Origin of the sequence: Jannaschia sp. 2305UL9-9 (assembly GCF_041403465.1) — a bacterium.
Classification (GTDB): Bacteria; Pseudomonadota; Alphaproteobacteria; order Rhodobacterales; family Rhodobacteraceae; genus Jannaschia.
Genome location: NZ_JBGEHM010000002.1, coordinates 1 through 56265, shown reverse-complemented (window position 1 = coordinate 56265; position 56265 = coordinate 1). Strand labels below are relative to the sequence as shown.

The following is a 56265-nucleotide window of genomic DNA, read 5'->3' as shown; positions in this document are numbered from 1 at the left end:
GCGACGCCCGACGGAACCCTCTATGCCATACCGGAGCGGTCCGGCGCGCTGGATCGCCCGTTTCCGGTCTATCGGTTTCGCGATGGCATCTGGGACGAAGCCTTCGGCCTGCGCCGGGATGGCGCGTTCCTCGTGGCGGGGGCCGACATCTTCGAGGGACGGCTCTACCTGTTGGAGCGGGATTTCGCCGTGATCGGATTTCGCAGTCGCGTCCGCAGTTTCGACCTGACCGGCGGGTCGGAACGGTTGGAGATGGAAAGCCCCCTGCGGACGCATGACAACCTCGAGGGTATCTCCATCTGGCGCGATGAAAGGGGACGGCGGCGTATGACGCTGATTTCGGACGACAACCTGCGCGCGCTTCAGACGACCGAATTCGTGGACTATCTGCTGGACGCGCCCGACTGACGGGAAAACCCCCGTGGCAAAATTCGGCAGGCGACAGGCGCGGGACCACCCTCAGGCGTCCCGCGCCTGTCCCCTAGCGGTGCAAGGCGTCGCGCCGGGTCACCGGCAGGTGCCAGTCATTCATATGGGCCATGGCGTCTTCGGCGGTTTCGACAAATCGGAACAGGTCCAGATCGTCCTGACCGATGGTGCCTGCATCCAGCAGCGCCTCCCAGTTGACGATCCTGCGCCAGAAATCCTCTCCGAACAGCAGGACGGGAACGCGTTGCATCCGCCCGGTCTGAATGAGGGTCAGCGTTTCGAACAGCTCGTCCAGCGTGCCGAACCCACCGGGGAAGACGCAGACGGCAGCAGCCCGCACGAGGAAATGCATCTTGCGGACCGCGAAATAGTGGAAGTTGAAGGCAAGGTCCGGCGTCACGTATTCGTTCGGCGCCTGTTCGTGGGGAAGAACGATGTTCAGGCCGATCGACCGTCCCCCGGCATCCGCCGCGCCGCGGTTGCCGGCTTCCATCACGCCGGGGCCGCCGCCCGTGACGATGACGTTCTCGCGTCCCTCGGATCGTGCCATCGACTGCTCGGTGACGAGGCGGGCGAACCGCCGTGCCTCCTCGTATTGGTCGGCCAGACCGCGCAGGGTTTCCGTCCGGGCCTTGTCCCGGTCCGCCGGGCGCGGAATGCGCGCGCCCCCGAACAGGACAACGGTGCTCTGAACCTCGGCCTCATCCATCAGGAGGGTGGGCTTGAGCAGTTCCAGTTGCAGGCGAACGGGGCGCAGGTCTTCGCGGCACAGGAAATCTTCGTCGGCAAAGGCCAGCCGATAGGCCGGATTGCGCGTCTGCGGGGTGGAGGGCACGCCCTCGGCGGTTTCCACGTCTTCGCGGGAATGGCGCAGGGGATGGCGGCGGTCGTGTTCGGTCATCGGGCGTCCTTGTATCCATGTGTTGAGACGGGTCTAGCAGGCACGGACCGGTCGCGCGACATGGATCGGAGGGGCAAGGGCGCGGGGTCGCGGAGGCCGATCCGCGGCCGCCTGCGTTAAAGGCGGGAGAGGATCAGGCCGCCTGCCACCATGACCAGCGCGAGGATCCGTGTCGGCGTGATCGGATGCACGGGCGCGGCAAAGGCCCCCATCGCGTCCAGAACCAAGGCCGCCCCCAATTGTCCCAGGAGCAGGGCGGCAAAGGCCGACAGGATGCCGATGGTGGGTACCGACCACAGCATCGCCCAGACCACGGCTGCGCCCAGCAACCCCCCGGCCAGAAGAAGTGGCGGCTGCCTTGTCGCGGCGGCAAGGGCGCCGCCCTGACCGAACGCAAAAGTCAGGATCAGCAGTGCGACAAACCCCACGCCGAAAGACACCGCCGCCGCCGCGACACCGCCCCCGATTGCCCGCCCGAGTGCGGCGTTCAGCGGGGCCTGTATCCCGAACCCGATGCCGACGGCAAAGACGACGGCCACGGGTATCATGAAGGCGGGTGACAGGACGGGCATCAGAAAACTCCGGATGGGCGGTCGGCATTCGCATCAGGCGTGACCGAAACCACCCCGCTGGTCAATGCGGGCGCGCGTTCGGCACGGTCGCCGGTGGCATTGCCTGCCCTCGGCCTGTCGGCTAGGACCGGCGCGAACGCCGCCACATGACCCTGCCCCCGGAGAGCCCCATGTCCAACGAACAGCTCGAGACCGCCATCGAAGCCGCCTGGGAGGCGCGCGATACGATCACCCCGCAGACCACCGGTGAAACGCGGGACGCGATCGAGGCGACGCTGGATGCGCTGGACAGCGGCAGCCTGCGGGTCGCCGAAAAGCAGGGCGCCGACTGGCACGTGAACCAATGGGCCAAGAAGGCCGTGCTGCTGGGCTTCCGCCTCAAGGACATGGAACTGCAGACGGGTGGCCCGCAGGGCGGCGCCTGGTGGGACAAGGTCGACAGCAAGTTCCACGGCTGGAATGCCGCCAAGTGGGAATCGGCCGGCTTTCGCGCCGTGCCGAACTGCATCGTGCGGCGGTCCGCCTACATCGCGCCGGGCGTCGTTCTGATGCCGTCTTTCGTCAACCTCGGTGCCTATGTCGACACGGGCACGATGGTCGACACCTGGGCCACGGTCGGCAGTTGCGCGCAGATCGGCAAGAACGTGCACCTGTCCGGCGGCGTCGGCATCGGCGGCGTGCTGGAACCGATGCAGGCCGGCCCGACCATCATCGAGGACAACTGCTTCATCGGCGCCCGGTCCGAGGTGGTCGAGGGGTGCATCGTGCGCGAAGGATCCGTCCTCGGCATGGGCGTCTTCATCGGCAAATCCACCAAGATCGTCGATCGTGAGACGGGTGAATTCACCTATGGTGAAGTGCCCGCCGGTTCGGTCGTCGTGGCCGGTTCGATGCCGTCGAAGAATGGCGTGAACCTGTATTGCGCCGTCATCGTCAAGAAGGTCGATGCCCAGACCCGGTCGAAGACCAGCATAAACGAGCTTTTGCGCGACTGATCCACGCGCCTGGATCACGCGGTGCGCGGGATTGTCCGTATCCGTTTGAAGGGCGATGGGATGGGGGCTGCCGGGATCCGGCGGCCCCGCAGGCGCCTGGCGCTGTCGGGGCGGCGCCGACTGGCTGTCCGCCGAAATCCATCACATTCCGGCACCCATGGCATCGGGGAACACCGATCTGCATGCTAGGGGGCCTTGCGTTCGGGCAGCAGGCCTTCGGCCGCCCGTTCCTGCGTCAGGGCGTCCCGGGCCAGACGCTCCTCTTCCAGCGCATCCATATGGGCGAGGGCGGCTTTCGTACGGCCGAGGTTCTTCCACATGGCCCGGCGCCATGCCCGATGCGCGGACGCGGGCGACCACGGCAGGCGCGCCTCGGCAAGCCATGCGCGCAGGGGGGCGGGCAGGCGGTCGAAGGCCGCCATGTTGTCGCGTTGCGCCTGTGACAGGCCGAGGTTGCCGCTGGGATGTCTGCTTCGGTGGTCCACGGCGCAACAGATGGTGGCGGGTCGGCTTTGTGTCAAACGGAACGACGGAACAGGGGCGGACGGGCGTGAAACCTCCGAGACCCGCGATCTGACGAAAGGCGCCCCATGATCGATTCATCCCGTTCCGCCCCGATCTTCATCCTGCTGATCCTTCTGGTTTGTCTGGTGCATCTGGGCATGATCGCACCCTGATCATCGTCGAACGCCAATTGCGGACGGCTGGTCCGGCGCGGATGCGACAGGGAACCGCAGGGGGGTGCGTCGCATTATGTCATCAGACACACCGCACACAGGAGACGACATAATGGAAGGTTTGGGTTGGTTCGCCGCGATCATCGTAGGCGGCCTTGCCGGTTGGATCGGCAGCATGATCATGAAGGCCGATACCGGCGTGTTCCTCAACATCATCTTGGGCATCGTCGGCGCGATTGTCGCCAATTTCCTGCTGGGGCTTCTGGGCCTCTATGCATCGGACGGCTGGATCCCTCAGCTTATCGTCGGAATCATCGGCGCCTGTCTGTTGATCGCGGGCGTGCGCATGGTGCGTGGCCGCTGACGCACACGTTCGATACGAAGCCGGAGGGGCGGCGTCCGATGGGCGCCGCCCTTTCCGCATCCGACGGGGCCGTGCTTGACAAGGCCCGGGGGCACACCCAAACCCGAACCCATGACAGACAGCAGCCCCCCGCCCAAACCCGCGAAAATCAAGCGCAAGCATCACGTCTTCACCCTGTTGGTCGAGGTCGGGCGCAAAACCGGTGACGGCCTTCCGAAGGATGCGACCGGCGCGGCGCTGATGTGCTACGCCTCCGGCGTGGATGAGGAGGAGGCCGTGCGCGAGACGGTTGCCGTCCTCAAGCAGGCGGATCTCAATGTTCTGGAGGTCACCGGCTATGGAACATTGGAAGAGCGGGAGGCCGAGGGGCACGATATCGAGGAAGACGAGCGTGCCCTGATGGCGCGCGCCCTTGATGAGAACTCGGTCGTCGTGGCGCAGACCACCGTTTTTCGCGAGGGCGATCAATGACCCGCCCCGTGCCGGTCGATCCCGTTGCCCTGACCGCCGATCTGGTGCGGTGTCCCAGTGTCACGCCAGAGGAAGGCGGCGCGCTGATCCTGTTGCAGGACCTGCTGTCGTCGGCGGGATTCGATTGCACCCGCGTGGACCGCAACGGGGTGTCGAACCTGTTTGCCCGCTGGGGCCCGCGCGGCCATGCCCGGACCTTCGGGTTCAACGGCCATACGGATGTCGTGCCGGTCGGTGACCTGTCCGCGTGGACGCATGATCCATTCGGTGCGCAGATCGAGGACGGCTGGCTCTATGGTCGCGGGGCAACCGACATGAAGTCGGGCGTTGCCGCCTTTGCCGCCGCCGCCATCGATTTCGTGACCGAAACCCCGCCGGAGGGCGCAGTGGTTCTGGCCATTACGGGGGATGAGGAAGGCGACGCGCTGGACGGGACGATCGCCTTGCTGGACTGGATGGAAGCAGTCGAAGAAAGGCTCGACGTCTGCCTCGTGGGGGAACCGACCAGCCCGGACCACATGGGTCAGATGATGAAGATCGGGCGGCGTGGGTCCATGACCGCATGGATCACGGTGCGCGGCAAACAGGGACATGCCGCCTATCCCGACAAGGCCCTGAACCCGATGCCCGCCATGGCCCGCCTGATGGCCCGTCTGTCGGATCACGTGCTGGACGAGGGGACGGCGCATTTCGACCCTTCGAACCTCGCCGTGGTGACCATCGACACGGGCAATCCGGCGACGAACGTGATCCCCGCCGAAACGCGCGCCACGGTGAATATCCGGTTCAACGATGCGCATACGTCGGGCGATCTGAAGGACTGGCTCGGGGCCGAGGCGGATCGCGTCATGGCCGAGACTGGCGTGGACATCGGGATGCAGATCAAGGTCTCGGGCGAGTCCTTCATCACGCCTCCCGGTCCCCTGTCGGACCTTGTCGCAAGGGCCGTTCAGACCGAAACCAACCGCGTCCCCGAAATGTCGACCACGGGCGGCACGTCGGACGCGCGTTTTGTCAAATCCCATTGCCCCGTGGTGGAATTCGGTCTTGTCGGGCACCGCATGCATGCGGTCGACGAACGTGTCCGGGTCGAACAGATCATTCAGCTGAAGGCGATCTACGGCCGGATCCTGCAGGATTACTTTGCCACCTGAAGGCGGCCGGGCCTGTCCTCGCCCGACCGTGCAGACGGTCTGCGTCGCACTGCCCCGTCAGGCGGCGGTGCGGGCCGTCTCGGGGCGCAGGAAGACGGGCGCGTCATCCGGGCTGTCCTGCCAGACATAGCCACCGGTCGAGAACCCGCGCAGGTCGGTCGGATCCTGTATCCGGTTTTCGGTCACGAAACGCGCCATCGCCCCCCGCGCCTGCTTGGCAAAGAAGCTGACGATCTTGGGGCCGCCGGGTTTGTCCTCGAGGAACGTCGGGGTGATCACGCGCGGGGCGAGGGCCTTGCGGTCCACGGCGCCGAAATATTCCTGACTGGCGCAATTCAAGAGCCAATCCGCCCCGGTTTCCGCAGCATCTTCGTTCAGCGCGCGGGCAATGCGATCCCCCCAGAAGGCATAGAGGTCCTTGCCGCGCCGCGTCGGCAGCTTGCTGCCCATTTCCAGCCGGTAGGGCTTCAGCGCATCGAGGGGCCGCAGGACGCCATAAAGACCGGACAGGATGCGCAGGTGCGTCTGCGCATGGCGCAGGGCATCCGCCGACAATGTCGCGGCATCGAGCCCGGTATAGGTGTCCCCGTCGAAGGCGAACACGGCAGGTTTGGTCGGGGCCTGATCCCAGTCGCGAAACCGGTCGCGGTTCAAGCGCGCCAGCTTTTCCGAGATGCTCATCAGCTTCTCGAGATCCTTGATCCCCTGCCGTCGTGCAGTCCGCACGAGGCTGGCCACATCGTCGGGAAAGCGCGGATCGGTCGCGGGCACGTCGACCGGGTCGAAATTCAGCGACTTGGCAGGGGAAATCACGGTCAGCATGGGGGTCCTCGTCTGGCTCGTCTCATATCTAGGGGGCGGGGGCGCCGGCTCAAGCGGGGGTGGTCATTCACCATCCTGCAGCACGGTCAGGAAAGCGGCGCCAAAGCGTTCCGCGTGACGCTCGCCCAGGATTCGCGCGACGGCCCCCGCATCGGGCGCCGCACGGGCGACCTTGGCCAGTTGCGATGACGAACAGGACATGGGTTTGTCCAGACCGCTTTCGCCGCGTGCAAGATCGGCCTGCACCGACAGCAGACGGTCATAGATCGCCCCCTCGGACCGGCCTGCCAGCTTGCGGCGTGCGGGGTGCTGGGGTTCCGGGGTCTCACCGGTGATGACGGCAAGGAACGTCGCGCCATAGCGTTCGAGCTTGGTGGCACCGACGCCGGACACACCGGCCATCGCATCAAGCGTGGTGGGCCGGGTTTCGGCCATCTGGATCAGGGTGCGATCGTTGAACACCACATAGGCGGGAACGCCCTGTGCTTCGGCCAGGGCACGACGCTTGGCCTTGAGGGCGGACAGCAGCGGGGCGTCCTCCTCCGAGACCAGTTGCTTGACGGCGGGTCTGCGTTCGCCACGCCTGATCGTATCCCGGCGCAGCGTCACGCTCTGTTCGCCCCGCAGGATGGGGCGCGCAGGATCCGTCATGCGCAAGGCGCCGTGTCGTTCGGCATCGGGACGCACGAGGTCGAGGCCCATCATCTGACGGAAGATGGCCTGCCACTGGGGTTTGGGCGTGTCGGCACCGCAGCCCCAGGTCGGCAGGGCGTCGTGACCGAAACGGGCCGTCTTGTCGGTTTGGGTGCCGGTCAACACGTCGATCAGGTGGCCGATGCCGAACCGCTCCTCCGTGCGCAGCATCGCGGACAGGGCCTTGCGCACTTCGGTGGTGGCGTCGAACAGGTCCGGCGGCTTGGCGCACAGATCGCAGTTGCCGCAGGGCGCGGCCTTCTCGCCAAAATAGGCCAGCAGCGATACGCGGCGACAGACCTGCGCCTCGGCCAGACCCAGCAGCGCGTTGAGGCGGCCGTGATCGGCATGACGCATTTCGGGCGGGGCGGTGCCTTCGTCGATCTGCTGGCGGCGGAACCGGATGTCATCGGCGCCGAACAGGGTCAGGGTATCTGCGGGCGCCCCGTCGCGGCCCGCGCGCCCGATCTCCTGATAGTAGCTTTCGACCGATTTCGGCAGATCGGCATGGGCGACCCAGCGGATGTCGGGCTTGTCGATGCCCATGCCGAAGGCCACGGTCGCCACCACGATCAGACCGTCTTCCTGCTGAAAGCGGGTTTCGGCGATGCGGCGGTCCTCGGCCTCCAGGCCCGCGTGATAGTGCAGCGCTTCGTGCCCCGCGTCGCGCAGGGCCCGTGCCAGACCTTCGGTCTTGGATCGTGTGCCGCAATAGACGATGCCCGACTGCCCCTTGCGCGCCGCCGCGAAGGACAGGATCTGCTGACGGGGTGCATTCTTGGGCTCGAAGGCCAGCGACAGGTTGGGACGGTCGAACCCGTGCAGGAACACCTGCGGCGGGGACGCGAACAGCCGCTTGACGATGTCCTCTCGTGTTTCGGCATCCGCGGTGGCGGTAAAGGCCGCCAAGGGAAGGTCAAGCGCGCGGCGCAACTCTCCGATCCGCAGGTAGTCGGGGCGGAAATCATGGCCCCACTGGCTGACGCAATGCGCCTCATCGACGGCGATCAGGGTGGCATTCGCCCGTTTCAGCATTCTTTCCGTCGCGGTCGAGGCCAGTCGTTCAGGCGCGATATAGAGCAGTTTCAGGCTGCCATCCTCGATCGCCTGCCAGACCTCTTCGGTCTCTTCCTCCGTGTTGCCGGAGGTCAGGGCCCCGGCGACGACGCCGATGGCCCGCAAGGCGCGCACCTGATCTCGCATCAGCGCGATAAGCGGGGAAATCACCACCGTCAGGCCGTCGCGGCACAGCGCAGGAAGCTGAAAACAAAGGGATTTGCCGCCGCCCGTAGGCATGATCGCCAAGACGTCCGACCCGGCCACGACGGCATCCACGATCTCGGCCTGGCCGGGCCGGAACGCGTCAAAGCCGAAAACGGTCGACAGAAGGTCGGAAGGTGCTGGCATCATCAAGATCTCGGAAGTCCGGTAGGGGACTCCCACACCGCAAAACGATGGACAACCCCCGGCCTGCGGTCACTTTTGAGAATAATTCGCAACTTTAGGTCTAGTGATCTCCAACATCTGCCCCTAGGTTAGCCCTCCACTACAACCAATGGGGGAAGATCCCATGAAGATCCTACAGTCCACGCTTGTCGCCCTGACGCTTGCCGCACCGGCCGCCGCGCAGGACGTGACGTTGCGCTTTCAGCATTTCGTCAATCCGGCATCCGCCAATCCGACGCATTTCATGGCCCCCTGGGCCGAAGCGATCGAGACGCAGTCGAACGGCCGCATCAAGGTAGAGCTCTATCCCTTCATGCAATTGGGCGGCTCGGCCGTGAACATGTATGATCTGATCGCGGACGGGGCCGTCGACGGCGGCTGGGTCATCCCCGGATATCAGCCGGGCCGCTTTCCCGAAGCGGAGGCGATGGAGCTGCCCTTCATGACGTCGAAGTCGGCGGAGGAGGCGTCCCGCGCTGCCTGGGGCTTCACCGACGAACACCTGATGGATGACTTTGCGGATGTTCACGTCATCGCGGCCCACATGCACGGCCGCGGCCTTGTGCACCTGAAGGGGGACGCCCCGCAGACCGTTGCGGATTTCGCGGGCCTCGACCTGCGCGGACCGTCGCGCACCGCGACCCTGCTGCTGCGCGAAATGGGGGCGAACCCGGTCGGCATGCCCGTGCCCGCCTTCCCCGAGGCGCTGGCCAAGGGCGTGTTGGACGGTGGCGTGATCACGTGGGAACAGGCGCCGTCGCTCAAACTGGACGAATTGACCGACAGTCACACGGACGTCGCCGGGGATCGGTCGCTCTACAACCTCTATTTCCTCTGGGCGATGAACAAGGATGTCTACGAGGGGCTGGACGACGACCTGAAGGCCGTGATCGACGCGAACTCCGGCCTGATGGCCTCGGCCTGGGCGGGCCGTGCCCATGACATCGGGGACGCCGAAGGGCGTCTGGTGATCGAGGCCTCGGGCAACGAGATTGCCGAGCTGTCGCCGCAGGTCACCGAGGAGATCGTCACCCTCGGCGCGCAGGTCACCGACGCCTGGATCGCGCAGATGACCGAAAAGGGCTACGACGGCGCCGGTCTGGTGGCCGACGCCCGCGCGGCGGTCGCGGCAACGATCGTCCCCTGATCCGGGGGCGGTTCATGGGGCGCGGGGGCATTGCCTTGCGCCCCGGAACCGGTCCCGAAAGAGGGATCGCCAATCAGGACAGGCGGGCGAGTGTGACGCAGGTCTCGCCATAGCGGCGCTGATCGACCTGTATCAGGTCCGCAAGGACCGGCGGCGCGCTTTCTTCCCAGACGATCAGCGCGTCAGGGGCAATCCAGCCTTGGGTGCGAAGCGCATCGATCGCACGCTCGCCCATGCCCGCGCCGTAAGGCGGATCGAGAAACACGAGGTCATGGGGCGTGCCGGGCCCCGGACGACGGGCATCGCGTGATACGACGCGCGCGGGTGCCTCCAACAACGCGATATTCTCTCGCAGGATCGAAAGCGATTTGCGGCCCTGTTCGACGAACGTGGCGGCTGCGGCGCCCCTGCTGATCGCCTCCAGTCCCAAGGCGCCGGTGCCCGCAAAAACGTCGAGAACCCGCGCATCGGAAATCGGGTCGCCGTGTCCGCCATTCACGAGCAGGTTGAAGATGGATTCGCGCACCCGGTCCGTGGTGGGGCGCAGATGCGCGGCGGCGTCGCCCTTGCCGACGGCGGCAAGGCGTCGGCCCCGCCATTTGCCGCCGACGATCCTCATAGCAGGCTCTTGATCGGGGTGTCGGGGTCGGCGACGGCGCTCTTGTCCGGGGATCGTCCGGCCTCGATCAGGCGCTTGCCGATCATGTAGGCACGCGGATCGTTCATCGCGTCGACCGCAAGCAGCGTATCGCCCTTGTAGTACCAGTGGGATCGCGCTTCGGCGGCGCGCACGACAACATCGTCGAACCCGGTGTTCAGCCCTGCGATCTGCAGTTTGACGTCGTACTGATCGGACCAGAACCAAGGTTTGGCGACATATGGCGTGGCCGCGCCAAGGATATTGCGCGCCACGGCCTGCGCCTGTTCGATCGCGTTGGGGACGCTTTCCAGCCGCATGCGGCCCGCCCCATGCGGAAACGAGCAGCAGTCCCCCGCGGCCCAGATTCCGGCGGCGGAGGTCTGGCCAAGGGCGTCAACGGCAATGCCATTGTCGCACTCGAGGCCCGCGGCCTGTGCCAGGGCGGTCCCCGGGGTCACACCGATGCCGACGACCACGACATCCGCCGCGATCTGGCTGCCATCGGCCAAGGTTGCTCCGGTGACGGTCGTCTCGCCGTTCAGACGCTCCAGCGCTGCGTTCAGGCGGATGTCGACGCCTTCGGCGCGATGCCGTTCTGCGAACCACGCCGCCGTTTCCGCCGAGGACACGCGCGCCAGAAGGCGGGGGGCGGATTCCAGAAGGGTCACGGCCATCCCGCGCTTGCGGGCCACGGCCGCTGCCTCCAACCCGATGTAGCCGCCGCCAACGACCAGAAGGCGGGCATTCGGGGCAAACGCAGGCTCCATCGCGTCGATATCCGCCAGGGTGCGGACGCTGAATACATTCGCCAGATCTCCACCGATATCGGCGGGCAGGCGTCGGGGGCTGGCCCCCGTGGCAAGGACGAGGGCATCCCATGTTTCCTGACCACCTGCATGCGTCAGGACATGCGCCGCGGGGTCGATCGCGGTGATGCGGGTGTTCAGGCGCAGCTCGATCCGCTGATCCTCGTAGTATGACGCAGGCCGCAATTGCAGGCGGTCGCGCGTCATCTCCCCCAGAAGATAGGCCTTGGAAAGGGGTGGGCGCTGATAGGGGGGCTCCGCCTCGTCACCCCAGAGGGTCACGCGCCCGTCGAACCCCTCCTTGCGCAGGGTTTCCACGAGGCTCGCGCCAGCCTGTCCCGCGCCCACGACGGCAATGTGATCCATGACGCACCCCTGACTGGTCCCTGACTGTGGGCAGAGCTATATCCGCTTTGTTGAAACTTCAAACGCGAGGATCGCTGACATGGCAATCTCCCCCGGTGACACCCTTCCCGACGCCCAGCTTTTGCGGATGGGCGAAAACGGCCCAGAGTCGGTGTCCCTGTCCGATCTGACCGCCGGCAAGACGGTCGCGATCTTTGCGCTGCCGGGTGCCTATACCGGCACCTGCACCACGGCCCATGTGCCTAGCTTCATCCGGACGAAGTCTGATTTTGCCGCCAAGGGCGTCGAGACGGTGATCTGCGTGTCCGTCAACGATCCGTTCGTGATGCAGGCCTGGGGTGACTCCACGGGCGCGACCGAGGCCGGCATTCACATGCTGGGCGATGCGGACGGATCCTTCACCAAGGCGATGGGCATGGATTTCACGGCCCCGCCTGTCGGGTTTCACGGTCGGTCCAAGCGCTATGCGATGATCGTCGACAATGGCACCGTTAAGACGCTGCACGCCGAGGAAAGCCCCGGCGTCTGCGAGACCTCCGGGGGTGAAGCGCTGCTCGCCACCCTTTGACGATCGCTCTGTCTCTGCCGCCTGTCGACTTCGGTCGGCGGGCGGTGCAGGTCGCGCGGGGCCACGCCCGCGCAATCACCGTCTGCGGGTCGAAAGATACAGGTTCGTTTCCGACCGGGTGATGCCCCCGATGCTGCGAATGCGGTTCAACGTGGCGTCCAATGCCTCCAACGTTTCCGCACCGAGGTCGGCGACCAGGTCCCAGCGACCATGGGTGGAATGCACCGCCACCACCTCCGGCATCGCGATCATGGCGCGGCTGATACGCGCCGCGCCGGTGCCCTCGATCTCGATCAGGACGATGCCGCGCACGGGATGCTCGGACAGGTCGGCGCGGGTCACGACCCGGTAGCCGAGGATCTCTCCGGCGGCTTCGAGGCGCGCGATGCGGGCGCGAACAGTGGCGCGTGTGACGCCCAGCCCTGCCGCCAGGGCCGAGACGGAGGCCCGCCCATCCGCCGACAAGGCCGCAAGTAGCCTGTGATCGATGTCATCCAATATGGTCACCCCCTGCGCCCAATCTGACAGATCCGCTGCCCGTACCGATCACTTATATGTCTTCTGGCTGCCGGGGTCATGGGGTTCAATGACGTCAACGCCCTCATCCCTTTCGGAGACAATCGGATGTCGAAAACGATCACCCTAATCGGGGCCCCGGTGCAGATCGGCGCAGGACGCGGCGGTTGCCTGATGGGGCCGGATGCCCTTCGGACGGCCGGTCTGGCCCGCGCCCTGTCGGATCTGGGCCATTCGGTCACCGACCGTGGCAACCTTGACGCCAGCGACATGGATGTCCCCGCACATCCGAACCCCGCGATTCATGATCTGGAGCGGAGCGCGGGCTGGATCTCGGTGCTTCAGGACACACAGGTTGACGGCCTGCCGATCTTTCTGGGCGGTGATCACCTGATGGCGGCCGGGACGGTTCCGGCCATGGCGGCGCGGGCCGGCGATCGTCCGCTGTTCGTCCTGTGGCTGGATGCGCATTCCGACATCCACACGCTCGACAGCACCGAAAGCGGCAACCTGCATGGGACGCCCGTTTCCTATTTTACGGCGACCTCGGATTTCACGCCCCATTTCCCGGCGCCCCGCGCGACGGTCGATCCGGCCAACGTCTGCATGATCGGGCTGCGGTCCGTCGATCCGTTCGAAAAACAGGCGGTGCGGCAGGCGGGTATCGATGTCACCGACATGCGTGCGATCGACGAAGGGGGCATCGCCGCACCCCTTCGGGCCTTCCTCGACCGGGTGCGGGCCGCGGGCGGCGACCTGCACGTCAGCTTCGATGTCGATTTCCTCGATCCCTCGATCGCCCCGGCCGTCGGCACAACGGTGCCCGGCGGGGCGACCTTCCGCGAGGCGCATCTGGTGATGGAGATGCTGCACGACGCCGATCTGGTGACCTCGCTCGATCTGGCAGAACTGAACCCGTTCCTCGATGACCGAGGTCGGACGGCAACCCTGCTGGTCGATCTTGTCTCGTCCCTGTTCGGCAAGTCCGTTCTGGATCGCCCGACGCGGTCCCGCCCCTGATGCCCTGCCCATCTCCATGCACCGCCTGTCAGGTCCCGACGCCCGGCGCGGTGCTTTTCGAGGACTTCTCATGACTGATCTCGCCCCGTCGCGCCTTGCCATGGTGCCTTTCGTCTCCGTTGCCGACATGATGCGGATCGTGAACGCCGCGGGCGTGGCCCAGACCATCGCCGCCATCGCGGATCGGATCGAAGCCGATTTCGTCCGGTGGGAGGATTTTGACAAGGTCGCCCGCCTGCCCTCCCACTCCGAGGAGGGGGTCATCGAACTGATGCCGACCTCGGACGGAGAGTTCTATGGCTTCAAATACGTCAACGGCCATCCGGCCAACATGGCGCGCGGGTTTCAGACGGTGACCGCCTTTGGCGTGCTGGCCCGCGTCGATACCGGGTATCCGGTGATGCTGTGCGAAATGACGGTGCTGACCGCGCTGCGGACGGCGGCCATGTCGGTCGTCGCGGCTCGCCACCTTGCCCCGAAAAACGCGCGTGTCATGGCGATGATCGGCAACGGGGCGCAGTGCGAATTCCAGGCGCTGGGTTTTCACCACTGTCTCGGAGTGGAGGAGGTACGCCTTTACGATGTGGACGCCGCCGCCACGGCAAAGGCGGCCCGCAACCTTGCCGGAACCGGCCTGCGCGTCGTGTCCTGCGACAGCGCCGAAGACGCCATTGCCGGGGCGCAGATCATTACCACCTGCACGGCCGACAAGAAGCAGGCGACCATCCTGACCGACAACATGGTCGGCGCGGGTGTGCACCTGAACGCGATCGGCGGCGACTGTCCGGGCAAGACCGAACTGCACCGCGATATCCTGCTGCGGGCGGACATCTTTGTCGAATACCCCCCTCAGACGCGGGTCGAGGGCGAGATACAGCAGTTGGACGCCGATCATCCGGTGACGGAGCTTTGGCGCGTGATCGACGGTCAGGTTGCCGGGCGCACCGGTGCGGATCAGATCACGCTGTTCGACAGCGTGGGCTTTGCGACCGAGGATTTCAGCGCCCTACGGCACATCCACGACGAGATGCGCCGCACCGGACATTTCGTCGATCTGGACATGCTGGCGGACCCGGACGATCCCCGCGACCTGTTCGGCATGGTGCAGCGCGCCCGGGACGCCTGATCGCAGGCGCCCCGGATGCGTCGGCTCAGTCGTCCTTGACGATGTGGACCGTGCGGTTCGGGAACGGAATTTCGACCCCGGCATTGTCCAGCGCGATCTTCACGTTGCGGGTCACGTCCTTGGAAAAGCCGAACCAGTCCTCGCGGCGCACCCATGCCCGGACGAGGAAGTCGACGGAGGACGCCCCGAGTTCGGTCACCTTCACGGTCGGTTCCGGGTCGGGCAGGAGCCGTTCGTCGGCCGCTAGCGTGTCGCGGATCACCTGTTCGACCAGTGCCAGATCGGCCCCGTAACCGACCCCGAAGGTCCATTCCGCCTGCCGGGTCGGATAGACCGAATAGTTGGTGATCGTGTTGCCCCAGACCTCGGAATTGGGGATGATGATCTGATAGTTCCCGATCGAGGCCAGTTCCGTGTAGTTCAGGTTGATCGCCTTTACCGTGCCGCTTTCATCGTTGATCGTGACAAAATCGCCGATCTTGATCGGGCGGAAGAAGATCAGCATCACGCCCGCGGCCACGTTCGACAAGGTCCCCTGAAGTGCGAGGCCGATGGCCAGACCCGCGGCACCGATGACCGCGACGAGGGACGTCGTGTGGATGCCGAAGGTATTGAGCACGATCAGGAACGCCAGCCCGATCACGGCGTAGCGCACGATGTTGGCAAGGAAGTCGAACAACGTGTCGTCCAGCCGCGAATGCGCCTCGGCCAGACCCTTGATCCGCCGGGCAACCCAGCCGGCGATCATGAAGCCGACGACCAGGACGAGGATCGCGGACAGGATACTGCCAAGGATGGACACGAGGAATTCGAGCGAGATGAAGTCGCCCAGCGTGCGCCCGTCGTAGATTTCGGTCGAAAGAAGTTCGTTCATTGCGGATCAGTCCAGTTGGTTGATCGCTTCGGCAAGCCTGCGATCCTTGTCGGTGAGGCCGCCCGCATCATGCGTAGTCAGCCGAATGTCCACCCGGTTCCACACATTCGTCCAGTCCGGGTGGTGATCCTGCGCCTCGGCCAGCAGGGCGACGCGGGACATGAAGGCCCAGGCTTCGGAGAAGTCGCTGAACTGAAAGCTGCGCTCAAGGGTGCCGTCGGTCTCGGTCCATCCATCCGGTGTCATTGCTGCTCCTCGACGTGGCTGCGTCTGAAAGGCCCGTAGGCCGTCAGAACCTCGATATCCTCTTCGACCGCGCGGGCTTCTGCTTCCAGGTACTGCGCGACGGCGCGGGCAAAACCTTCGTTGGGAATATGATGGAGGGAATGGCAGGTGACGGGCAAGTAGCCGCGGGCCAGCTTGTGTTCGCCCTGTGCGCCCGCCTCGACACGGGACAGGCCCCGCGCGATCGCGTGATCGATGGCCTGATAGTAGCAGACCTCGAAATGCATGGCGGGGTGATGCTCCGTACAGCCCCAGTAGCGCCCATAGAGGACATCGCGCCCGATGAAGTTCAGCGCCCCTGCGACGGGAACCCCGTCGCGTTCGGCCATGACCAGCAGCACATCATCGCGCATCCGTTCCTGCACCAGATCGAAGAAGGCGCGCGACAGATAGGGCGTGCCCCACTTGCGCGCGCCCGTATCCTGATAGAACCGCCAGAAGGCATCCCAATGATGTGGTTGCAGGCTGTCGCCGGTGTAGGCCCTGATCTGTCCGCCGAAGGCCTGTGCCTGTGCCCGTTCCTTGCGGATGTTCTTGCGCTTGCGCGAGGACAGTGCGCCCAGGAACCCATCGAAATCGGCATAGCCGTCGTTGAACCAGTGGAACTGCTGGCTCGACCGCTCCATCAGGCCCAGCGAGGCGCCGGCTGCACGTTCCTCGGCGGTGCAGAAGGTGATATGCAGGGACGACAGGTCGTTGCGCTCGGTCAGTTGCACGGCCCCTTGGATCAACGCCTGAACGCCGATCTCCTCGTAACCGGGCCGCACGAGGAACCGACGTCCCGTTGCCGGCGTGAAGGGCACCGCCAGTTGCAGCTTGGGGTAGTAATGCCCGCCGGCACGTTCCCACGCATGGGCCCAGTTGTGGTCGAAGATGTATTCGCCCTGACTGTGCCCCTTGGCATAGAGCGGCGCGCAGGCGATCGCTTCGCCGCCCATCCGCGCGACAAGATGCTGGGGCTGCCAGCCGCTGCGCCCGGTGACGGAATGGCTTTCCTCCAGCGCCCGCAGAAACCTGTGCGTCGTGAAGGGATCGTTCGGTGGGCCGCCATCCGCCGCCTCGGGGCAGGCGCAGGCGTCCCACTCCGCGGCGTCGATCTGGCCAAGGTCGGTCAGGACGGAGATTTCGATGGGCGTGTCGGTCATCGCCCTTAGGTGGGGCCGCAGCAGATCACGGCAAGTAGCCTTCGAAGGTTACGGCATCGGCGATCTGTCGGGCCTGCGCCTCCTGCTCGGCGGAACGGACCGTCCAGCACAGGATCGGCAGGCCCTGCGCCTTGATTTCCGCGACCCGTGGCATGGTCAGTGCGCCGACCTCATGGCTGATGAACGCGGCCTTCGTCCGATCCAGATCCGGGACGGCGGCGAGATGGGCGCGTGTTTCCGGCGTCAGCTCCGGCCAATGGGCGTCGCTGTAGGCCGATGTCACGATGCCGCGCGGGATATGTGGCGCTTGGGCCGCCAGATAAGCCACGGAATTCGGATTGAAGGACATCAAGGCCACGTCACCGGAATAGCCCGCCAGGGCCGCAAGCGTCGCATCCTCCAACCCGCCGATGTTCGGACCCATCTGGCCATCGCGATCCTTGACCTCGATCAGCAGGGGAACGCGCCCGTCCACAAGGGCCAGAACCTGCGGCAGGGTCGGGATCCCCTCGTGTCCGCCGAGCAGGGGAATGAGGGTCAGTTCATCGGCAGTTCGCGCGTCTATGGGCCCGGTCTCGGCCGTCAGGCGGTCGAGGGTGTCATCATGGAACACCATCGCCTGTCCGTCCGCGGATGGCTGCACATCCAGCTCGATGGCGACGCCGAGGTCGACCGCGGCCTGGATCGCGGCGAGCGAGTTTTCCGGGCGCCCATCCTGTCGGTCGTGCAACGCCCGGTGCGCGATATGACCGCGCAGGAAGCTATCTGGAAGGGACGTCATTTCAGGCGAAAGATCCCTTCGATCTCGACCATCACGCCGAATGGCAGGGACGCTGCCGAAACAGCGGAGCGGGAATGCTTGCCCGCATCCCCGAGGGCTTCGGCCAGCAGGTCAGAGGCCCCGTTGATGACCTTGGGCTGATCCCCGAAGTCGGGCGTGGAATTGACGAAACCCGTCAGCTTCACGACCTGGTCGAGTTGTTCCAGGTCGCCACCACAGGCCGCCTTGACCTGCGCAAGCAGGCTGATTGCACAGGCGCGGGCCGCGGCCACGCCCTGATCAATGGTCGCGTCATCGCCAAGCTTGCCGACCATCATGCCCGAGGCATCGGCGCTGATCTGTCCGGATACGAACAGGAGGTCGCCGGACCGAACGGCGGGGACGTAGTTCGCCGCGGGTAGGGGGGCATCGGGCAGGGTGATACCCATTTCGGCAAGTTTGGCGGTAAAGGACATGGCGCGGTCTCCGGCTGCCAGGGGGATGTTTGCCGCCACGCTGTCATGCCCTACCGGGAATGCCAATTCCGGTTTTCCCGCCCTTCACGTGTTCGTCATGTCCGCGCCTGTCCCGGTGGCCCCGGACCCTGCCTCAGCCTTCGCGGAAGGCGCGGTTGAAATAGTCGGCCAGCGGTTTCACGAGATAGGCAAGCGGCGTGCGATCCTCCGTGCGGATGTAGGCCTCGACCGGCATGCCCGGCAGCATGACCTGGCCGTTCAGGCGATCGATCTCGCCCTCGTTCGGCAGGATCTCCGCGCGGTAGTAGGGGGCGCCCGTAACCTCATCCGTGAAGGAATCCGGCGACACCCGAATGACGGAGCCGAAGATTTCCGGCGTTGTCCGCGCATCGAAGGTCGGCATGCGAAGGGTCACCGGCTGACCGGGGTAGACCTGATCGATGTGGATCGGATCGACCTGCACCTGAATCACCAGTGGACGGTCCTGAGGGACGAGGTAGAGGACCGGATCGGCAGGGCGGATGACGCTGCGCGGTGCGAAGACGGTCAGGCCGTAAACCACGCCGCCGACGGGCGCCGTGATTTCCATCCGGCTCAGCCGTTCCTGCACGCTGCGATACTGTTCGGCCAGTTCGATCTGGCGAAACTGAAGATCGCGCAACTGGCTGATGGCCTGTTCGCGAAGCCGTGTCTCCAGCTTGAGCACTTCGAGATCGATCTCGGTCGCACGGCCCTCCAGTTCGGCGATCCCGGCGGTGAATTCGCCGACCTGACCAAGCAGGCGCGCCTCTTCACGCTGCAGGGCCAGGACACGGGGGGCCTGGGCCAGACCGCGATCCAGCAGGCTTTGCTGGGCTTCCAGCTCCTCGCGCAGGAACCCCAGCTGCAACGTCAGCGCATCGGACTGGGCCGTGATGCCATCGACCTGCGAGGCGATCTGTTCCTTGCGGCGGACCAGTTGTTCCGTCTCGCGGCCGAAGGCCTCGTTGCGCGCGTCGAACAGGCGGCGCTGTCCGTCGAGCATATCGGCCACTTCGTTGTCGGCGGCGGCCGCGGCCAGCAGGTCGTCGGGGAACAGGATCGCGTCCTGCACATCCCGTTCGGCCTCCAGCCGGGCGGATCGGGCACGAATCTCGTGCAACTGGTCCAGAAGGATCTGGGCATCCGACTGCAGCAGGGTCCGGTCAAGCGACAGCAGCACGTCGTCCGCCTCGACGATGTCGCCTTCGCGCACATTGATATCCGCCACCACGCCGCCATCCGGGTGCTGAACCACCTGTCGGTTGCTGTCCACGGCGATGCGCCCCTGGCTGATGATCGCGCCGGAGATGTTGGCAAGAACCGCCCAGGACCCGAACCCGCCAAGCAGAATGGCAAGCCCGATGATCCCGATCACCAGCTGCCGGCGGGCGGTCCATGTCTTCGCGGCCACTTTCGCCGGGGGCAGGGGTTTGGCACCGGGGGCGGCGGGGGGCTGGCTACCGGGCTTCAACGCTGGCATCTGGTTCATGATACGCCTCCGGGCGTCGGGGCCTTGGTCAACTGCTCATGGTTCTTGACCATCTTCTGCAGCACCTCTTCGCGCGGACCGAAGGCCGTGCGCATGCCGTTTTCCAGCATCAGGAGGACTTCGCATTCCTGAATGGCGGCGGGGCGGTGGGCGATGATGATGACGGCCTTCCCCTCCTGCTTCATGCCCTTGATCGCACGGTTGAGGGCGCGGGTGCCCTCGTTGTCGAGGTTCGAGTTCGGCTCATCCAGGACAAGGATTACTGGATCGCCATACATCGCGCGGGCAAGGCCGACGCGCTGAATCTGACCGCCCGACAAACGGCCACCGATGGCGGAGACCTGGGTGTCATAGCCCGCCGGCTGTTCAAGGATCATCTCATGCGCCGCGGCCTTCTTGGCGGCCTCGACGATCTTGGCCGGATCGGGGTCCGCGGCGAGGCGGGCGATATTCTCGCCGATGGTGCCGTCGAACAAGGTGACGGTCTGCGGCAGATAGCCGACATAACCGCCCAGCACGTCGGAATCGTATTGATCCAAGGTCGCGTTATCGAGGCGCATCTTGCCGCCCGCCGGTGGCCAGACGCCGCAGATGGCCTTGGCAAGCGAGGTCTTGCCCGCCCCCGAGGGACCGATCACGCCCATGGCCTGACCGGGCTTGAGAACGAAGCTGACGGCGCGCAGGGCGGCCTGCTGCGCGCCCGGCGGAACGATGGTGACATTGTCGGCGGTCAACAGGGCCTGGGGCCGGGGCAGGGGGGTGCGGGGGGCCTCGGGCGGGACGGTTTCCAACAGCTCGAGGACCGAAACCCGGCCCTTGCGCGCGGCCTGCACCAGTTGCCATTGCCCGATCACCATTTCGATCGGTGCCAATGCCCGCCCCATCAGGATCGAACCGGCGATCATCGCGCCTGCCGTCAGCTGGTTCTGCAGCACGAGATAGGCGCCGAGGCCCAGCATCGCGGATTGCAGGAAAAGGCGCAGCGTCTTGGTCGTCACGGTGAAAAAGCCGGACCGGTCGGAAAAGGCGACCGATTGCGTCAGCGACTTGCCGCGCGCGGTCATCCACCGCTGAAAGGCGGCGCCACGCATCCCGAGGCTTTGGACCAGCTCCGCCTCCGAGGCGAGTTGCTGCGCGGTCAGTTCGGCACGGGCCGTCGCGTTGTTCGCCTCTGCCATCGGGCCGGAGGTCATCCACTGGTTGACCCCTGCCAATGCGATCAGGACGAGGCCGCCGCCGCAGGCGAGGATCCCCAGCCAGGGATGGAAGATGAAGATCGCGGCAAGGAACAACGGCGTCCAGGGGATGTCGAACAGCGCAAGAAAGACGGGCGAGGACAGCAAGCGCTGCACGGCTTCGAGGTCACGCAGGGGATTGCGCTGACCGGCCCCGCCGGGTGTGGCCGCGGCACGACGCAGGTGCGCCTGAAACACGCGCCCGTCGAGGGCGGATTGGAACCGGGCGCCGACCCGTGCCATCACGCGGCCGCGGATATGGTCCATGACGCCCATCATCAGAAACAGGAACGTCACGAGGACCGACAGGGCCAGCAGCGTTTCCTCGGACCGGGACCCGAGCACCCGGTCATAGACCTGCAACATGTAGATCGGGCCCGTCAGCATCAGGGCGTTCACGACCATCGAGAAGATGAACACCATCACCATCAGCCCGCTGGACTGCCTGCGAACCTCGCTCATCTCGGGCTGGCCCAGATCCGGGCGTCGCGCCTGTGGTCGTCTCATGTCAATCGTTCCTCCACCGATGCCGGTGCGTTTATCGTGTCGGGTCTGCAGACGCTAAATCCGCGCCTCCCCGCTTTGGGATGGTCACCCATCGGCGCCCGGGATGCCAGCCTCGTGAAGGCCACGGGGCAACCGGGGCGATCAATTCCGCCCGAAGATGCCCCCCAGAACGTCCTGAAGGATACGCTCGGCCAGATCGGGCTCGCGTTCGGGGGCCTGCTGCTGCGGCTGGGGGGTGCGCTGATCGGGGGCGGGAACCTGCGCGACGGGGCGGCGGGCCTCGGCGGTGGGATCGATCATCGGCAGGGGGGTGATCGGCAGGCCTTCGTGCACCCGAACCATGGTTTCGCGCCAGATTTCCGCAGGCAGGCCACCGCCGGTCACACCGGTCAGCGGCGTGTTGTCGTCGTATCCCATCCAGACGCCGGCGACATAGTTGCCGGTAAAGCCGATGAACCATGCATCGCGATAGGACGACGTGGTGCCGGTCTTGCCCGCGGCGGGGCGGTCGCCCAGACGGGCGCGGGTGCCGGTGCCTTCCTCGACCACGCGGCTCATCATGTAGATCAGTTGCCGCGCGGCGCTTTCGGTGATGACCCGTTCGCCAAGACCGCTGTCATGGTCGACCAGCGATTGCGTCTCACCGCGCAGGCGCAGAGAAGTGAGGCCATAGGGCGTGACGCTCGTGCCACCGTTCAGAATGCCGGCATAGGCCCCCGTCATTTCCAGCAGCGGCGATTCGGACGCGCCAAGCGCCAGCGCCGGGCCAGCGGCCAGATCGCTTTCGATGCCGAAATCCGTGGCGACCTTGCGCACGATGTCGCGGCCCACGTCCTCGGACAGGCGAACGGCCGCGGTGTTGAGCGACCGGGCAAGCGCTTCGGTCAGGGAAACGGAGCCATAGAACTTGCCGTCATAGTTCGTCGGGGCATAGATCCCGGACCCCGGCACCTGGATCTGCAACGGGCCGTCGAACACCTCGTCGTCGAACCGGCGCCCAAGATCGAGGGCGGCGGCATAGACGAAGGGTTTGAAGCTGCTGCCGGTCTGGCGCACGGCCTGGGTTGCGCGGTTGAACTGACCGGCGCCGCGGGTATTGCGCCCGCCGACCATGGCACGCACCGCGCCGTCCGCACTCATCACGACGATGGCGGCCTGCGCCTCGGACCCTTCGCGGACCTTGGTGTCGAAGACATAGCCCAGCGCCTCCTCGGCGGCGGTCTGCATCCGCTTGTCGAGGGTGGTGCGCATGATGACGTCTTCGGTGGTGTCATGCGTCAGGAAGTCCGGGCCTGTGCCCATGACCCAATCGGCGAAATATCCGCCGGTGTCCTGTCGTGCCGCCCGCGACAGGGTGGCGGGGTTGTCGATGGCTTGCTGATACTCGGCGCTGCTCAGATAGCCCTGATCGCGCATCAGGCGCAGGACGGTCGCGCCCCGATCCTGTGCTCGCGCGAGGTTCGAGGTCGGTGCGTAATAGCTGGGCGCGGGCAGAAGGCCCGACAGCATCGCGGCCTGTGCCGGTCCGATGCGCGATACCGGCGTGGCGAAATACCGCTGCGACGCGGCCGCAAAGCCCCGCGCGCCCGCACCAAGGTAGGCGCGGTTGAGGTAGATCGACAGGATCTCGTCCTTGGTGAACTTCAACTCCAGCGCGAGGGCATAGGGGATTTCCTTGACCTTGCGCCAGACGGAGCCGGTGCGGCAGTCGGCCTCGAACTCCGCCTCGGAAATCCCCAATGCAGGCGAATAATCGGTGCCAAGGCACAGAAGTTTCGCGACCTGCTGCGTGATGGTCGATCCGCCGCCGCCGGAGAACGGGCCACGTCCGGCCTGGATGTTGGTGCGCATGGCCCCCACGATACCACGCGGGCTGACGCCGAGGTGGCGATAGAAACGCTTGTCCTCGGAGGCGATGACCGCGTTCTTGAGGTGGGGTGAGACGTTGTCGGTGGTGACCAGCCCGCCGAAATTGTCCCCCCGCCAGGCGAATACGTCCCCGTCGCGGTCCAGCATGGTGACGGAGCCGCGCGCGCGCCCATCCGACAGCGACGCCATGTCGGGGATGCCGACATAGTTGTATGCCGTTGCCGCCGCGACGATCAGCGCGACGATCGCAATCCCCCGCCAAGTCAGCGCCCAGATGACCCGTAGCGCGAATGTGAAGGGCCACAGAAGCCACCCCAACAGGCCACGCTTCTTGCGCTGTGGCCGGGGTTTGCTTGCCGGTGCCGTCTTTTTGGGGCGCGCGGATGTCTTGGGTGCCAGCGTGCGGCGGTCTGCCGCCAGCCGGGACTTGCCGGATTTCGCCATCTGTCTGCTCGTTGCTTTTGACCGGGGGTCTTCGCTTTTGGCCGAAGATAACGGGGCTGAGTCGGTTATGCACCCGACTTCGATCAATTCCTTCGCAATTGCAGCATATCCGCAATGCACAAAAAATGAGCAATGCCGCCAAATTGTGCAAAAAATGTAAAACACGGGCAGGAACAGTGCGGCTGTCGTATGCACAGCCGTTGCGCCCGGCATGCCGCATTCGTGATCTGCCGTCATCCGGCCCACATTCGAGGGGCTGCAGACAAGGGGACGCCAGGTGAAACTCATCATTGCAGCGATCAAGCCGTTCAAGCTGGAGGAGGTCCGTGAAGCACTGACCACCCTCGGCGTGCGCGGAATGATGGTTACCGAAATCAAGGGCTTCGGCAGCCAGTCAGGCCACACGGAAATCTATCGCGGTGCGGAATACGCCGTGAACTTCGTTCCGAAGGTGAAACTGGAGATCGTCGTTCCGGCCGCGATGGCCGATCAGGTCGTCGAAACCATCGCCACCACTGCCAAGACCGACAAGATCGGCGACGGCAAGATCTTCGTCCTCGACGTTCAGCAGGCCGTGCGCGTCCGCACCGGCGAATTGAACGACGAAGCAATCTGAACGACCGCCAAGGGGAAAACGGTAATGAACTTCAAGAAAACACTGGCCTTGGGTGCTGCGCTTGCCGCGCTGCCGGTCGCGGCCTTCGCGCAGGACGCCCCTGCGCCGACATTCGACGAAATCGGGCCCTACCTGATGACGACGCTGCTGTTCCTCGTGGGCGGCTTCCTCGTGTTCTGGATGGCGGCCGGTTTCGCCATGCTCGAGGCGGGCCTCGTGCGGTCCAAGAACGTCACCACGCAGCTGACCAAGAACATCGCGCTCTTCTCGCTCGCGGCCATCATGTACTGGCTGGTCGGTTTCAACCTGATGTACCCCGGTGATTTCAACGGCTACGTCGGCGGGTTCTTCAACATCACCTCGCTGGAGCCCGTGGGCCTCGCTGCTGCCGATGCGTCGCTCGACTATGCATCCGTCGCCTCGGACTTCTTCTTCCAGCTGATGTTCTGTGCGACTACCGCATCGATCGTGTCCGGCACCCTGGCCGAGCGCATCAAGCTGTGGCCGTTCCTGATCTTCGTGGTCGTCCTGACCGGCTTCATCTATCCGATCGAAGCATCCTGGCAGTGGGGCGGCGGCTGGTTGTCCGAAGCCGGTTTCTCCGACTTCGCCGGCTCGACCCTCGTGCATGCCGCTGGTGGTTTCGCCGCCCTCGCCGGTGCGATCGTCCTCGGCCCGCGGATCGGCAAGTACGCCAAGGACGGCAAGGTCATCCCGATGCCCGGCTCGAACCTGGCCCTTGCCACGCTCGGCACGTTCATCCTGTGGCTGGGTTGGTTCGGCTTCAACGGTGGCTCGCAGCTGGCCGCCGGCACCGTGGGTGACATCACCGACGTGGGCCGCATCTTCGCCAACACCAACATGGCCGCCTCGGCCGGTGCTGTCGCAGCCCTCATCCTGACGCAGATCATGTACAAGAAGGTCGACCTGACCATGGTGCTGAACGGCGCGCTGGCCGGCCTCGTGTCGATCACCGCAGGTCCGCTCGATCCTTCGCTCTTCGGGGCTCTCTGGATCGGTGCCGTCGGTGGCGTGATCGTCGTCTTCACCGTGCCGCTGCTCGACAAGCTCAAGATCGACGACGTCGTCGGCGCCATCCCGGTCCACCTGATCGCCGGTTTCTGGGGCACGCTGGTCGTCCCGGTCTACACGGACGGCACGTCCTTCGGGACGCAGATCATGGGCTTCGCGGCCATCGGCGCCTTCGTGTTCATCGTCAGCATGGTGGTCTGGTTCATCCTGAAAGCCACAATGGGCATCCGCGTCAGCGAAGAGGCCGAGATCATGGGTCTCGACATGTCCGAGCTTGGCATGGAGGCCTATCCCGAGTTCTCCAAGGGCTAAATCGCCCTGAGAAAACAGAAAACGACGCCCCGGATCGGAAACGGTCCGGGGCGTTTTTTCATGTCAGCCAGAATTAACATTATTCGCTGTCAATTCCCGAAGGTCACCGTATGGTTGTGCAACATAAGCCAGTGCGGACTGCAATTATGAGAGACCTTTCGGAAGGACGTGACAGCCTCACGGAGAAGAAGCTGACTCTCGGCCTGGAGGTGGCCGGTGTCGGTCTGGGTGAGGTCGATTACGACGCCAACACCATCACGTTGGATGAACGCGCCGCCGGAATGTTCGACCTGCCGCCGAATACCCCGATCTCGCGCGATGTGCTGCATGAGCGCATCCATCCCGAAGATCGCATGTCCGTCCTCTGCAAGGTGACAGACATGCTGGACCCGAATGGCAGCCACTTCATGGATGTGGTGCATCGGGTTACCTGCGGCGATGGCACCGTGCGATGGCTGAACGCGCGCAAGCAATGCATGTTCGCCACGGATACGGACACCGGCGAAACCCGTGCCGTGTCCGGTCTGGTCGCCGTGCTGGATGTGACGGATCGCAAGGCGGCCGAGGACAAGGTCCGCTTCGTCATGGAAGAGGTCAGCCATCGGTCCAAGAACCTGATGGCGGTGATGCAGACCATCGCGCGCATGACCGCGGCCACACCGGCTGAAAAGGCGTTCGCGCAGCGGTTCGGTGACCGTATGGGGGCCTTGTCGTTCAATCAGGATCTGCTGGTGCGCAACAGCTGGACGCACGTGCAGCTGTCCGATCTGGTCGGTTTTCACCTCGAACCCTTTGTCGCCGCCAAGGTGGCGAAGGTCCATATCGACGGGCCCGACACGGAGTTGAGCCCCGATGCCGCGCAAGCCATCGGCATGGCCCTGCACGAGCTTGCGACGAATGCCGGAAAATACGGGGCGTTTCAGGCCGAGGGCGGAAACGTCTCGATAGAATGGGCAGTTTCCACCGGCGCGGACCCGGTCTTCACCATCTCATGGACCGAGACGGGTGGCCCACCTGTCCAGAAACCCGAAACATCCGGGTTCGGGCAGAAGGTCCTGACGCGGATGGCGGCGCAATCCGTCGATGGAAAAGTCGATTTGCGCTACGATCCCGGGGGGGTCAGCTGGTCGCTGACCGCACCGGCAAGCCGGATCCTGCGGCAGGTCTTCGGCTAGGATCGCCATCGACCCACACGGACAACGAAAAAGGCGCGCCACAATGGCGCGCCTTTTCCGATCTGTGGCGTGCCCCGGTTCGGGGCACCTGCGCGACCCTTAGGCCAGCGCGATGTTCACTGCCGACTCGCGGCCGTCACGGCCGGGCTCGATGTCGAAAGTCACCTTCTGGTTGTCGGCCAGGTCGTTCAGACCAGCACGCTCAACAGCGGAGATGTGGACGAAGACGTCCTTGGAGCCACCATCGGGAGCGATGAAGCCGAAGCCCTTGGTGGAGTTGAACCATTTTACGGTGCCAGAAGCCATATTAGCCATCCTTGCGGTCTTGTCCGGTGCGGAATGCACCGGTCGGGGGTCAGTCTGTGGAGGGATCGAAAGACCAAGCCGATAAACGCAGGGTGGTCGATGTTCGCACGCTAGAACACCCATGTCGTCGCATTCGCGGAGATTTACAAGGGGAAGTTTCAGAAATGCAAAAACAGCGATCAGTCGCCACCGATTGAAAATCAGTGTTTTGCGCCTGCGCGATGTTCGGCAGAGCCAAAGGCCGGCAGGGCGGCATTCCGGCGAACGCCAGGCAGGAAAAACCCCGACAATCGCATCGATTGCCGGGGTTCCGGGTATACTATCGGGGACGGAAGGCCGTGCTCAGACGGCGCCGTCGATCCAGTCCTTCAGGGCCGCCTTGGGGGCTGCACCGATCTTCTGGTCGACGGCTTCGCCACCCTTGAACATGAACAGGGCGGGGATGCCGCGCACGCCCATCTGACCGGGCGACTGCGGGTTCTCGTCGACGTTGACCTTCACGATCTTGATCTTGCCGGCGTATTCGTCCGACAGCTCTTCGAGGGCAGGGCCGATCTGCTTGCAGGGGCCACACCACTCGGCCCAGAAATCGACGATGACCGGGATGTCGGATTGCTTGACGACTTCGTCGAACGTGGCGTCGGTTGCGGCAACGGTGGCCATGGTGTCTCTCCTGAAGATAGGGCGCGTTTCGCGCGGTGCTGGGGCTATCAGCTAGGGATCGCATCCGGCGGGGTCAATGGGCCGACCGCGGCCCATGCCTGCGCCGCAAGGTCAGGTGGGATGGTCATCAGGGTGCCCGTACGGGTCCACAGGATGGCCAGATCGATCGTGCGCTCGGGCCATATGGCCCCTGCCGCGGCCCGATATGCCCCCATCTGGGCCAAGATGCCCGCCGGGGTGTGGGACGCGGCCTCGGGAACGACCGCGTTCGATTTGAAGTCGATGACCCGCACCCGACCGGGCGACAGGATGATCCTGTCGATCGTCCCGGAAACCGCGGGTGCCGACCCGCTTGCCGGCAGGACGAAACCTACCTCGGCAAGTGTTCCGGCGGCGAACACGGTGGACAGGGCGGGATCGGACAACAGGGCAAGTGCCTCGTTCAATGCGGCCTCATCCGCATCGGGGGCGATCTGTCGCGCGGCGGCTGCCCGTTCGGCTTCGGGGACGGAGGGCAGATGCTCCAGCAACAGGTGGATCGCCGTTCCCCTGTCCATTGCATCAGGGGCCGCGTCGGAACCGGCGAGTGTCTTGGCACCGGGCAGGGCCGAGGGGGCAATGGGTTTGACGGCAGTCTTCGGTGTTTCTACGCGTTGCGACACCCATTTGGGCAGGACCGCATCCCGCACCCCCGTATCGTCGTCGCGTTGCGGTTTGCCCAAGGGCGTCCAGTCGCCCGCCTGCAAACGCAGATCCACCGCGCCATCCGCATTCCTGATCGGCTGTGCGCCCCGCGCGATCATCCCGGCCTCGATCTGGCGCCACCAGCTGTCGTGTGGATCATCGCCGACCTTGCCGGCCGCACCCACGATCAGCCAGCTTTCGGCCCGTGTCAGCGCCACATAAAGAAGACGATCCCGTTCAGCGGCCTGCGCCACCGATTCCGCCTCTGACAGATCATGAAGGGCGGGGGCCCATCCGGCCTTGTTGGGCATCCAGACGGGCGTCCCATCCAACAGGCGCCTGACACCCGAAATACCCTGGGGCGACCGCACCTGCGTTTCCGGCAGGATCACGACAGGCGATTCCAACCCCTTGGAGCCATGGACCGACATGACCCGTATGCTGCCACTGCCGGGCTGTCGCTTGACGTCCACATCCGCCGAGGCGAGCCAGCCGAGGAACCCCGTCAGGCTGGGCACTTCCAACGTCTCGTATGCCAGTGCCTGACCGAGCAGGGCCTCTATCGCCTCTTCCCGCTCGGTGCCCAGTCGTGCGATCAGGCGTCGTCGACCGCCGTGCCGGATCAGGACCCGTTCGAGGATCTCGTAGGGTCGCAGAATGTCCGCGATCCTGAGGATGTCTTCGAGCATTGCGATGTCATGCCCGCTGTCGCGCAGGACCGACCACAGCGGCCGTTTCCTGCGGCCATGGGCAATGTCGAACAGCGCCCCCTCGTCCAGCCCGACAAGTGGCGACCGCAGGACCACGGCAAGCGACAGGTCGTCATCAGGCGTCGCGGCCCATGTCAGCAGGGCAATCAGGTCGCGAACCGCAAGATCATCCGACAACTTGAGGCGGTCCGCGCCCGCAAGGTTCAGATCGCGCGCCTTGCATTCACGAATGACGTGGTGAAACAGCGACTTGCGCCGTTGCAACAGGATCAGGATATCACCTTCGGTCACCGGACGCCGGGTCCCCTTGTGGACGATCGGGGTGCCTGCGTCGATCATGGCGCGCAGGTTGTCCGCGATCCGCCGGGCCAGCAGAACCTCGGCGTCGTTTGCGGCAGGCCGATCGATGGGATCGAACCACTTGCGATCATCCGTATCGGCCTTTTCCTGTTCGATCGGATGCCACAGGTCGACGCGGCCCGGCAGATCGGGATTGTGGGCCAGGTGCTGCGGCGCGGGGCCGACACCACCGCCATCGGCAAACACCGCATCGACAAGGTCGAGGATCACCGTCGACGACCGGAAGGAATGCAGCAGCGCATGATCGCGCAGCGCCGCGGCCTGTTGCGGCAAGCGGTCGGCAAAGACATCCCGCATCCGGTCGAAGGCATCGGGGTCCGCCCCCTGAAAGGAATAGATCGACTGCTTGCGGTCACCGACGACGAACAACGTGCGCACCACGTCTTCGCGCGCGCCGGACCCGGCCCCGAATTCGGCGGCAAGCGCGGCAATCACGTCCCATTGCGCGGGGGCCGTGTCCTGCGCCTCGTCCACGAGGATGTGATCAAGGCCGCCATCGAGCTTGAACAACACCCACTGCGCCATGTCGGAGGTCGACAGAAGATGCCTCGCCCGCGCGATCTGATCATCGAAGTCCAGCCAGCCGCGCGCCTGTTTCGCCGCCTGCAGGCGCCGCGTGAACGCAGGTGCGAAGGCATGAAGCGCCAGCGCGTAGTCGAGAGAGGCAAGCGCGCCAAGGCGTGCGACCGCATCCGACAGCCGCTCGGCCAGATCGCGCAGCTCGTCCACGCAATCATCGCCCAAGGTGGTTGCGACGCCCTTGCTGACAAGCGCCTTCAGGGGCTGTTTCTCCTTGGTCAGCAGAGCCGCGCAAAGGATGTCGAACCTGTCATCGTAATCGGCGACATAGGCCTCGGACAGGGACCGGTGCAGGCGGACCATCTTGACGCCCTTGTCGCCCGCCGCGGCCTCGCGCACGACATTCACGAGCGAGACGTCATTGGCCGTGATCGTCCCTTCGCGCAGGTTGGCCTCTGTGTCGTTGCCAACGCCCAAGGCATCTCGCAGGGCGGCCTCGTCCATGGGGGCGGTGCCGACAGGCCAGGCACGGGCGACCTGCGCCAGAAACTTCGACGGCTCCCCATCGCTGAGACGGGCGGACATCGCATCCACGAGCGGTGCCTCATCCGGGTCGTCGGCCATTGCGTCGAGGATATCCGCGTGCAGGCGCGTGGTCGCGGTGTCGTCCATCTCTGAAAAGGCGGGGGAAACACCGGCTTCCAACGGGAAGCGGCGCAACAGGGATGCGCAAAAAGCGTGGATCGTCTGGATCTTGAGGCCACCGGGGGTTTCGATGGCCCGCGCGAACAGGGTGCGGGCGTGGCGCATCTGTTCGGTCGAAATCCGGTCGAACGGCACGCCAAGGGTCCGCAACTCGTCCCGCAGGTCGGGGTCCGGCATCATGGCCCAGCCGCCCAATGTCTTGAACAGGCGGTTCTGCATCTCGCCCGCCGCGGCCTTGGTATACGTCAGGCAGAGGATCCGTTCCGGGGGCGTTCCCTGCAGCAACAGCCAGGCCACCCGGTTGGTCAGAACGCGCGTCTTGCCCGACCCCGCGTTCGCGGCCAGCCAGACGGACCCGGAGGGATCGGCCGCGCCGATCTGCGCGCGCGTGGCGGCGTCTGGCAAAGTTGCCTGCGTCATCGGCCCACCTTCGTCGGCTGTGCGGTATCGGTATCGTCCCATTCGCCAAAGCGGGACAGATGATCGTAGTCGCTCGTATATTCCAGGAAATCGGGGGCCAGGCGCGCGATCCACGGACGCCCCTCGCGATAGGCGCGGATCAGGTCGAGCAGCCCGCTACGCGTTTCCGCCAGAACGGCATCGTCGATCTTCACGGCCTTCTCGTCATATTTCGAGCCGACCTGCAGATAGGCAACCTCCTCCACCCGGCGGTGGGGGATATTGGCAAAGGCACCCTCGCTGATCATCACGGCTTCGAGCAGCAGCTGCTTGGCAAAATAGGCCTGTTGTTTCGGTGTCGGGGGCGCGCCGGTCTTGTAGTCGTAGATGGCCACGCCGCTGCCCCGGTCATCCAGTCGGTCGGCCTTGGCCGTCAGGGCAAAATCCAGCTCCGGCAGGTCGAGCCGACCCTCTTCCTCCAGAAACAGCGGGGTGCCGATGCGGCGGCGCGCGCCCTCGGCGATGATCAGGTCGTCCATCAGCCGGTCGAACTTGCCCAGCCAGATCCGCCGCATGGCGGGCCATGGCGCCGTCTGCCGCAGCGATCTTTCCAGCGTTTCACGCAGCCGCGGCGCGGCATCGCCGTCAAGGGGGCCGGGCATGTCGCGGGCGAACTGCTCCATCGCGTCATGCACCACGGTCCCGCGTAGACGGGCATCGGGGGACTGTCGCAGGGGCGACAGGGCGCGCAGCCCCAGAATGCTGCGGGCGTAGATCGCATATGGGTCGCGGATCAGAACCTCGATCGCGGTCACGGACAGGCGCCGGGGCTGTGCCGCCGCCGGCACGATGGGCGCCGGACGGGCCGCGCGGCTGACCGTGGTGTCGGGCACGTCGACGCGGGCGGCCAGCGACAGCCACTCGTCCCCACGCGCGCGCATCGCCTTCAACGCCTCGCTGGCCTCGCCGCCAAGGCCCGACAGCAATCCTTCGATCCTGTTCAGCCAGCGGGACGGCACGGTCTCGGCCTCGGCGTTTCGCGCGGCGCGCGACAACCAGACCTGCGGGCCGGAGGCGGCCTGCTGGAAGTCATGGGCGGACAGGCCGACGCTGCGCTCGGGCAGGCGCAGGCCACAGGCCGTGCGCATCGTCCGGTTCAACCAGGGATCGGCGCCCGGTTGGTCGGGCCAGGTGCCGTCGTTCAGACCGCCCAGGATGACGAGGTCGGCGGTGCGGACCCGCGCCTCCAGCGCGCCCCAGATCATGATGTCCGGGTGCGGTGCGAAACCCTCGCGCACCTCTTCGGCGGACAGCAGGGCGTGCAGGATGCGCGCGTATTCAAGGCCGGATATTGCGTCGGGGCCCGAGTTGTCGGCAGCATCGATCAGCGCATCCATGACGTCACGGGCGCGGCGACCGGCTTCTCCGACCCAGGCGCCGTCATTGGGGGCCAGATGACGGATCGCGGCAAGATGCGTGGTCACGTGATCCGCCAGCGTGGCCCGCGCGGGGGCGTGGATCAACAGGTCCAGAAGGTCCGCCAGCCACGCGGTCCAGTCATCGTCCTGACCTGCCGTCTCGGGGTCCCGCGCCCAGGCAAGGACGGTGTCGCGATCGGGGAACGGACAGGGTCGGTCACGCAGCAGCGACAGCTCGACCTCCCGCGCGCGGGGAAGATGCGCCACCCGTGCATCGGCGCGCGTCAGGGGGTGGGACAGAACGATGGCCAGATCTTCGGATTCGACCCGGCGGCCCATCATGCCGGCGACCTGCATCAACAGGCGCCCCGGCGTGGATTGATGCAGGGGGCGTCCTGCACTGTCGTCCGGTTCGATCCCCCAGCGATCCAACTGCGCCGCGACCTGGCGGGACAGGGTGCGGTCGGGCGTGATCAGCGCGGCACGCTCACCCCGTGACAGCGCGGCGCGCAGCCCGAGGGCGATCGCCATCGCCTCGGCCCCGGGCGAGGGGGCCGCGACCAGCGTGATGCCATCACAGGCCGCTGCCATGTCGGTCAATTCGGGGCCTTCGATGCGCCAGGCATCGGTGGCCGGGGCCGGTCGCAGGGCCAGGGATATCAGTCGGTTCCGGGCGGGGACCGCGGGGGCGTGGTCGCTCCACTTGGCGCAATTCGCGCGGGCGGTGTCATGGGTGTCCAGAAGGGCGGCATGCCGATATTGCGGGTGGTCCTGAGCCCCGGGGCCATCCCCGGACAAAAGGGCCTGCCACGCATCTTCCGGCATGTCGGTGTCCAGCCCCGGCAGGATCACGGCGCCCTGAGGCAGTTTCAGGACACCATCGATCAGCACCCGCGTCGGGGCGCGCGACGCGGTGGAGCCTGCGATGATGACCGGGTCTTGTGGAGGCGCGTCGGCCCAGGTCTGCATCAGGATCGACAGGACGGCGCGCTGAACGCCCGCTGCGGTCACGCCTGACGTGGCTTCGGACCAGCTTGACACGATGCGCAGGAATTCCAGCGATCTTTGCCAATGGTCGGACAGGTGGCGCGTGTCGATCTGTTCGAGGGCTTCGGCGGGCATTTCCTCTTCCTGCATCTCCGCCAGCAGGGTCTGCAGCGTTCCGGCAAGGTCGAAGGCCGCATCTGGCGGCGAAAGGTCGGGCCGTGCCGCCAGCAGGCCACGAACAAGGCGTGTCAGGCGCAGGCGCAGGGCCAATGGCGCGATGGTCGTCGGCGGCGCCATGCCGGGCCGCAGGAGCGGTTCCAGCTGCGACACGAGGCCGATCCTCGGCAACAGTGTCGCCCCCCCTTCGGCAAGGGCGGCGCGCAGGCGGGTTGCCATGCGATTGGTGCTGACAAGGACGGTGACACGGGCCAGCGCCTCGGGCGTCTGCGTCTCAAGGCGGGTCCGCAGCCCGTCTGCCAGGGCGCGCGAGAAGTCGACGCCAACCGGTTCATGGAACAGGCCCCGGATCACGCGGCACCTGCCAGCATGGATTCGGCCAGCGTGATCCCCTCGGGTGTGCCGACGTCGGCCCAATGACCGGGATGTTCGACCCCGAACAGGCGGCCACGACCCATCATGTCGAACCAGAGATCCCGGAGGGAGAAAACGGTGCGGGGGTCATCGTGCAGGCGGTCGGTCTTCACGATGCCGGCCCCGGTATAGACCATGCCGTCCGTGTCGCGCGTCAGCCGCCCGTCATGGTCCATTGCAAAGCTGCCGCCGGCCTGACCCACGGCGCGCTTGGGCGGAACAAGCAGAAGCAGGCCATCCATCGCATCCCCCCGCCATGCGGACAGCAGGGTGTCCCGCGCCCGCGGCCCGGTCCAGACGGCATCGGCATTCATCGTCAGAACGGGGCCACGACCCAGCCGGGGCAGGGCGGCGCGCAATCCGCCGCCCGTCTCCAGCAGCATATCCTCGGTCACGATCACGAGGTCATCCCGGGTGCAGAGATGCGATGTCAGCACGGGCGCGAAGTGGTGCGCGTTCACCACGCATGGCCCCGGTCCCGCCACCTGCTCCAGGGCATGATCGATCAGGGGGCGTCCGGCGACCTGCACCATCGCCTTGGGACGATCATCGGTCAGGGGGCGCATCCGTGTCCCCAAACCTGCCGCGAAGACCATGGTCGCGATCATCATGCCACCGGTTCCGCATGCTCGTGGCCCGCGAGGTGCCCTGCGCGGCTGCGCATGGTCTCCAGCCCCTCGGGCGTCGGGGCGGGCAGGGTCGCGTCGACGATCCTGCGCAGATCGGCAAGTGCCGGGTGGTCCAGATCGCGCCGCAGGGCCGCCCATGTGCGCGGGATGAAGTCGGGGTAGTGGGACTTGCCGTCGCGCAGGCAAAGGCGCGCGAAAACGCCAAGGATCCGCAAGCTGCGCTGCGCCGAACAGATCGCCACCCCCCGCGAGACGTCATCGGGGCTTCGGCCGGTTGCGCCGAGGTAGGCCTGCATGGCGGCATCCTGTGCCGTCGGGGACACGACGCGCCTCGGGTCATGGATCAACGAGGCCAGATCGTATTCCGGCGGTCCGGCCATGGCATCCTGAAAATCCAGCAGGCCAACACGTGCGGCGCCCGAGCGTTCCGGCAGCCAGATCAGGTTGTCGGCATGAAAGTCGCGGTGGGTCAGGACGGAAGGGGCCATGACAGGATCCTCCAGCGCCGCCGCCATCGCCGCGACAAGATCGGCGCGCCTCGTCCGGGACTGCGGTGCATACCAGTCGATCGCCAATCCGGCGAGGTCGGCCATCTGCGGCGTATAGGCGGGCAGGTCTTCTGGCGGCGGTGCCGATTGCAGTAGCCCGAGGACATCCCCGGCCGCCCCGTAGAGCATCGCCTCGGCGGCGGCGTCCTGTCGGGCGACGTGGCTGAAGAGTGCATCGCCGAGGTCTTCCAGCAACAGGAACCCCCGGTCGGCGTCGGCCGCCAGAATTTCCGGAACAGACAGACCCCGGTCGGCGAGAATGCCGGAAATCCGTACGAAGGGGCGCACGTCCTGACCGGTCTCGGGGGCGGCGTCCATCAGGATCGCCGGGCGTGCGCCGTCTGTCAGGCGGATGTAGCGGCGCGGCGATGCATCGCCGGCCAAGGGAATACGGTTGGCCGACGCCCAGCCTGCGCCGTCCAGAAACCGCTCCTGATCATCTGTACGTCTGGTCATGGGGGCAGTTTCCTCGGCTTTCGTGTCGGTCGTCGGTTGGGCTGCGGTCATCAGGGCCGCCCTGGCAAGGCGTATCGCCAGTGCATCGCTGACCTTGTCGCCCGATATGGTCAGGCGCCGCTCGGTTTCGGACAGGACATCCAATCGCAGGGTCGCGGCGCCCGGGGGCGTGTCCGCCCCCAGCCGATCCGGCCATTCGATCAGGCAGACGGCCGTATCGAACGCTTCGCTCAAACCCAGTTCCAGCACCTCGTCCGGGTGTGTCACGCGATAGAGGTCCGCGTGCCAGATTTCGAAGTCCCGGGTTTCATATGTTTGTACCAGGGTAAATGTGGGCGACGGGACATCTTCGGTGGCCCCGCCATCCCGCGCCTGCAAATTCTGGATCAACGCGCGCGAAAGGGCGGTTTTGCCCGCCCCGACGGGGCCTTGCAGCAACAGGACATCACCGGGTTGCAGGCACCCTGCCAGAACCCCGGCCAGTCGGTCCGTGGCCGCCGGGCCGTCGAGGTGGATTGGGGGTGATGCGAAGGTATCTGCGGACATGGACCGACTTAGACGCCCCCTCGCGGGCCGCGCAAGGGGGCGACATGGTCTGCGATGCGGTCACGCCATCGAGACTTCGGCCGAGGCGGCATCGGCCTGCGGCAAAAGTGTTTCGGCCGCACTTTCCGAGAAGCAGAGGGTCAGGCCGCCGCCGGGGGATGGCAGGACGCGCATCGACACCCCTTTTCCCGAAAGGCAGTGCAGAGTCTCGGACCACTCCGTCCGCTCGGCTTCGCCGATGTCTGCCCGCGCAAAGCTGCGCAGATCGCCCCAGACCGGACTGGGTGCGAAATGCTGTCGCCAGAGGTCGATGCAACTGCCGAGTGTTTCGGGCAGGGCACCGCTTTCCTTTTCCGCCAGATGCAGGATCGACACGGTGTTTCCGGCGATGCAGCGACCGTCCCGGGAAAACACGATGACGGCATCATCGTTTGCCGACAGGGCAGTTAGCAATGCCTCACGCTCCTCGCGCTGGGTCTGCGAAGCGGATACGTCGGCCGATATGTCCTCCAGCATCAGGGCGACGGCACCGTCCGCCTGCGGGCGGCCCGTGACGCAGTAGGTCTGGCCTGTCGGCAGGGTCCATGTCTCGCGGTAGGTCCCGCCGGGGTCGACGCGCGACAGATCGCTGAGCCCGTCGCGCCATGCCTTGTAGTCGCGCGGTTCCGGCAATTTGCGGTGGTCGCGAAGGGCGTCGAAGAAATCGGCCAGTTTTGGGCGCCGCGAAAGCCAGCTGCCGTCGAGGCCGGTCATGTCCATCAGCGCAGGGTTGAACATCGCGAGCGTATTCTCCCGATCGAAAATCGCCAGCCCCGTCGGCAGATGGGCGAATGTCTTCGTCAAGGTCTGGATGAATGTTCGCAGGTTGTCCTCGGCGGTAATCACGGCATCCAGCGACAGGGCATGCATGTGGCGTCGGCCCTGAGCATCCGCAGGCAGGCTGGTGATCTCGTACCAGTGGCGCTGACCTTCCTGATCGATGATCTGCCGCCGTGCCATGCCCGGTGGCGCGCTGGCCTGGCCGGGAAACAGGCTGACCACGGGCCAGCTGCGACTTGCATCGGGCCCCATGCACCTTGCCGCGACCTCCGCATAGGTGGCATTCGACCAGATCACCTGCCCTTCGGCATTCGTCACCCAGCTGAGCGTCGGGGTGCTGTCGCTGCTTTCGGCGAGAAGGGCGGCATCCTCCTCGAGCATCTTGAAGCTGGCGAGGTCGATGCGCATCGACGATTGCGCCATTTCGGCAGAGGCGACGGAGATGCGGATGTCTTCGCCCTGGCGGACACCGACGATCAGAATGCCATCATTGCCGAATCGTCCCTCCAACCGAAAGGCCCGCCCGGTATCGCGCAACTCCTCGAAAGCCGCGGGAACATCGTCCGCCATGCCGCAAAGGGAATCGATCAGTTCATCCCACGCCTTCAGATGATCGATCGGCGTCGATACGAGGAAGCCGACGTTCTCGGAATTGTCGACAAGGTACTGGTTCCTGAAGATGAAGATCCGAGGCTCGGACAGGTTTTCCGGCGCAGGTTGTCGCAGTTTGGTCTGAGAACGGGGTGCCAGCCACAAGACCAGCGCGAGAGCCATCAAACCCGCGATCATTCCACCAAGGAGTGAAAGCAGAACCAGTGTCGTTGCTGCCATGTAAACCTGCTCCGTCACAAAAGACGGCCCAGCATCGCATTCGAATGGTTAAGGGGGTCTTAACCAATTGTGGCGACATTAAGGGCGTTTGACGCAGGGGCAGGCGCTCAGAACAGGGGCGTATTCTGTCCAAGGCCGCCACGGCTGGTCTGAATCGCGTAACGGGGCCAGCAGACCTCTGCGATGGCACCGCCGCGCACGGCCGGCGGGCGGTACCCGTGTGGTGCGCCATTCGCGAACATCACGCGGGCCCCCGTCCGCTCCAGCAAGGTCTTGGAGATGAACAGGCCCAATCCCATCCCCTCGTAGTCGGGACGGTTTCGACGGGACCGCAGGAAGGGGTCGCCGAGCCGGGTCAGCACCTCGGCGGGATAGCCGGGACCGTCGTCGATGACCCGGATCGTGACGTCGTCGTCAGACCACCGCACGTCGACCCAGACCTGTTCGTTCGCGAAATCCACAGCGTTCTGGATCATGTTGCGCAGACCGTGAATGACCTCCGGCAGGCGCCGGATCATGGGGCCGCCGGCGATGGAGGTGTCGGGATACTCGAAATCATAGTGGATGCGGATGCCGCGATCTTCGTGGGGTTGGGCCGCCTCGCGCACCACGGCTTCGATGGGGGCCGCCTGAAGATGCAGATCGCTTTTCCCTGCGCGTCCCATGGACCTGAGTATATCCCTGCAACGATTGGCCTGTTCCCGGATCAGTTCCGCATCGTCCCGCAGATCGGGGGAGTCGGCCAGCTCCTCGGCCAATTCGCTCGAGACGAGCTTGATGGTCGCAAGGGGCGTGCCCAGTTCATGGGCCGCCGCGGCGATGACACCGCCCAGATCCTGCAGTTTCTGTTCCCGCGCGAGGGCCGTCTGCGTTGCCAGCAGGGCATGGGACATGGCCTCCGTCTCGCGCGCCAGACGCGAGGCGAAGCCCGAAAGGAACATCGTTCCGACCACGATGGCGATCCAGAAGCCCAGAAGATGCAAGGGCGGCAGTTGAAGCCGCTGCCCGTCCGGCGTCACCAAGGGCATGTGGTATCCCCCCAGAAGTGAAATCATCGCGAGCGCGGCGGTCGCGAGGATCAACGTGGACCGGAGGGACAAGGCGGTCGCACATATGGTGACGGGGGCCAGGAACAGCAGGGCGAACGGGTTGTTCAGCCCGCCCGTCAGGAACAGCAGCACCGTCAGCTGCACGAGGTCGAACGCCAGAAAGCCGAAGGCATCCCGTTCGGTCAGGCGATGGTTGGACGGGTAGACCGTCATGGCGATGAGGTTCGCGACCACGGCGGCCCCGATCACCAGAAGGCAGAGGCCAAGCTCGATCGACAGGCTCAGCCACAAGCTGACCACGACCACGGTGATGGTCTGCCCGAGGATCGCCAGCCACCGAAGATTGACCAGAGTATTGAGGCGCACGCGGGGCATACGCGCTTCGGGGGGCAGGAGCGTGTGAGTCGACTGATCGGTCATACGGCCTATCTAGTTCGTTGGGCGGCTAGGAAAGCTGCAAACAGACATCGCAACAAGAGGCCGGAGACTTACGACATGGGTGAGGCGTTACAGGAACTCGGGCAGGACAAGACACTTCTGCTGGTCGACGACGATGAGCCGTTTCTGCGACGGTTGGAAAGGGCGATGGAAAAACGCGGTTTCGAAGTCGAGGCGGCGTCTTCCGTGGCCGAGGGGATTGCCAAGGCCAGCCAGCGTCCTTCGGCCTATGCGGTGATCGACCTGCGCCTCGAAGACGGCAATGGCCTCGATGTTGTGGAGCGTCTGAGAGAGCGGCGCCCGGACAGCAAGATCGTGGTCCTGACGGGGTATGGCGCGATTGCCACCGCCGTTGCGGCGGTCAAGATCGGCGCGACCGATTACCTGTCCAAGCCCGCAGATGCCAACGACATCATGAACGCGCTTCTGTGCAAGGCGGATGACCTGCCGCCGCCCCCGGAAAACCCCATGAGTGCGGACCGCGTGCGGTGGGAGCATATTCAGCGGGTCTACGAATTGTGCGACCGCAATGTCTCGGAAACGGCGCGGCGTTTGAACATGCACCGCCGCACCCTGCAACGGATCCTTGCAAAGCGCAGCCCGCGGTGATCCGCAGGGCACGGCAGGCCTGCGTGCGGTGCGCGGCCTGCCGGCTTTGAACTACCGCTCCCGATCCGCCTACTGCGGCGGGCCGGAACATCCGTTTTCGCCTGCGAAAGCCCTTCAGGCTTGCAATTTTCGCCTGTGCTCGACGGGCAAGCTATGCAGCCCCGTCATGGCAGTCTAACCTGCAGATGCCATTAATCTTCGGGTGAAAGGTCAGGTTTCAAATGTGCAGGAATGTCCCGACCGCCCTGTGCGCGGTCGTCGTCTGCCTTTCGACTGCCGGGTGCATACGGTCCGACCCGGATGCGGGCAGGCCGTCCGTTGCGGTGGAAAACCCGTCACCACATGTTCTGACGCCTGCACCGGATGGTCTTGACGTCTCGGCGTCTGGCGGTCGACAGATCGGGTTCGGACGGGATCGGCCGGGCGTGTTGCAGACCGTCGAACGCATAACCGGGCAGCACCCCGTAGATAGTGAATGCCCTGCCGCAGGATACGATGCCGTCGCGCTGCGGTCGGGCCTGATCCTCGTGTTTCGCGGCGAGGCATTCGTCGGATGGCAGACGCCTGACGCGAAACAGGCCGACCGCGCAGCCGCCGGTCAAACCTGTTTCTGACGCATCGGCGTCAGGCTAGGCTGCGCGCCACCCAGACGCCGAAGGCAGCCGTCGCACCGGTCAGAACGGCGCCCCATGTCGTATCCGTGATCACCATGGACCAGTCCCAGTTCTTCAGGACCGCCTTGGATGTGAATTCATAAGTGCCATAGGCCATTGCACCAAGAATGGCCCCGTTCAGGGCGGCAGTCATCACGCTGCCTTCGCGCAGGGCCGGCAGGGACACGAAGTAGATCAGGCCCGCGACATAGAAGAGATAGAAGACAGCCGCAGGCGCCAGATCGATCGGGGATCGCAGCATGTCGCCGATATGCCGTTCGAACAGGGGCTTCATCACAAGCGTCAACATGATCGCGTCAACGATCAGGAAAAAGGCGGCTGAACTGCCGTAGAGGATCGCAAGCTGCATGGGATGACCTTTCCTTGTCCGATCTTCTACGGACGCGAGGGCCGTTTGGATCTATCAGCCCGCCCAACCATAGGCCTGCGTTGCCGGACGCGCGCGCAGCCAGGCGCGAAACCTCTGCAAGGAGTCCGATGTGGCGTCGGGTCGGGTGACGATGTGATAGCCGACGTTGTTGAGTTTCATGTCCGTGACGGCGGCCAGTCGCCCCATTTCGAGCTCTGGCTGAATCAACGTGCGGTTCTGCAGGCCAAGACCCATTCCGGCGCGCAGGGCCGACAAAACCATGCCGTTCGTCGCGAGCGTATAGACCCGCAACTCCCCCGGCTCGATCCCCAGCGCGCCGGTGACATGGGGTTCCTCGGCGCGGTTCTCGCTCATCAGCCAGATCTGTTGTGCCAGAACCTCGGGCGTCGCGCGACGGAACCTGTCCGCCAAGCCGGGCGAGGCGACGACGATGAAATCCCCCGTCAGCAAGGGCTCGACATCCAGGCCCGGCCAGTTTCCTTCGCCGTAACGGATCGCGATGTCATAGCCGTCGCGGCGCAGGTCGGTCAGGTCCGGCGTCGGCGTGATCGTCACGCTGACGTCCGGGTTTTCGGCCCAGAACGCGCCGAGACGGGGCATCAGCCAATGCTCTGCAAAGGTCGGCGTGGTCGTCACGGACAGGGGACGGCTGCTCGTTCGGTCGCTCAGGTCGCGGCAGGCGGCGGTCAACGTGTCGAACCCTTCGAGAAGGCCGCGGGCCAGCAGGGCGCCTTCCGGTGTCGGTTCCATCCCGCGGCCGGCCCGCGTCAGAAGGGACGTAGCAAAGAACTGCTCCAACGCGCGAACATGTCCCGCGATCGCGGCATGCGTCACGTTCAGTTCCCGCGCGGCGGACGAAAGGCTGCCACAGCGGACGGCGGCTTCGAACGCGCGCAGGGCAGAGAGGGAGGGTATGTTGCGCCAATCGGTCATACCTGTCAGTTTGACTTACATTTGGAAAATAATCCAGAGTGGCGCGAGACACGGCGCTCCGCCTAAGGGGGAGGCAGAACGCAACCCTCCGCCCAAGGTGATTCACATGCTTGCCACGTTCGCCGATTTCCTGCTTGGGGCCGCCCTGTCGCGCCGCCCGTCGCTCAATGCCATCCACATGCGCACGCCGTCGCGCCCCCATGGGGCCGAGCGTTCGCAGCAACTGGGCTGGATGGCGCGCGTCGGCACCTATTGATCCAAGGCTACAGGTCGTATCGTTTGGCGATGCGGCCATCGGGATGCGCCCAGGTTTCGAAGCCGCGCGACCCGTAATATGCCAGACCGCCCTCGTTGTGGGCCATGATGGTCGCGTTGATCCAGGAAAACCCTGCGGTCTTCGCGGCCTTTTTCGTGGCTTCGAACAATTTGCTGCCAACGCCGAGGCCGTGCTTGCCCAAGGCAACGAAGGTCGCGATGTCGCAGGCTTCGTCCGGCAGGGTGGCGCGCGCACCGATCCACTGAAACCCGAGGATTTCGCCATCCAGTTCGGCCAGGTGCCAGATATCGCCACGCGCCATCCAGTCGCGCAGGACGTCACCCGTCACCGGGTCGGTCAACGCGGTCGTGCCGCCCTTTTCGATGATCGCGTTGAGAAGGGAGGCCATGGCGCCGGCGTCGAAGGGACGGGCGCGCCTGATGTGAATGCCTGACATGGCGCGACCCTAGGGCAGTCGAGGACCGCCATGCAAGCGAAGGCAGTCAGCCCGCGTCGCGCGCATCCATCAGGCTGTCGTGACGCTCGAGGAAGGCGGCGCGCGCTTGCGCCGGTGGGCGCAGCACCACCGACAGATCGGCGGCGACCTCCGGGTCGGGGGCCCCGAAGAAGCGGTCCGCTTCGGTTCGGGAAAAGCCCGCGATCTGCACCGCTTCCAGCCAGGCGGAGATTTTGTCCGCGCGTTTGATCCGGCGTTTGAGGCGCGCATCGGTTACTGCGGGCAGGCCGAAGCGCAGGTGGATCGCGGCCTGCAACCGGTCGTCCAGCACGCCATAGCCCGGTCCGACCGCAGCCTTGACCGGAGAAATCATGTCCCCGATCACATATTCGGGCGCGTCGTGCAGCAGGGCAGTCAGGCTCTCCGCTGGCGTGACCGGCCCCATCCGCCCGAGGATGTCCACGACCAGCAGAGAGTGTTCGGCCACGGAATAGGGCCAGTCACCACGCGTCTGCCCATTCCACCGTGCCACGAACGCAAGCCCATGTGCGATATCCCCGACCTCGATGTCCATCGGGGTCGGGTCCAGCAGGTCCAGCCTGCGACCCGAAAGCATCCGTTGCCATGCGCGTGCCTGTGCCATGGGGGCGTCATGCCGTGCGGGCTGTGGCAGATGCAAGATGCAACCGGGCGACGATATGCCCGACGCGGGGTCTTATTGTGCGGATGTCGCACCGCTGTTAGGTGCCGGGCAACAGATTTCCGCAGGAGTGCGCCCCGTGACCGACTATATCGTCAAAGACATCGACCTTGCCGCATACGGCCGCAAGGAACTGGATATTGCCGAAACCGAAATGCCGGGCCTGATGGCCTGCCGCAGCGAATTCGGAGAGGCGCAGCCCCTGAAAGGCGCGCGGATCGTCGGTTCCCTGCACATGACCATCCAGACGGCCGTTCTGATCGAGACGCTGGTCGCTTTGGGTGCCGATGTGCGCTGGGCCTCGTGCAACATCTTTTCCACGCAGGACCATGCAGCCGCGGCCATCGCGGCCGGGGGCACGCCCGTCTTCGCCATCAAGGGTCAATCGCTGGAGGAGCACTGGGATTACCTCGACAAGTCGTTCCAGTTCGAGGACGGCCCGAACATGATCCTCGACGATGGTGGCGACGCGACCCTCTATATCCTGCTGGGCGCCCGTGCCGAAGCCGGGGAGGAGATCATCCCCGTGCCCGCCTCCGAGGAGGAGGCCGTCATCAAGGCGCAGATCGCCAAGCGCATGGCCGCCAGCCCCGGCTGGTTCACGAAGGTCCGCGACCAGATCAAGGGCGTGTCGGAGGAGACGACGACCGGCGTGCACCGTCTTTATGACCTGCACAAAAAGGGCCTGCTGCCGTTCCCGGCGATCAACGTGAACGACTCCGTCACCAAGTCGAAGTTCGACAACAAGTACGGGTGCAAGGAATCGCTGGTCGACGGCATCCGTCGTGCCACCGACACGATGATGGCGGGCAAGGTTGCCGTGGTCTGCGGCTATGGCGATGTCGGCAAGGGGTCGGCGGCGTCACTGGCCGGTGCCGGCGCGCGCGTGAAGGTGACAGAGGTCGATCCGATCTGCGCCCTGCAAGCCGCAATGGACGGGTTCGAGGTGCTTCCGCTGGAAGACGCGGTCGAGACAGCGGACATCTTCATTACCACGACCGGCAACAAGGACGTCATCCGGATCGAGCACATGCGCGCGATGAAGGACATGGCCATCGTCGGCAACATCGGCCACTTCGACAACGAGATTCAGGTCGCCAGCCTCAAGAACCACAAGTGGACCAACATCAAGGAACAGGTGGACATGATCGAGATGCCGTCCGGCAATCGCATCATCCTGCTGTCCGAGGGGCGTCTCCTGAACCTCGGCAACGCGACCGGTCATCCGTCCTTCGTGATGTCGGCCAGCTTCACCAATCAGGTGCTGGCGCAGATGGAGTTGTGGCAGAAGGGCGAGGAGTATCAGCCCGGCGTCTACATCCTGCCCAAGCATCTGGACGAAAAGGTCGCGCGTCTGCACCTCGACCGGATCGGCGTGCGCCTGTCCAAGCTGGACAAGGAGCAGGCCGACTATATCGGCGTGCCGCAGGACGGCCCGTTCAAGCCGGAACACTACCGTTATTGAGCGATACGTTACGGATTGTTGCAGGAAAGCCCCCGGTAGAACATCGGGGGCTTTTTGCTGTCCGAAAGGTGCAACGGATGCCTAAGCACGTTTGTTCCAACATCATTTTATAATCAGGATCGTCCCGAAAAACCGGAACCTCGCGGCATTTTGACCCGTTGAGGGGCATCAAGATCACAAGATCGGGAGATCAAGATGACTACTTATCAACGCCTGCTTACCGGTGCCGCCACGCTCGCCCTTGTCGCTGGTTCGGCCTTTGCCCAGACCGCCGACAATGGCGCGCTTTTCGATGCCGACGGCAACCCTGCAATGGACGCCGATGGCTCCGCCCTGATGGTCGACAACGAAGGTCGGCTGATCGGTGAAGACGGTGCCGTTCGCCTGAATGAAGACGGATCGGAGCGTTTCGCCGAGACCGAAGGTTTCGTCGTCGATGGTGGCACGATGTCCGCCGGTGCCATGGGTGGCCAGATCGTCGTCGAGCAGCCGGACGCAAACGTCGAAGTGACCGTGGACGACCCGGTCGTGACCGTCGATCAGGCCCGGCCCGAGGTTCTGGTGGAGCAGGCCCAGCCTGAAATCACCGTGACCGTGGCCGAGCCGACCGTGACGGTCGAGCAGCAGGCCCCTGTCATCACCATCGAACAGGCCCAGCCCGAGGTGGTCGTGTCCATCCCCGAGCCGACCATCACCGTCGTGATGCCCGAGCCGAACGTCGACGTCGCCACGTCCGAGCCGCAGATCGCCGTGCAGCAGCCCGAGCCGATCGTGCGTTTCGTCCGCCCCGAGCCACGCATCACGATCGAGGAAAGCGAACCTCGCGTCGAGGTGACGCAGGCCGAGCCGGAGATCCGGGTCAACCGCTCGGAAGAAGCCGCGGTGACGATCGAACAGGCTGAAGCCAACGTCGAGATCGAATCCGAAGGCGACGGCGAAGTGATCGTTTCGGACGCAGAACCGGTCGTAAACGTCGAACAGGCTGGCGACCCGAACATTATGGTCGATCAGGCCGAAGCCGATATCGTGATCGAGGAAGCCGGCGAGACCGGGATGGCAGACGTCGACACGGCCGAGGCAAATCTGGCCCCGACAGGCGCCTATGGTGCCTTTGGCGGGACGCGTGTGTCCGACCTGATCGGCATGAACGTTCTGGGTGAGACCGGCAATGACGTTGGTGAGATCGACCGCCTGATCACGACCAGCGGAACGCCCATGGCCATCGTCGGCATCGGTGGGTTCCTCGGTCTGGGCGAGCACGATGTTGCCATCCCGCTCGACCGCTTCACACAGACGGACGATGCGTTGGTCCTGAACTCCATGACCGAAGCCGAACTGGAATCGATGCCCGAATGGGACCGCGAAGGCGAAGTGATGCCGCTCGACGCGACGATGGGCGACAATTGATCCCCACCGCTTTGACGGTATGACAGACGGGGCCCCGCACCATGCGGGGCCCTTTTCACATGTGCAGCACAGGCAGGTCGATGAAACGGGTCATGCATATCGGTTTTCGGCTTGAGGTCGTGGTTGCCCTGATCTGGGGTGGTCATTGGCTGCTGACCGCGCCTGACACGCCGCTGCCGGATCATCTGAACCCGTTGGAACCGCTGGACCTGTCGCAACCCGCCGGTGCGCTGACCTCCATGAAGCTTCGCCGGGCCCAGTCGTCCGGTCCCACCTGCCGCGCGGCCCTGGCAACCGGCGCAGCGTTCGAGGATATGGCCCCGTTGGTTTCGGACACCGTCGGATGCGGGATCGATACGCGTGTTCTGTTGCGGCGTGTCGGCGCCGTCGACATCGCGCCCCTGGAAACCTCCTGCAATGCGGCCCTGTCCCTTGCGGCGTGGGAGGCATATTCCTTACGTTCCGCCGCACAGACCCTTGGCGCGCCGATCGTCCGCATCTCCCACCAAGGCAGCTACAACTGTCGGCCAATCCGTGGCGGGACACGTCTGAGCAGTCATGCAACCGCGATGGCCATCGACGTGCGTGCGGTGACCCTGTCGGACGGGCGGGACCTGCCCCTGCTCGGCAACTGGGATGGGCCGGATGCTACTGCGCGCTTCTGGCGCGCGGCACGAGACGGGGCCTGCCGCTGGTTCACGACTGTCCTCGGGCCGGAGTTCAACGCGGCCCATGCCGATCACCTGCACCTGCAATCGAACGGCTGGGGTACCTGTCGGTAAGTTTCGCTTTATTTCTTGGGCTGTCAGGGCAAACATGGCGCCGAACCGCGAGACAGCCCAAGGGGACGAACATGAGCAAGCGCGACGAACTGATCGGCAAATACGCTGACGCCATCCGCAGCAAGATCGGCGAGGAACCCGACATGGATCTGTTGCGCAAGGTCACGATCGGATGCGGACCCTCGATCTACAATGCCGACAGCGAAACCGTCGCCTCCAGCCAGCCCAAGGAAATGGAGACGGTCAAGAACAACTTCCTGATCAAGAAGCTGGGCCTGTCGGATGGCCCGAAGCTGGATGAGGCGCTGGATGCGGTGATCGAGAAATATGGCCAGAGCGAGCGCAACAAGTACCGGGCGGTGATCTACTACATGCTGACCAAGCATTTCGGCAAGGAATCCGTCTACGGCTAGGACGAGCATTCCTTTCGACGACATGGGGCGGCGTTCTGGGCAGAACGCCGCCCTTTTTCGTGTCTCGACAAGGGTTGCAGATCAGCAACAGTCACCCCATCTGCCAAGCGAGGCCCGAGGGGTCCGTGCCGATGACGGGCGGAACCGGTTGCGGGTGCTTGTCGTCAAGGAGATGGGGCCATGAACCTCGAGAAATTTACAGATCGGACCCGCGGTTTTCTGCAAGCCGCCGAAACAATCGCAACCCGTGAAGATCACCAGCAACTGATGCCGGAGCACCTGCTCAAGGCGTTGATGGATGATGAAAAGGGCTTTGCCGCAAACCTGATTTCCGCAGCTGGCGGTGCACCCGACCGGGTGCGCCAGGCCGTCGACCTGTCGGTCGGCAAGCTGCCGCGTGTGTCAGGCAGCAATGTACAGGTCTACGTCAGCCGTGACCTGACCCGCGTTCTGACCGAAGCCGAGGCCATTGCAAAGAAGGCGGGTGATTCCGTCGTGCCGGTCGAACGTGTCCTGATGGCCCTGGCCATGGTGAAGTCCAAGGCGAAGGAGGCCTTGGATGCGGGCGCCGTGAACGCCCAGGGGCTGAACGCCGCCATCAACGATGTCCGCAAGGGCCGGACGGCGGATTCTGCCGGGGCCGAGGATACCTATGAGGCGCTGGGCAAGTACGCCCGCGACCTGACCGAAGCCGCGCGCGAGGGCAAGATCGACCCGATCATCGGGCGGGACGAGGAAATCCGCCGCGCGATGCAGGTTCTGTCGCGCCGCACCAAGAACAACCCCGTCCTGATCGGAGAGCCGGGCACCGGCAAGACCGCCATCGCAGAGGGCCTCGCGTTGCGCATCGTCGACGGCGACGTGCCCGAGTCCCTGCGCAACAAGCGTCTGATGTCCCTCGACATGGGGGCGCTGATCGCCGGGGCGAAATACCGTGGCGAGTTCGAGGAGCGCCTGAAGGCCGTCCTGTCGGAGGTGACTGCCGCCGCGGGCGAGGTCATCCTGTTCATCGACGAGATGCACACTCTTGTCGGTGCCGGGAAATCCGACGGCGCGATGGATGCGGCCAACCTGATCAAGCCTGCGCTTGCGCGGGGCGAGTTGCACTGCATCGGGGCGACCACGCTGGATGAATATCGCAAGTATGTCGAAAAGGACGCGGCCCTTGCCCGCCGGTTCCAGCCCCTGATGGTGGAGGAGCCGTCGGTCACGGATACCGTCAGCATCCTGCGCGGCATCAAGGAGAAGTACGAGCTGCACCACGGTGTGCGGATCAGCGATAGCGCCCTCGTTGCGGCGGCGACCTTGTCGAACCGCTACATCACTGACCGTTTCCTGCCGGACAAGGCCATCGACCTCGTGGATGAGGCCGCCAGCCGTCTGCGGATGGAGGTCGACTCCAAGCCCGAGGAGCTGGATGCGCTGGACCGCGACATCCTGCAAAAGCAGATCGAGGTCGAAGCCCTGCGGATGGAGGACGACAGCGCCTCGCGGGATCGGCTGGTGACGCTGGAGCGGGAGTTGTCGGACCTGCAGCAGAAGTCGGCGGAGATGACGGCGACATGGCAGTCCGAGCGCGACAAGCTGGAAACGGCGCGCGACGTGAAGGAGCAGTTGGATCACGCGCGGATCGAGCTGGACCAGGCCAAGCGCGAGGGCAATTTCGCCCGTGCCGGTGAGCTGCAATACGGCCGCATCCCGGAGCTGGAGCGTCAGCTGGGCGAGGCCGAGGAACGTGAGGGCGACATGATGGTCGAAGAGGCCGTCCGCCCCGAGCAGATCGCGAGTGTCGTGGAACGCTGGACCGGCATCCCCATGTCCCGGATGCTGGAAGGCGAGCGTGAGAAGCTGCTGCGGATGGAAGACGAACTTGGTCGTCGCGTCATCGGGCAACGGACAGCCGTGACAGCGGTGGCGAACGCTGTGCGCCGTGCGCGCGCGGGTCTGAACGACGAGGCGCGGCCCTTGGGTTCGTTCCTGTTCCTCGGGCCGACCGGCGTCGGCAAGACGGAGCTGACGAAGGCGCTGGCCGAGTTCCTCTTCGACGACGATGGCGCGATGGTGCGGATCGACATGTCGGAGTTCATGGAGAAGCACGCCGTGTCCCGCCTGATCGGCGCGCCTCCGGGCTATGTCGGTTACGACGAAGGCGGTGTTCTGACCGAGGCCGTGCGCAGGCGCCCCTATCAGGTCGTTCTGTTCGACGAGGTCGAGAAGGCGCATCCGGATGTCTTCAACGTGCTGCTTCAGGTGCTGGACGACGGCGTGCTGACGGACGGGCAGGGGCGTCGCGTCGATTTCAAGCAGACGCTGATCATCCTGACCTCGAACCTTGGCGCGCAGGCGCTAAGCCAGTTGCCGGAGGGGGCGAATGCCGCCGGGGCCAAGCGCGACGTGATGGATGCCGTACGGGCGCATTTCCGGCCGGAGTTCCTGAACCGGCTGGACGAGACGATCATCTTCGACCGGCTGGCGCGCAGTGATATGGACGGTATCGTGGATATTCAGATCGATCTGTTGTCCAAGCGTCTTGTCGGTCGCAAGATCATGCTGTCGCTGGATGAAAGCGCGCGCAAATGGCTTGCCGAGGAAGGATACGATCCGGTTTTCGGGGCGCGGCCGCTCAAGCGGGTCATTCAGCGTGCGTTGCAGAACCCGCTGGCCGAGATGCTGTTGGCCGGTGATCTCGCGGACGACACGGTCGTGCCCGTCCATGCGACCGAAGACGGTCTGGTGATCGGCGATCGTGTCGCCTCGTCCGGGCGGGTGCCGCCGGAGGACGCCGTGGTGCACTGATCCTCGGGCCTTTCGGCAAAACAGGAAGGGCGGCCAATCGGCCGCCCTTTGTCGTTTGCGAAGATGCAAAGGGGCTATTCAAAGAAACTCGAAGGCGATCGCGTCGAAATCTTCGGTTACGAGGCCGACCATGTTGATATGGGTCGCCTCCGTCTGGCCCTGCAACTCGACGATCAACCGTTCGCCCGCGGCGCTGACGGCGGCGATCGAAGACGGAAGGTAGCCTTCGCGATCGAAGACGATCGTATCGTCGGCGGTATCGAAGTCGTGGATCTTGTTCGCCCCGCCATCCGCCTGAAACACGAAGGTATCGGATCCGCCCATGCCGTACAGGTCATCGCCGCCCGCGCCGCTTTCGAACCGGTTGTTCCCGGCCGTGCCGAACAGGTCGTCATCCCCGTCGCCGGCAATGACGTTTTCGAAGTTCGCAGCCAGCCGGTGCCCCGACAGAAAGCCCGATGACATGTAGAATGTGCGCCCATCGTTCTGAAGGGAAATGTCCAGCGTATCGGTGCCTTCGCCCCCGTCGACGAAGTCCATCTGGGACCCGCCCTTGTTCAGCCGGACGATATCGTCCCCGCCGCCGGCATGGATCTCGTCGATGAAGCTGGTCTCGGAAGGGCCGTTTTCGGACAGATCGTCTGCAAAATCGCTTCCGACAAGGACATTGAACTCGGAAAACCGGACGGTGTGATCCCCGGAGGTCGCATTTCCATCCTTGTCGACGGTCCAGCCCCGGCGGGATGCGGACATGTCGAGGACGTCGAAGCCGTCCGTCACCTCGTCGAAGATGGTTCCGTTGTTGTTGCCGCCGACGATGATGTCCGTCGCGCCTGCCGTGTAGGTCAGTTGCACGGTATCGTTGCCGGTGCCTCCGACAAGGCTGTCGTCGCCGGTGCCTGCGATCAGGACGTCATTGCCTGCGCCGCCTTCGATCGTGTCGTTTCCGGTTCCGCCGAACAGGGTGTCGTCCCCATCGCCGCCATAGATCAAGTCGTCCCCCTGACCGCCATCGAGACTGTCGTTGCCGTCTTCCCCGCGGATGAGGTCGCTGCCGCCTTCACCTTCGATCGTGTCGGCACCGGTTCCACCAAGCAGGAGGTCCCGCTGGCTGCCGCCAAGGATGGAGTCGTCACCGCCATCGCCATAGAGGATGTCGCGGCCACGGTCCCCGAGGATCGTGTCGTTGCCCTCACCTCCATAGGCCGTATCGCTGCCCCGCTGGACACGGATCAGATCGTCGCCATCGCCGCCACGGGCCACGTCCCGCCCCGTTGCAGCATTGAGCGTGTCGTTGCCCGCCCCACCGTCGAGAAAGTCGCGGCCCGATCCGCCGAACAGCCGGTCGTCCCCGTTCTGGCCATAGATGCGGTCGTCTCCGGCACGACCTTGCAGGACATCATCGCCGTTCTGGCCGAAGACGCGGTCGGGACCGCTGCCGGCATTCACGAAGTCGTCACCATCGCCGGCACGGATCGTATCCGCACCATCCGTGCCGATGATGCTGTCATCGCCCGGTGTGCCGGGGGCAGGGGTCACCGTCCCACTGCTGATGGTCAGGGTGTTCCCGTTGCCAAGGATCACCTTGGGCAAAAGGACGAGGTCAATCGCCCGGACAGTGCCATTGTCGGCGCTGACCTCCGATCCCTCGATATCGATATCCGGTGTTGCCGGGTCCTGATCGATCAGCACGCCATTGCCCGGATCAACGCGGAGCGGTTGTCCGGCCAGGGTCGGAACCTCCTGCGAGGACAGCCCCGTGATGGCGCCACCGACGACATGATAGCGCAGGATGGTATCGACCAATGCGCCCAGTGTCAGGTCGTTGTCCTCGGCCACGGTGGTCAGCGTGGCCAGCAGGAAATCGACGAGGCCGGCATCGTTACCAGTATAGCCCAGAAGCTGCGACAGTTCAGCGAACCCGGTGTCAGTCGGGGCGAAGACGGTGGCATCCGTGGCCGGGTCATCCAGAAGGGCGGCGATCGCAGGGGCGCCGGATGGCGCCTCGGCCAGGCCGACCAATGCGGTCAGGATCGAGAAGTCGGTGTTCGTTGAAACAGTATCGAGAAGGCTGGCCATCAAAATCGTCCTATCAGGAAGAAAGCAGACAACGGTCCCCACACCGTTCTGTTGCTTACAATATGACGCGAGATGGCCTCATTTGCCATCAATTCGATCGCTCGCAGGCGGAAATCCGTGGTCGCTTGTCGCCCGCTGAATGGCAATTCCGATGTGCGCGGTTGATTGGATGCCTTCCGGGAACGGTGGCGCCGCAGTTGCGTCCCGAAGGCGGGGCGCGCAGGGTGCCTGCGCAGTGGAAGGGAATCGGCATGATATTCATGGAATGGGCAGGTTGGGCGGTTCAGGCCCTCTCATTGGGGTTCATCTTTCTGATCGGGTTGGCCGCGGCAGTGGCCGTCGTCCTTTTCATCGTGGACCGGGCCCAGACCGAAGACGCGATCCGGCGCAATTACCCCGTGATCGGACGGTTCCGGCATCTGTTCACGGAGTTGGGCGAGTTCTTCCGCCAATACTTCTTTGCGATGGATCGGGAGGAGTTGCCGTTCAACCGGGCGCAGCGTGACTGGATCAAGCGGGCCATGGACGGAAAGGGCAACACGGTCGCCTTCGGCTCGACCCGCAACATCAACGTTCCCGGCACACCCCTGTTCGTGAACGCAGCCTTTCCGCCGCTCGATCAGGACGCGGCCACGACCGATCCGATGATCATCGGTCCGTTTGCACGGGAACCCTATACCGCGGGCAGCATCTTCAACCTCTCCGGCATGTCCTATGGCGCGATATCCAAACCGGCGGTTCAGGCCCTGAGCCGTGGTTGCAAGGAAGCGGGGATCTGGATGAACACGGGCGAAGGCGGCATGTCGCCCTATCATCTCGAAGGGGGCTGTGACCTCGTCTTTCAGATCGGAACCGCCAAGTTCGGCGTGCGCGATGAAGACGGGAACCTGTCCGACGAGAAACTACGGGAGGTGGCCCGGCACCCCGAGGTCAAGATGTTCGAGCTGAAACTGGCGCAGGGCGCGAAACCGGGGAAAGGGGGTATTCTGCCTGCCGCCAAGGTGAACGAGGAGATTGCCGGGATCCGGGGCCTCAAGGTCGGACAGGCCGGGATCAGCCCCAACCGTCATGCCGACGCGGCCAATACCGAGGAATTGCTTGACCTTGTCGCGCGCATCCGGGACGTGTCCGGCAAGCCGGTGGGGATCAAGACGGTCGGCGGCGCCGAGGAGCCGTTCCGGGAGTTGTTCGACGCAATCAAACGGCGCGGTGTCGAAAGCGCGCCGGACTACATTACCGTGGATGGCGGCGAGGGCGGGACCGGGGCCGCCCCGATGCCCCTGATCGACCTCGTGGGGATGTCGGTGCGGGAGGCATTGCCCATGGTATCGGGCCTGCGCGATGCCGCAGGGTTGAAGGACCGTATCCGCATTGTCGCCTCTGGCAAGCTGGTCAATCCCGGGGATGTGGCCTGGGCGTTGGCCGCCGGTGCCGATTTCGTCACCAGCGCGCGGGGCTTCATGTTCAGTCTCGGCTGTATCCAGGCGCTCAAGTGCAACAAGAACACCTGTCCGACCGGGATCACCACGCACGACAAACGGTTCCAGAAGGGGCTGGTGGTCGAGGACAAGTGGCGCAAGGTCGCGCGTTACGCCACCGGCATCGTCAAGGAGGTAGAGGTGATCGCCCATTCCGTCGGCTGCACCGAACCCCGACAGATGCGGCGTCGACACGTGCGGTTGGTACAGGCGGACGGATCCTCCATCCCGATGCACCTTGTCCATGTCCGCCCGGAAGACGCGAGCAAGCTGGCCGCGGAATAGGGGACACGGTGACCTCCGCCGTTCTTACTTTGTCGTGATCTGACGAAGTAATGGAGCCGATGGGCCCCGATATACGTTACGTATCGGAAAAGCCCATCTGAGGAGAGACCATGTTCAAGCCAGACCTGACCCATGCGGACGTCACGCCCAAGGCTGCGTGGATGAACCGGCGCCAGCTTATCGCGGCCCTGGGGGCGGGATCCTTGGCCAGCGGTCTGGGCCTGAGCGCCCGCGCGCAGGAAGCTCTGACCCCGAATACCTACGAAGAGATCACGAGCTACAACAACTTCTACGAGTTCGGGACCGGAAAGTCCGACCCGGCGCAGAACGCGGGCGCAATGGTTACCAACCCGTGGACGGTCAAGGTCGACGGTCTGGTGGACAATCCGGGGGACTACGCTCTCGAGGATCTGATCGGGGACCTGCCGACCGAAGAGCGGATCTATCGCTTCCGGTGTGTCGAGGCGTGGTCGATGGTCGTTCCCTGGAACGGTTTTGAGCTGAACAAGCTTCTTTCCAAAGTCGGCGTCCAGCAGGGGGCGAAGTACGTATCGTTCGAAACGGCGGTCCTTCCGGAGGTCATGAACGGGCTGCGGTCCGGCGGTCTTGAATGGCCCTACCGCGAAGGCCTGCGGCTGGACGAGGCAATGCACCCGCTGACCATCATGGCGACGGGCATCTATGGTGAGCCGATCCCCAACCAGAACGGCGCACCCATGCGCCTCGTGGTGCCCTGGAAGTATGGTTTCAAATCGATCAAATCGATCGTCCGGATTTCTCTGACCGACGAAGAACCCTATGCGACCTGGAATCAGACCAACCCCCGGGAATACGGCTTCTATGCAAACGTGAACCCGCAGGTCGATCACCCACGCTGGTCACAGGCCAGTGAGCGCAGGATTGGTGGCGGCATCTTCGCGCGCCGTGTCGATACCCTGATGTTCAACGGCTACGAAGATCAGGTTGCGTCATTGTATGACGGAATGGATCTGACGGCGCAGTTCTGAGCCGATGACCGTCATCACGGCGATTGGGCCGCGCATCTCGGGCATGGCGCGAAAGCTTCCGACCTGGCCGGTCTACGTGCTGGGCCTCGTTCCCGCAGGGTGGCTCGTCTATGCCGCGCTGACCAACCAATTGGGGATCGACCCGGTCAGACAGCTGGAACACGATCTCGGATTGCTGTCATTGCGGTTCCTGTTGGCGTCCCTGTGCATCACGCCTTTGTTGCGGTTCGCGCGGATCAACCTGATGAAGTTCCGCAAGGCGCTTGGCCTGCTCGCGGTGATCTATCTGACGCTGCATTTTCTGGTCTGGCTGCTGCTGGATCTGCAACTGCGGTGGGGGTTGATCGGGGCGGAGATCGTGAAGCGCCCCTATCTGACCGTGGGCTTCGTCGCCTTCCTGATGCTGCTCCCGCTTGCAGCGACATCGTGGCAGGGGGCGATCCGGCGGTTGGGTGTCGCCACCTGGGGGCGTCTGCACCGATTGGTCTATCCAGCCGTGATCCTCGGCGGGATACATTTCGTCATGCAGGAGAAGGTCTGGACGACCGAGTCGCTCATCTATCTGGCCCTTGCGGTGGGTCTGGTCGCCACACGCCTGACGTGGATTCGTCGCTGGTAGGTAGGTGTATCCTACATGTGGTGCCCTTCTCCCCTCCCGGCACAATCCCGCGCTCGAAGTGCCTCGTTTTAAGGCGTTTGGTTGTGTGTGATTCTGGTGGTTTGTGGGAGGTTGTGGTTGGTTGAGGGGTGAGTGGTAGTTCTAAAGTATTGATCTATATTGATATTCACAAAACTTCCAAGAAAAGTGCGTGGTTTCTTCAAAAACCTGTTGCGGCTGTGAATGTCTGGAACTAAACCCCGCTTCACCGGAGGCGCTGAGGTGCTGGACGGGACGCTGGAAGGCGCTACGGGGCGGATGCTTCGGGGGGTTGAAGGTGGCAGC

Annotated in this window: 52 protein-coding genes (1 of these 52 only partly in view); 23 read left to right on the top strand and 29 right to left on the bottom strand. The window is 64.9% G+C overall.

The window, feature by feature from the left end; all coding sequences use genetic code 11:
- On the top strand, positions 1-408 hold the end of the coding sequence (locus V6N07_RS08085) for an esterase-like activity of phytase family protein (RefSeq protein ID WP_371155491.1). The gene continues 456 nt to the left of window position 1, outside the view; only the last 408 of its 864 coding nucleotides appear in the window; its start codon lies off the left edge, out of view; the stop codon is at positions 406-408.
- Between the two features lie 73 nt (positions 409-481).
- Here the strand turns inward: V6N07_RS08085 and V6N07_RS08080 are convergent, their stop codons facing one another.
- Both V6N07_RS08080 and V6N07_RS08075 read right to left on the bottom strand, forming a co-directional pair.
- Complete coding sequence (locus V6N07_RS08080; protein ID WP_371155490.1) at positions 482-1330, bottom strand: TIGR00730 family Rossman fold protein; 849 nt, start codon at positions 1328-1330, stop codon at positions 482-484.
- Positions 1331-1446: 116 nt separating this feature from the next.
- A complete protein-coding gene (locus V6N07_RS08075) occupies positions 1447-1902 on the bottom strand; it encodes a DMT family transporter (protein ID WP_371155488.1) in 456 nt (151 codons plus the stop codon).
- Between the two features lie 170 nt (positions 1903-2072).
- On the opposite strand from V6N07_RS08075, the gene dapD reads away from it, so the two are divergent.
- On the top strand, positions 2073-2897 hold the full coding sequence (dapD, locus tag V6N07_RS08070; protein WP_371155487.1) for a 2,3,4,5-tetrahydropyridine-2,6-dicarboxylate N-succinyltransferase: 825 nt from the start codon (positions 2073-2075) through the stop codon (positions 2895-2897).
- A 185-nt stretch (positions 2898-3082) separates the two neighbouring features.
- Here the strand turns inward: dapD and V6N07_RS08065 are convergent, their stop codons facing one another.
- Entirely contained in the window at positions 3083-3382 is a 300-nt protein-coding gene (locus tag V6N07_RS08065) for a DUF6525 family protein (RefSeq protein ID WP_371155485.1), read from the bottom strand.
- A gap of 304 nt (positions 3383-3686) precedes the next feature.
- Here V6N07_RS08065 and V6N07_RS08060 point away from each other — a divergent pair, with 304 nt between their 5' ends.
- The 3 genes from V6N07_RS08060 (at position 3687) to dapE (ending at position 5563) form a co-directional block, all read left to right on the top strand.
- Positions 3687-3938 carry a GlsB/YeaQ/YmgE family stress response membrane protein gene (locus tag V6N07_RS08060; RefSeq protein ID WP_371155484.1) on the top strand — a complete coding sequence of 84 codons (252 nt, stop codon included), beginning with the start codon at positions 3687-3689 and terminating at the stop codon, positions 3936-3938.
- 111 nt (positions 3939-4049) lie between these two features.
- Complete coding sequence (locus tag V6N07_RS08055) at positions 4050-4409, top strand: hypothetical protein (protein ID WP_371155482.1); 360 nt, start codon at positions 4050-4052, stop codon at positions 4407-4409.
- Positions 4406-5563 carry a succinyl-diaminopimelate desuccinylase gene (dapE, locus tag V6N07_RS08050; protein WP_371155481.1) on the top strand — a complete coding sequence of 386 codons (1158 nt, stop codon included), beginning with the start codon at positions 4406-4408 and terminating at the stop codon, positions 5561-5563. Before V6N07_RS08055 ends, dapE begins: the two co-directional genes overlap by 4 nt.
- 57 nt (positions 5564-5620) lie before the next feature.
- On the opposite strand, the gene yaaA is transcribed toward dapE, so the two are convergent.
- Both yaaA and recQ read right to left on the bottom strand, forming a co-directional pair.
- Entirely contained in the window at positions 5621-6385 is a 765-nt protein-coding gene (gene yaaA / locus V6N07_RS08045) for a peroxide stress protein YaaA (RefSeq protein WP_371155479.1), read from the bottom strand.
- 63 nt (positions 6386-6448) lie between these two features.
- Complete coding sequence (gene recQ, locus V6N07_RS08040) at positions 6449-8485, bottom strand: DNA helicase RecQ (RefSeq protein WP_371156792.1); 2037 nt, start codon at positions 8483-8485, stop codon at positions 6449-6451.
- Between the two features lie 163 nt (positions 8486-8648).
- Here recQ and V6N07_RS08035 point away from each other — a divergent pair, with 163 nt between their 5' ends.
- Complete coding sequence (locus V6N07_RS08035) at positions 8649-9671, top strand: TRAP transporter substrate-binding protein (protein ID WP_371155477.1); 1023 nt, start codon at positions 8649-8651, stop codon at positions 9669-9671.
- A gap of 73 nt (positions 9672-9744) precedes the next feature.
- Here V6N07_RS08035 and rsmD read toward each other — a convergent pair whose 3' ends face one another.
- Positions 9745-10290, bottom strand: coding sequence for a 16S rRNA (guanine(966)-N(2))-methyltransferase RsmD (rsmD, locus tag V6N07_RS08030; RefSeq protein ID WP_371155476.1), 546 nt, complete (start codon positions 10288-10290; stop codon positions 9745-9747).
- Positions 10287-11483 carry an NAD(P)/FAD-dependent oxidoreductase gene (locus V6N07_RS08025; RefSeq protein ID WP_371155474.1) on the bottom strand — a complete coding sequence of 399 codons (1197 nt, stop codon included), beginning with the start codon at positions 11481-11483 and terminating at the stop codon, positions 10287-10289. The genes rsmD and V6N07_RS08025 overlap by 4 nt, the downstream gene beginning before the upstream one ends.
- Positions 11484-11562: 79 nt before the next feature.
- Here V6N07_RS08025 and V6N07_RS08020 point away from each other — a divergent pair, with 79 nt between their 5' ends.
- Positions 11563-12051, top strand: a complete 489-nt coding sequence (locus V6N07_RS08020; RefSeq protein ID WP_371155472.1) for a peroxiredoxin — start codon at positions 11563-11565, stop codon at positions 12049-12051.
- Between the two features lie 75 nt (positions 12052-12126).
- Here the strand turns inward: V6N07_RS08020 and V6N07_RS08015 are convergent, their stop codons facing one another.
- Positions 12127-12558, bottom strand: a complete 432-nt coding sequence (locus tag V6N07_RS08015; protein ID WP_371155471.1) for an Lrp/AsnC family transcriptional regulator — start codon at positions 12556-12558, stop codon at positions 12127-12129.
- 117 nt (positions 12559-12675) lie between these two features.
- Here V6N07_RS08015 and rocF point away from each other — a divergent pair, with 117 nt between their 5' ends.
- Positions 12676-13587: an arginase gene (rocF, locus tag V6N07_RS08010; protein ID WP_371155470.1), complete on the top strand. Its 912-nt coding sequence runs from the start codon at positions 12676-12678 to the stop codon at positions 13585-13587.
- Positions 13588-13657: 70 nt separating this feature from the next.
- Complete coding sequence (locus V6N07_RS08005; protein WP_371155469.1) at positions 13658-14713, top strand: ornithine cyclodeaminase; 1056 nt, start codon at positions 13658-13660, stop codon at positions 14711-14713.
- Positions 14714-14738: 25 nt separating this feature from the next.
- Here the strand turns inward: V6N07_RS08005 and V6N07_RS08000 are convergent, their stop codons facing one another.
- The 8 genes from V6N07_RS08000 to V6N07_RS07965 form a co-directional block, all read right to left on the bottom strand.
- Positions 14739-15587 (bottom strand): mechanosensitive ion channel family protein, encoded by an 849-nt coding sequence (locus V6N07_RS08000; RefSeq protein ID WP_371155468.1) that lies wholly within the window; start codon positions 15585-15587, stop codon positions 14739-14741.
- Between the two features lie 6 nt (positions 15588-15593).
- Complete coding sequence (locus tag V6N07_RS07995) at positions 15594-15833, bottom strand: 4a-hydroxytetrahydrobiopterin dehydratase (protein WP_371155467.1); 240 nt, start codon at positions 15831-15833, stop codon at positions 15594-15596.
- On the bottom strand, positions 15830-17017 hold the full coding sequence (locus V6N07_RS07990; protein WP_371155465.1) for a GNAT family N-acetyltransferase: 1188 nt from the start codon (positions 17015-17017) through the stop codon (positions 15830-15832). The genes V6N07_RS07995 and V6N07_RS07990 overlap by 4 nt, the downstream gene beginning before the upstream one ends.
- Positions 17018-17042: 25 nt before the next feature.
- Positions 17043-17798: a glycerophosphodiester phosphodiesterase family protein gene (locus V6N07_RS07985; protein WP_371155464.1), complete on the bottom strand. Its 756-nt coding sequence runs from the start codon at positions 17796-17798 to the stop codon at positions 17043-17045.
- A complete protein-coding gene (locus V6N07_RS07980; RefSeq protein ID WP_371155462.1) occupies positions 17795-18253 on the bottom strand; it encodes a RidA family protein in 459 nt (152 codons plus the stop codon). Before V6N07_RS07980 ends, V6N07_RS07985 begins: the two co-directional genes overlap by 4 nt.
- Before the next feature lie 133 nt (positions 18254-18386).
- Complete coding sequence (locus V6N07_RS07975) at positions 18387-19763, bottom strand: HlyD family type I secretion periplasmic adaptor subunit (RefSeq protein ID WP_371155461.1); 1377 nt, start codon at positions 19761-19763, stop codon at positions 18387-18389.
- A complete protein-coding gene (locus V6N07_RS07970) occupies positions 19760-21505 on the bottom strand; it encodes a type I secretion system permease/ATPase (protein ID WP_371155460.1) in 1746 nt (581 codons plus the stop codon). The genes V6N07_RS07975 and V6N07_RS07970 overlap by 4 nt, the downstream gene beginning before the upstream one ends.
- 141 nt (positions 21506-21646) lie before the next feature.
- Positions 21647-23818: a transglycosylase domain-containing protein gene (locus V6N07_RS07965; RefSeq protein WP_371155459.1), complete on the bottom strand. Its 2172-nt coding sequence runs from the start codon at positions 23816-23818 to the stop codon at positions 21647-21649.
- Positions 23819-24095: 277 nt separating this feature from the next.
- Here V6N07_RS07965 and V6N07_RS07960 point away from each other — a divergent pair, with 277 nt between their 5' ends.
- From V6N07_RS07960 to V6N07_RS07950, 3 genes are all read left to right on the top strand, one after another.
- Complete coding sequence (locus tag V6N07_RS07960) at positions 24096-24434, top strand: P-II family nitrogen regulator (protein ID WP_371155457.1); 339 nt, start codon at positions 24096-24098, stop codon at positions 24432-24434.
- A 24-nt stretch (positions 24435-24458) separates the two neighbouring features.
- Positions 24459-25778 carry an ammonium transporter gene (locus V6N07_RS07955; RefSeq protein ID WP_371155456.1) on the top strand — a complete coding sequence of 440 codons (1320 nt, stop codon included), beginning with the start codon at positions 24459-24461 and terminating at the stop codon, positions 25776-25778.
- 146 nt (positions 25779-25924) lie between these two features.
- A complete protein-coding gene (locus tag V6N07_RS07950; protein ID WP_371155455.1) occupies positions 25925-26953 on the top strand; it encodes an HWE histidine kinase domain-containing protein in 1029 nt (342 codons plus the stop codon).
- 99 nt (positions 26954-27052) lie between these two features.
- On the opposite strand, the gene V6N07_RS07945 is transcribed toward V6N07_RS07950, so the two are convergent.
- The 8 genes from V6N07_RS07945 to regB all read right to left on the bottom strand — a co-directional run bounded on the left by V6N07_RS07945 (position 27053) and on the right by regB (position 39593).
- On the bottom strand, positions 27053-27259 hold the full coding sequence (locus V6N07_RS07945) for a cold-shock protein (protein ID WP_371155453.1): 207 nt from the start codon (positions 27257-27259) through the stop codon (positions 27053-27055).
- Positions 27260-27601: 342 nt separating this feature from the next.
- A complete protein-coding gene (gene trxA, locus V6N07_RS07940) occupies positions 27602-27922 on the bottom strand; it encodes a thioredoxin (protein WP_371155452.1) in 321 nt (106 codons plus the stop codon).
- Positions 27923-27969: 47 nt separating this feature from the next.
- The gene (addA, locus tag V6N07_RS07935; protein ID WP_371155450.1) at positions 27970-31320 is read right to left on the bottom strand and encodes a double-strand break repair helicase AddA; all 3351 of its coding nucleotides are present in this window, start codon (positions 31318-31320) and stop codon (positions 27970-27972) included.
- The gene (addB, locus tag V6N07_RS07930) at positions 31317-34235 is read right to left on the bottom strand and encodes a double-strand break repair protein AddB (protein ID WP_371155449.1); all 2919 of its coding nucleotides are present in this window, start codon (positions 34233-34235) and stop codon (positions 31317-31319) included. Before addB ends, addA begins: the two co-directional genes overlap by 4 nt.
- A complete protein-coding gene (locus V6N07_RS07925; RefSeq protein ID WP_371155448.1) occupies positions 34232-34906 on the bottom strand; it encodes a nucleotidyltransferase family protein in 675 nt (224 codons plus the stop codon). The genes addB and V6N07_RS07925 overlap by 4 nt, the downstream gene beginning before the upstream one ends.
- Positions 34903-36474, bottom strand: a complete 1572-nt coding sequence (tsaE, locus tag V6N07_RS07920) for a tRNA (adenosine(37)-N6)-threonylcarbamoyltransferase complex ATPase subunit type 1 TsaE (protein ID WP_371155447.1) — start codon at positions 36472-36474, stop codon at positions 34903-34905. The genes V6N07_RS07925 and tsaE overlap by 4 nt, the downstream gene beginning before the upstream one ends.
- A gap of 60 nt (positions 36475-36534) precedes the next feature.
- Entirely contained in the window at positions 36535-38124 is a 1590-nt protein-coding gene (locus V6N07_RS07915) for a PAS-domain containing protein (protein WP_371155446.1), read from the bottom strand.
- 107 nt (positions 38125-38231) lie between these two features.
- The gene (gene regB / locus V6N07_RS07910) at positions 38232-39593 is read right to left on the bottom strand and encodes a sensor histidine kinase RegB (protein WP_371155445.1); all 1362 of its coding nucleotides are present in this window, start codon (positions 39591-39593) and stop codon (positions 38232-38234) included.
- A gap of 75 nt (positions 39594-39668) precedes the next feature.
- Here regB and V6N07_RS07905 point away from each other — a divergent pair, with 75 nt between their 5' ends.
- The gene (locus tag V6N07_RS07905; RefSeq protein ID WP_371155444.1) at positions 39669-40220 is read left to right on the top strand and encodes an ActR/PrrA/RegA family redox response regulator transcription factor; all 552 of its coding nucleotides are present in this window, start codon (positions 39669-39671) and stop codon (positions 40218-40220) included.
- A 221-nt stretch (positions 40221-40441) separates the two neighbouring features.
- Positions 40442-40834, top strand: coding sequence for a hypothetical protein (locus tag V6N07_RS07900; RefSeq protein ID WP_371155442.1), 393 nt, complete (start codon positions 40442-40444; stop codon positions 40832-40834).
- A gap of 10 nt (positions 40835-40844) precedes the next feature.
- Here the strand turns inward: V6N07_RS07900 and V6N07_RS07895 are convergent, their stop codons facing one another.
- Together V6N07_RS07895 and V6N07_RS07890 are read right to left on the bottom strand one after the other, a co-directional pair.
- On the bottom strand, positions 40845-41243 hold the full coding sequence (locus V6N07_RS07895; RefSeq protein ID WP_371155441.1) for a DUF2177 family protein: 399 nt from the start codon (positions 41241-41243) through the stop codon (positions 40845-40847).
- Positions 41244-41297: 54 nt separating this feature from the next.
- Positions 41298-42197 (bottom strand): LysR substrate-binding domain-containing protein, encoded by a 900-nt coding sequence (locus V6N07_RS07890; protein ID WP_371155439.1) that lies wholly within the window; start codon positions 42195-42197, stop codon positions 41298-41300.
- Between the two features lie 106 nt (positions 42198-42303).
- Between V6N07_RS07890 and V6N07_RS07885 the strand changes: the two genes are divergently transcribed.
- Positions 42304-42453, top strand: coding sequence for a hypothetical protein (locus V6N07_RS07885; protein WP_371155437.1), 150 nt, complete (start codon positions 42304-42306; stop codon positions 42451-42453).
- A gap of 7 nt (positions 42454-42460) precedes the next feature.
- Here the strand turns inward: V6N07_RS07885 and V6N07_RS07880 are convergent, their stop codons facing one another.
- Both V6N07_RS07880 and V6N07_RS07875 read right to left on the bottom strand, forming a co-directional pair.
- Complete coding sequence (locus tag V6N07_RS07880) at positions 42461-42910, bottom strand: N-acetyltransferase family protein (RefSeq protein WP_371155435.1); 450 nt, start codon at positions 42908-42910, stop codon at positions 42461-42463.
- A 46-nt stretch (positions 42911-42956) separates the two neighbouring features.
- On the bottom strand, positions 42957-43553 hold the full coding sequence (locus tag V6N07_RS07875; RefSeq protein WP_371155433.1) for a hypothetical protein: 597 nt from the start codon (positions 43551-43553) through the stop codon (positions 42957-42959).
- A 136-nt stretch (positions 43554-43689) separates the two neighbouring features.
- Here V6N07_RS07875 and ahcY point away from each other — a divergent pair, with 136 nt between their 5' ends.
- From ahcY to clpB, 5 genes are all read left to right on the top strand, one after another.
- Positions 43690-45075, top strand: a complete 1386-nt coding sequence (gene ahcY / locus V6N07_RS07870; RefSeq protein WP_371155431.1) for an adenosylhomocysteinase — start codon at positions 43690-43692, stop codon at positions 45073-45075.
- 195 nt (positions 45076-45270) lie between these two features.
- Positions 45271-46482 (top strand): PRC-barrel domain-containing protein, encoded by a 1212-nt coding sequence (locus V6N07_RS07865; RefSeq protein ID WP_371155429.1) that lies wholly within the window; start codon positions 45271-45273, stop codon positions 46480-46482.
- A gap of 92 nt (positions 46483-46574) precedes the next feature.
- Positions 46575-47264: an extensin family protein gene (locus V6N07_RS07860; RefSeq protein ID WP_371155427.1), complete on the top strand. Its 690-nt coding sequence runs from the start codon at positions 46575-46577 to the stop codon at positions 47262-47264.
- A gap of 71 nt (positions 47265-47335) precedes the next feature.
- On the top strand, positions 47336-47677 hold the full coding sequence (locus tag V6N07_RS07855) for a DUF2853 family protein (RefSeq protein ID WP_371155426.1): 342 nt from the start codon (positions 47336-47338) through the stop codon (positions 47675-47677).
- Positions 47678-47857: 180 nt separating this feature from the next.
- Positions 47858-50473, top strand: coding sequence for an ATP-dependent chaperone ClpB (clpB, locus tag V6N07_RS07850; RefSeq protein WP_371155425.1), 2616 nt, complete (start codon positions 47858-47860; stop codon positions 50471-50473).
- A 78-nt stretch (positions 50474-50551) separates the two neighbouring features.
- On the opposite strand, the gene V6N07_RS07845 is transcribed toward clpB, so the two are convergent.
- Positions 50552-52552: a fasciclin domain-containing protein gene (locus tag V6N07_RS07845; protein WP_371155423.1), complete on the bottom strand. Its 2001-nt coding sequence runs from the start codon at positions 52550-52552 to the stop codon at positions 50552-50554.
- Positions 52553-52812: 260 nt separating this feature from the next.
- Here V6N07_RS07845 and V6N07_RS07840 point away from each other — a divergent pair, with 260 nt between their 5' ends.
- The 3 genes from V6N07_RS07840 to msrQ all read left to right on the top strand — a co-directional run bounded on the left by V6N07_RS07840 (position 52813) and on the right by msrQ (position 55941).
- On the top strand, positions 52813-54315 hold the full coding sequence (locus tag V6N07_RS07840) for an FMN-binding glutamate synthase family protein (RefSeq protein ID WP_371156791.1): 1503 nt from the start codon (positions 52813-52815) through the stop codon (positions 54313-54315).
- 110 nt (positions 54316-54425) lie between these two features.
- Complete coding sequence (gene msrP / locus V6N07_RS07835) at positions 54426-55322, top strand: protein-methionine-sulfoxide reductase catalytic subunit MsrP (protein ID WP_371155422.1); 897 nt, start codon at positions 54426-54428, stop codon at positions 55320-55322.
- Positions 55323-55326: 4 nt separating this feature from the next.
- Positions 55327-55941: a protein-methionine-sulfoxide reductase heme-binding subunit MsrQ gene (msrQ, locus tag V6N07_RS07830; protein WP_371155420.1), complete on the top strand. Its 615-nt coding sequence runs from the start codon at positions 55327-55329 to the stop codon at positions 55939-55941.
- Positions 55942-56265 lie beyond the last annotated feature (324 nt).

What these genes read in the sequence shown, in the direction of transcription:
- V6N07_RS07880 (WP_371155435.1), bottom strand. Translation starts at nt 42,910, where the DNA reads ATGTCAGGCATTCACATCAGGCGCGCCCGTCCCTTCGACGCCGGCGCC.
- V6N07_RS07980 (WP_371155462.1), bottom strand. Translation starts at nt 18,253, where the DNA reads ATGTCCTTTACCGCCAAACTTGCCGAAATGGGTATCACCCTGCCCGAT.
- msrP (WP_371155422.1), top strand. Translation starts at nt 54,426, where the DNA reads ATGTTCAAGCCAGACCTGACCCATGCGGACGTCACGCCCAAGGCTGCG.
- V6N07_RS08080 (WP_371155490.1), bottom strand. Translation starts at nt 1,330, where the DNA reads ATGACCGAACACGACCGCCGCCATCCCCTGCGCCATTCCCGCGAAGAC.
- V6N07_RS07895 (WP_371155441.1), bottom strand. Translation starts at nt 41,243, where the DNA reads ATGCAGCTTGCGATCCTCTACGGCAGTTCAGCCGCCTTTTTCCTGATC.
- V6N07_RS07975 (WP_371155461.1), bottom strand. Translation starts at nt 19,763, where the DNA reads ATGAACCAGATGCCAGCGTTGAAGCCCGGTAGCCAGCCCCCCGCCGCC.
- V6N07_RS07840 (WP_371156791.1), top strand. Translation starts at nt 52,813, where the DNA reads ATGGAATGGGCAGGTTGGGCGGTTCAGGCCCTCTCATTGGGGTTCATC.
- regB (WP_371155445.1), bottom strand. Translation starts at nt 39,593, where the DNA reads ATGACCGATCAGTCGACTCACACGCTCCTGCCCCCCGAAGCGCGTATG.
- V6N07_RS07945 (WP_371155453.1), bottom strand. Translation starts at nt 27,259, where the DNA reads ATGGCTTCTGGCACCGTAAAATGGTTCAACTCCACCAAGGGCTTCGGC.
- dapD (WP_371155487.1), top strand. Translation starts at nt 2,073, where the DNA reads ATGTCCAACGAACAGCTCGAGACCGCCATCGAAGCCGCCTGGGAGGCG.
- yaaA (WP_371155479.1), bottom strand. Translation starts at nt 6,385, where the DNA reads ATGCTGACCGTGATTTCCCCTGCCAAGTCGCTGAATTTCGACCCGGTC.
- V6N07_RS08055 (WP_371155482.1), top strand. Translation starts at nt 4,050, where the DNA reads ATGACAGACAGCAGCCCCCCGCCCAAACCCGCGAAAATCAAGCGCAAG.
- V6N07_RS07875 (WP_371155433.1), bottom strand. Translation starts at nt 43,553, where the DNA reads ATGGCACAGGCACGCGCATGGCAACGGATGCTTTCGGGTCGCAGGCTG.
- V6N07_RS07885 (WP_371155437.1), top strand. Translation starts at nt 42,304, where the DNA reads ATGCTTGCCACGTTCGCCGATTTCCTGCTTGGGGCCGCCCTGTCGCGC.
- V6N07_RS07845 (WP_371155423.1), bottom strand. Translation starts at nt 52,552, where the DNA reads ATGGCCAGCCTTCTCGATACTGTTTCAACGAACACCGACTTCTCGATC.
- V6N07_RS07955 (WP_371155456.1), top strand. Translation starts at nt 24,459, where the DNA reads ATGAACTTCAAGAAAACACTGGCCTTGGGTGCTGCGCTTGCCGCGCTG.
- msrQ (WP_371155420.1), top strand. Translation starts at nt 55,327, where the DNA reads ATGACCGTCATCACGGCGATTGGGCCGCGCATCTCGGGCATGGCGCGA.
- V6N07_RS07900 (WP_371155442.1), top strand. Translation starts at nt 40,442, where the DNA reads ATGTGCAGGAATGTCCCGACCGCCCTGTGCGCGGTCGTCGTCTGCCTT.
- V6N07_RS07860 (WP_371155427.1), top strand. Translation starts at nt 46,575, where the DNA reads ATGCATATCGGTTTTCGGCTTGAGGTCGTGGTTGCCCTGATCTGGGGT.
- V6N07_RS07890 (WP_371155439.1), bottom strand. Translation starts at nt 42,197, where the DNA reads ATGACCGATTGGCGCAACATACCCTCCCTCTCTGCCCTGCGCGCGTTC.
- V6N07_RS07995 (WP_371155467.1), bottom strand. Translation starts at nt 15,833, where the DNA reads ATGACACCGGATGGATGGACCGAGACCGACGGCACCCTTGAGCGCAGC.
- rocF (WP_371155470.1), top strand. Translation starts at nt 12,676, where the DNA reads ATGTCGAAAACGATCACCCTAATCGGGGCCCCGGTGCAGATCGGCGCA.
- V6N07_RS07985 (WP_371155464.1), bottom strand. Translation starts at nt 17,798, where the DNA reads ATGACGTCCCTTCCAGATAGCTTCCTGCGCGGTCATATCGCGCACCGG.
- V6N07_RS08060 (WP_371155484.1), top strand. Translation starts at nt 3,687, where the DNA reads ATGGAAGGTTTGGGTTGGTTCGCCGCGATCATCGTAGGCGGCCTTGCC.
- V6N07_RS07865 (WP_371155429.1), top strand. Translation starts at nt 45,271, where the DNA reads ATGACTACTTATCAACGCCTGCTTACCGGTGCCGCCACGCTCGCCCTT.
- V6N07_RS07990 (WP_371155465.1), bottom strand. Translation starts at nt 17,017, where the DNA reads ATGACCGACACGCCCATCGAAATCTCCGTCCTGACCGACCTTGGCCAG.
- V6N07_RS07855 (WP_371155426.1), top strand. Translation starts at nt 47,336, where the DNA reads ATGAGCAAGCGCGACGAACTGATCGGCAAATACGCTGACGCCATCCGC.
- addA (WP_371155450.1), bottom strand. Translation starts at nt 31,320, where the DNA reads ATGACGCAGGCAACTTTGCCAGACGCCGCCACGCGCGCGCAGATCGGC.
- tsaE (WP_371155447.1), bottom strand. Translation starts at nt 36,474, where the DNA reads ATGTCCGCAGATACCTTCGCATCACCCCCAATCCACCTCGACGGCCCG.
- clpB (WP_371155425.1), top strand. Translation starts at nt 47,858, where the DNA reads ATGAACCTCGAGAAATTTACAGATCGGACCCGCGGTTTTCTGCAAGCC.
- V6N07_RS08000 (WP_371155468.1), bottom strand. Translation starts at nt 15,587, where the DNA reads ATGAACGAACTTCTTTCGACCGAAATCTACGACGGGCGCACGCTGGGC.
- V6N07_RS07915 (WP_371155446.1), bottom strand. Translation starts at nt 38,124, where the DNA reads ATGGCAGCAACGACACTGGTTCTGCTTTCACTCCTTGGTGGAATGATC.
- V6N07_RS07970 (WP_371155460.1), bottom strand. Translation starts at nt 21,505, where the DNA reads ATGAGACGACCACAGGCGCGACGCCCGGATCTGGGCCAGCCCGAGATG.
- V6N07_RS08075 (WP_371155488.1), bottom strand. Translation starts at nt 1,902, where the DNA reads ATGCCCGTCCTGTCACCCGCCTTCATGATACCCGTGGCCGTCGTCTTT.
- rsmD (WP_371155476.1), bottom strand. Translation starts at nt 10,290, where the DNA reads ATGAGGATCGTCGGCGGCAAATGGCGGGGCCGACGCCTTGCCGCCGTC.
- V6N07_RS07950 (WP_371155455.1), top strand. Translation starts at nt 25,925, where the DNA reads ATGAGAGACCTTTCGGAAGGACGTGACAGCCTCACGGAGAAGAAGCTG.
- dapE (WP_371155481.1), top strand. Translation starts at nt 4,406, where the DNA reads ATGACCCGCCCCGTGCCGGTCGATCCCGTTGCCCTGACCGCCGATCTG.
- V6N07_RS07905 (WP_371155444.1), top strand. Translation starts at nt 39,669, where the DNA reads ATGGGTGAGGCGTTACAGGAACTCGGGCAGGACAAGACACTTCTGCTG.
- V6N07_RS08025 (WP_371155474.1), bottom strand. Translation starts at nt 11,483, where the DNA reads ATGGATCACATTGCCGTCGTGGGCGCGGGACAGGCTGGCGCGAGCCTC.
- V6N07_RS07965 (WP_371155459.1), bottom strand. Translation starts at nt 23,818, where the DNA reads ATGGCGAAATCCGGCAAGTCCCGGCTGGCGGCAGACCGCCGCACGCTG.
- V6N07_RS08005 (WP_371155469.1), top strand. Translation starts at nt 13,658, where the DNA reads ATGACTGATCTCGCCCCGTCGCGCCTTGCCATGGTGCCTTTCGTCTCC.
- V6N07_RS08035 (WP_371155477.1), top strand. Translation starts at nt 8,649, where the DNA reads ATGAAGATCCTACAGTCCACGCTTGTCGCCCTGACGCTTGCCGCACCG.
- trxA (WP_371155452.1), bottom strand. Translation starts at nt 27,922, where the DNA reads ATGGCCACCGTTGCCGCAACCGACGCCACGTTCGACGAAGTCGTCAAG.
- V6N07_RS08020 (WP_371155472.1), top strand. Translation starts at nt 11,563, where the DNA reads ATGGCAATCTCCCCCGGTGACACCCTTCCCGACGCCCAGCTTTTGCGG.
- recQ (WP_371156792.1), bottom strand. Translation starts at nt 8,485, where the DNA reads ATGCCAGCACCTTCCGACCTTCTGTCGACCGTTTTCGGCTTTGACGCG.
- V6N07_RS07925 (WP_371155448.1), bottom strand. Translation starts at nt 34,906, where the DNA reads ATGATGATCGCGACCATGGTCTTCGCGGCAGGTTTGGGGACACGGATG.